The 57,671-nt window shown below is 41.4% G+C and carries 52 protein-coding genes, 1 tRNA gene, 1 other RNA gene and 2 pseudogenes; 36 read left to right on the top strand and 20 right to left on the bottom strand.

What is annotated here, in order from left to right; genetic code table 11:
* Positions 1–211 precede the first annotated feature (211 nt).
* From FJU10_RS10645 to FJU10_RS10620, 6 genes are all read left to right on the top strand, one after another.
* On the top strand, positions 212–616 hold the full coding sequence (locus FJU10_RS10645) for a VOC family protein (RefSeq protein ID WP_081118438.1): 405 nt from the start codon (positions 212–214) through the stop codon (positions 614–616).
* A gap of 191 nt (positions 617–807) precedes the next feature.
* Positions 808–1,233 carry an Rrf2 family transcriptional regulator gene (locus tag FJU10_RS10640; RefSeq protein ID WP_034878711.1) on the top strand — a complete coding sequence of 142 codons (426 nt, stop codon included), beginning with the start codon at positions 808–810 and terminating at the stop codon, positions 1,231–1,233.
* A 135-nt stretch (positions 1,234–1,368) separates the two neighbouring features.
* Entirely contained in the window at positions 1,369–2,019 is a 651-nt protein-coding gene (locus tag FJU10_RS10635) for an NAD(P)H-binding protein (RefSeq protein ID WP_077454239.1), read from the top strand.
* Between the two features lie 177 nt (positions 2,020–2,196).
* Positions 2,197–2,658 carry a GAF domain-containing protein gene (locus FJU10_RS10630; RefSeq protein ID WP_086293039.1) on the top strand — a complete coding sequence of 154 codons (462 nt, stop codon included), beginning with the start codon at positions 2,197–2,199 and terminating at the stop codon, positions 2,656–2,658.
* 180 nt (positions 2,659–2,838) lie between these two features.
* On the top strand, positions 2,839–3,066 hold the full coding sequence (locus FJU10_RS10625; RefSeq protein WP_005237217.1) for a hypothetical protein: 228 nt from the start codon (positions 2,839–2,841) through the stop codon (positions 3,064–3,066).
* Positions 3,067–3,236: 170 nt separating this feature from the next.
* On the top strand, positions 3,237–4,010 hold the full coding sequence (locus FJU10_RS10620) for a hypothetical protein (protein WP_140965863.1): 774 nt from the start codon (positions 3,237–3,239) through the stop codon (positions 4,008–4,010).
* Positions 4,011–4,084: 74 nt separating this feature from the next.
* Here FJU10_RS10620 and FJU10_RS10615 read toward each other — a convergent pair whose 3' ends face one another.
* Positions 4,085–4,420: an antibiotic biosynthesis monooxygenase family protein gene (locus tag FJU10_RS10615; protein WP_140965862.1), complete on the bottom strand. Its 336-nt coding sequence runs from the start codon at positions 4,418–4,420 to the stop codon at positions 4,085–4,087.
* Between the two features lie 707 nt (positions 4,421–5,127).
* On the opposite strand from FJU10_RS10615, the gene FJU10_RS10605 reads away from it, so the two are divergent.
* The 4 genes from FJU10_RS10605 to FJU10_RS10590 all read left to right on the top strand — a co-directional run bounded on the left by FJU10_RS10605 (position 5,128) and on the right by FJU10_RS10590 (position 9,788).
* On the top strand, positions 5,128–6,789 hold the full coding sequence (locus FJU10_RS10605; protein WP_140965861.1) for a peptide ABC transporter substrate-binding protein: 1,662 nt from the start codon (positions 5,128–5,130) through the stop codon (positions 6,787–6,789).
* A 188-nt stretch (positions 6,790–6,977) separates the two neighbouring features.
* A complete protein-coding gene (locus FJU10_RS10600) occupies positions 6,978–8,051 on the top strand; it encodes a dipeptide epimerase (protein ID WP_140965860.1) in 1,074 nt (357 codons plus the stop codon).
* A 21-nt stretch (positions 8,052–8,072) separates the two neighbouring features.
* Entirely contained in the window at positions 8,073–8,987 is a 915-nt protein-coding gene (locus FJU10_RS10595) for a C40 family peptidase (RefSeq protein WP_189372293.1), read from the top strand.
* Positions 8,988–9,023: 36 nt separating this feature from the next.
* Positions 9,024–9,788 carry a serine hydrolase gene (locus FJU10_RS10590; RefSeq protein WP_140965858.1) on the top strand — a complete coding sequence of 255 codons (765 nt, stop codon included), beginning with the start codon at positions 9,024–9,026 and terminating at the stop codon, positions 9,786–9,788.
* A 53-nt stretch (positions 9,789–9,841) separates the two neighbouring features.
* On the opposite strand, the gene FJU10_RS10585 is transcribed toward FJU10_RS10590, so the two are convergent.
* Positions 9,842–10,543: a GntR family transcriptional regulator gene (locus FJU10_RS10585; protein ID WP_077454231.1), complete on the bottom strand. Its 702-nt coding sequence runs from the start codon at positions 10,541–10,543 to the stop codon at positions 9,842–9,844.
* Between the two features lie 171 nt (positions 10,544–10,714).
* On the opposite strand from FJU10_RS10585, the gene FJU10_RS10580 reads away from it, so the two are divergent.
* On the top strand, positions 10,715–12,019 hold the full coding sequence (locus FJU10_RS10580; RefSeq protein ID WP_081119487.1) for a PTS sugar transporter subunit IIC: 1,305 nt from the start codon (positions 10,715–10,717) through the stop codon (positions 12,017–12,019).
* Positions 12,020–12,034: 15 nt separating this feature from the next.
* Complete coding sequence (locus FJU10_RS10575) at positions 12,035–13,450, top strand: glycoside hydrolase family 1 protein (protein ID WP_081119488.1); 1,416 nt, start codon at positions 12,035–12,037, stop codon at positions 13,448–13,450.
* A gap of 53 nt (positions 13,451–13,503) precedes the next feature.
* Here the strand turns inward: FJU10_RS10575 and FJU10_RS10570 are convergent, their stop codons facing one another.
* The 3 genes from FJU10_RS10570 to FJU10_RS19770 form a co-directional block, all read right to left on the bottom strand.
* Complete coding sequence (locus FJU10_RS10570) at positions 13,504–14,604, bottom strand: mandelate racemase/muconate lactonizing enzyme family protein (protein WP_140965857.1); 1,101 nt, start codon at positions 14,602–14,604, stop codon at positions 13,504–13,506.
* A 509-nt stretch (positions 14,605–15,113) separates the two neighbouring features.
* Positions 15,114–15,482 (bottom strand): ACT domain-containing protein, encoded by a 369-nt coding sequence (locus FJU10_RS10565; RefSeq protein WP_081119490.1) that lies wholly within the window; start codon positions 15,480–15,482, stop codon positions 15,114–15,116.
* Positions 15,483–15,778: 296 nt separating this feature from the next.
* Positions 15,779–15,928 (bottom strand): hypothetical protein, encoded by a 150-nt coding sequence (locus FJU10_RS19770; protein ID WP_317615673.1) that lies wholly within the window; start codon positions 15,926–15,928, stop codon positions 15,779–15,781.
* A 113-nt stretch (positions 15,929–16,041) separates the two neighbouring features.
* Between FJU10_RS19770 and FJU10_RS10555 the strand changes: the two genes are divergently transcribed.
* The gene (locus FJU10_RS10555; protein WP_034872498.1) at positions 16,042–16,257 is read left to right on the top strand and encodes a helix-turn-helix domain-containing protein; all 216 of its coding nucleotides are present in this window, start codon (positions 16,042–16,044) and stop codon (positions 16,255–16,257) included.
* 333 nt (positions 16,258–16,590) lie between these two features.
* Here FJU10_RS10555 and ssrA read toward each other — a convergent pair.
* Both ssrA and FJU10_RS10545 read right to left on the bottom strand, forming a co-directional pair.
* Positions 16,591–16,954: a transfer-messenger RNA gene (ssrA, locus tag FJU10_RS10550) on the bottom strand.
* 62 nt (positions 16,955–17,016) lie between these two features.
* Positions 17,017–17,787 carry a Cof-type HAD-IIB family hydrolase gene (locus tag FJU10_RS10545; RefSeq protein ID WP_081119492.1) on the bottom strand — a complete coding sequence of 257 codons (771 nt, stop codon included), beginning with the start codon at positions 17,785–17,787 and terminating at the stop codon, positions 17,017–17,019.
* 145 nt (positions 17,788–17,932) lie between these two features.
* Between FJU10_RS10545 and FJU10_RS10540 the strand changes: the two genes are divergently transcribed.
* Genes FJU10_RS10540 through FJU10_RS10530 form a run of 3 tightly spaced genes read left to right on the top strand, consistent with a single transcriptional unit; the run spans position 17,933 to position 20,437 of the window.
* Complete coding sequence (locus tag FJU10_RS10540; protein WP_081119493.1) at positions 17,933–18,283, top strand: SdpI family protein; 351 nt, start codon at positions 17,933–17,935, stop codon at positions 18,281–18,283.
* Positions 18,264–18,977, top strand: a complete 714-nt coding sequence (locus tag FJU10_RS10535; protein WP_081119494.1) for a response regulator transcription factor — start codon at positions 18,264–18,266, stop codon at positions 18,975–18,977. Before FJU10_RS10540 ends, FJU10_RS10535 begins: the two co-directional genes overlap by 20 nt.
* Positions 18,977–20,437 carry a sensor histidine kinase gene (locus tag FJU10_RS10530; protein ID WP_005237199.1) on the top strand — a complete coding sequence of 487 codons (1,461 nt, stop codon included), beginning with the start codon at positions 18,977–18,979 and terminating at the stop codon, positions 20,435–20,437. Before FJU10_RS10535 ends, FJU10_RS10530 begins: the two co-directional genes overlap by 1 nt.
* Before the next feature lie 115 nt (positions 20,438–20,552).
* Here the strand turns inward: FJU10_RS10530 and FJU10_RS10525 are convergent, their stop codons facing one another.
* From FJU10_RS10525 to FJU10_RS10515, 3 genes are all read right to left on the bottom strand, one after another.
* On the bottom strand, positions 20,553–21,026 hold the full coding sequence (locus tag FJU10_RS10525; protein WP_081119495.1) for a hypothetical protein: 474 nt from the start codon (positions 21,024–21,026) through the stop codon (positions 20,553–20,555).
* A complete protein-coding gene (locus FJU10_RS10520) occupies positions 21,005–21,742 on the bottom strand; it encodes a hypothetical protein (protein ID WP_081119496.1) in 738 nt (245 codons plus the stop codon). The genes FJU10_RS10525 and FJU10_RS10520 overlap by 22 nt, the downstream gene beginning before the upstream one ends.
* Positions 21,743–21,922: 180 nt before the next feature.
* Positions 21,923–24,007: an LTA synthase family protein gene (locus FJU10_RS10515; protein WP_077454265.1), complete on the bottom strand. Its 2,085-nt coding sequence runs from the start codon at positions 24,005–24,007 to the stop codon at positions 21,923–21,925.
* 237 nt (positions 24,008–24,244) lie between these two features.
* On the opposite strand from FJU10_RS10515, the gene FJU10_RS10510 reads away from it, so the two are divergent.
* Genes FJU10_RS10510 through ybaK form a run of 3 tightly spaced genes read left to right on the top strand, consistent with a single transcriptional unit; the run spans position 24,245 to position 26,714 of the window.
* Positions 24,245–25,414 carry a class I SAM-dependent rRNA methyltransferase gene (locus FJU10_RS10510; protein ID WP_281201985.1) on the top strand — a complete coding sequence of 390 codons (1,170 nt, stop codon included), beginning with the start codon at positions 24,245–24,247 and terminating at the stop codon, positions 25,412–25,414.
* Positions 25,415–25,419: 5 nt separating this feature from the next.
* Complete coding sequence (gene aroD, locus FJU10_RS10505; protein WP_081119498.1) at positions 25,420–26,172, top strand: type I 3-dehydroquinate dehydratase; 753 nt, start codon at positions 25,420–25,422, stop codon at positions 26,170–26,172.
* Between the two features lie 50 nt (positions 26,173–26,222).
* The gene (gene ybaK, locus FJU10_RS10500) at positions 26,223–26,714 is read left to right on the top strand and encodes a Cys-tRNA(Pro) deacylase (protein WP_081119499.1); all 492 of its coding nucleotides are present in this window, start codon (positions 26,223–26,225) and stop codon (positions 26,712–26,714) included.
* A 55-nt stretch (positions 26,715–26,769) separates the two neighbouring features.
* Here the strand turns inward: ybaK and FJU10_RS10495 are convergent, their stop codons facing one another.
* Positions 26,770–27,807: a tagatose 1,6-diphosphate aldolase gene (locus FJU10_RS10495; RefSeq protein WP_081119500.1), complete on the bottom strand. Its 1,038-nt coding sequence runs from the start codon at positions 27,805–27,807 to the stop codon at positions 26,770–26,772.
* A 139-nt stretch (positions 27,808–27,946) separates the two neighbouring features.
* Entirely contained in the window at positions 27,947–29,209 is a 1,263-nt protein-coding gene (locus FJU10_RS10490; protein WP_081119501.1) for an NAD(P)/FAD-dependent oxidoreductase, read from the bottom strand.
* Between the two features lie 160 nt (positions 29,210–29,369).
* On the opposite strand from FJU10_RS10490, the gene gdhA reads away from it, so the two are divergent.
* The 3 genes from gdhA to FJU10_RS10475 all read left to right on the top strand — a co-directional run bounded on the left by gdhA (position 29,370) and on the right by FJU10_RS10475 (position 32,730).
* Positions 29,370–30,719: an NADP-specific glutamate dehydrogenase gene (gdhA, locus tag FJU10_RS10485; protein WP_081119502.1), complete on the top strand. Its 1,350-nt coding sequence runs from the start codon at positions 29,370–29,372 to the stop codon at positions 30,717–30,719.
* Between the two features lie 102 nt (positions 30,720–30,821).
* Positions 30,822–32,168: a glucose-6-phosphate isomerase gene (locus tag FJU10_RS10480; RefSeq protein ID WP_005229134.1), complete on the top strand. Its 1,347-nt coding sequence runs from the start codon at positions 30,822–30,824 to the stop codon at positions 32,166–32,168.
* A 352-nt stretch (positions 32,169–32,520) separates the two neighbouring features.
* A complete protein-coding gene (locus FJU10_RS10475) occupies positions 32,521–32,730 on the top strand; it encodes a hypothetical protein (protein ID WP_140965855.1) in 210 nt (69 codons plus the stop codon).
* A 61-nt stretch (positions 32,731–32,791) separates the two neighbouring features.
* On the opposite strand, the gene FJU10_RS10470 is transcribed toward FJU10_RS10475, so the two are convergent.
* The 4 genes from FJU10_RS10470 to FJU10_RS10455 all read right to left on the bottom strand — a co-directional run bounded on the left by FJU10_RS10470 (position 32,792) and on the right by FJU10_RS10455 (position 36,779).
* A complete protein-coding gene (locus tag FJU10_RS10470; protein ID WP_077454205.1) occupies positions 32,792–34,594 on the bottom strand; it encodes a glycerophosphoryl diester phosphodiesterase membrane domain-containing protein in 1,803 nt (600 codons plus the stop codon).
* 171 nt (positions 34,595–34,765) lie between these two features.
* The gene (locus FJU10_RS10465) at positions 34,766–35,365 is read right to left on the bottom strand and encodes a TVP38/TMEM64 family protein (RefSeq protein ID WP_077454204.1); all 600 of its coding nucleotides are present in this window, start codon (positions 35,363–35,365) and stop codon (positions 34,766–34,768) included.
* A 188-nt stretch (positions 35,366–35,553) separates the two neighbouring features.
* Positions 35,554–36,024 (bottom strand): threonine/serine exporter family protein, encoded by a 471-nt coding sequence (locus tag FJU10_RS10460; protein WP_077454203.1) that lies wholly within the window; start codon positions 36,022–36,024, stop codon positions 35,554–35,556.
* Positions 36,021–36,779 carry a threonine/serine exporter family protein gene (locus FJU10_RS10455; protein ID WP_077454202.1) on the bottom strand — a complete coding sequence of 253 codons (759 nt, stop codon included), beginning with the start codon at positions 36,777–36,779 and terminating at the stop codon, positions 36,021–36,023. The genes FJU10_RS10460 and FJU10_RS10455 overlap by 4 nt, the downstream gene beginning before the upstream one ends.
* Before the next feature lie 278 nt (positions 36,780–37,057).
* Here FJU10_RS10455 and FJU10_RS10450 point away from each other — a divergent pair, with 278 nt between their 5' ends.
* Both FJU10_RS10450 and FJU10_RS10445 read left to right on the top strand, forming a co-directional pair.
* Entirely contained in the window at positions 37,058–37,624 is a 567-nt protein-coding gene (locus FJU10_RS10450) for a TetR/AcrR family transcriptional regulator (RefSeq protein WP_005237185.1), read from the top strand.
* 84 nt (positions 37,625–37,708) lie between these two features.
* Positions 37,709–37,796 (top strand) — tRNA-Ser (locus FJU10_RS10445).
* Positions 37,797–37,999: 203 nt separating this feature from the next.
* On the opposite strand, the gene FJU10_RS10440 is transcribed toward FJU10_RS10445, so the two are convergent.
* Positions 38,000–38,659: an Ltp family lipoprotein gene (locus FJU10_RS10440; protein WP_140965854.1), complete on the bottom strand. Its 660-nt coding sequence runs from the start codon at positions 38,657–38,659 to the stop codon at positions 38,000–38,002.
* A gap of 228 nt (positions 38,660–38,887) precedes the next feature.
* Here FJU10_RS10440 and FJU10_RS10435 point away from each other — a divergent pair, with 228 nt between their 5' ends.
* Positions 38,888–39,076: a hypothetical protein gene (locus FJU10_RS10435; RefSeq protein WP_077454200.1), complete on the top strand. Its 189-nt coding sequence runs from the start codon at positions 38,888–38,890 to the stop codon at positions 39,074–39,076.
* A gap of 59 nt (positions 39,077–39,135) precedes the next feature.
* On the opposite strand, the gene FJU10_RS19060 is transcribed toward FJU10_RS10435, so the two are convergent.
* The gene (locus FJU10_RS19060; RefSeq protein WP_189372291.1) at positions 39,136–39,285 is read right to left on the bottom strand and encodes a hypothetical protein; all 150 of its coding nucleotides are present in this window, start codon (positions 39,283–39,285) and stop codon (positions 39,136–39,138) included.
* Positions 39,286–39,749: 464 nt separating this feature from the next.
* On the opposite strand from FJU10_RS19060, the pseudogene asnB reads away from it, so the two are divergent.
* Positions 39,750–41,644, top strand: a pseudogene (asnB, locus tag FJU10_RS10430) (asparagine synthase (glutamine-hydrolyzing)).
* A 52-nt stretch (positions 41,645–41,696) separates the two neighbouring features.
* Here asnB and FJU10_RS10425 read toward each other — a convergent pair.
* Complete coding sequence (locus tag FJU10_RS10425) at positions 41,697–42,500, bottom strand: Cof-type HAD-IIB family hydrolase (protein ID WP_140965853.1); 804 nt, start codon at positions 42,498–42,500, stop codon at positions 41,697–41,699.
* A gap of 261 nt (positions 42,501–42,761) precedes the next feature.
* On the opposite strand from FJU10_RS10425, the pseudogene FJU10_RS10420 reads away from it, so the two are divergent.
* A pseudogene (locus tag FJU10_RS10420) lies at positions 42,762–44,202 on the top strand (NCS2 family permease).
* A 101-nt stretch (positions 44,203–44,303) separates the two neighbouring features.
* Positions 44,304–45,509: a multidrug efflux MFS transporter gene (locus FJU10_RS10415; RefSeq protein ID WP_005231893.1), complete on the top strand. Its 1,206-nt coding sequence runs from the start codon at positions 44,304–44,306 to the stop codon at positions 45,507–45,509.
* A gap of 47 nt (positions 45,510–45,556) precedes the next feature.
* On the opposite strand, the gene FJU10_RS10410 is transcribed toward FJU10_RS10415, so the two are convergent.
* Positions 45,557–45,739 carry a YjzD family protein gene (locus FJU10_RS10410; RefSeq protein ID WP_008377814.1) on the bottom strand — a complete coding sequence of 61 codons (183 nt, stop codon included), beginning with the start codon at positions 45,737–45,739 and terminating at the stop codon, positions 45,557–45,559.
* Positions 45,740–45,886: 147 nt separating this feature from the next.
* Here FJU10_RS10410 and dnaE point away from each other — a divergent pair, with 147 nt between their 5' ends.
* From dnaE to FJU10_RS10370, 8 genes are all read left to right on the top strand, one after another.
* Entirely contained in the window at positions 45,887–49,198 is a 3,312-nt protein-coding gene (gene dnaE / locus FJU10_RS10405) for a DNA polymerase III subunit alpha (RefSeq protein WP_140965852.1), read from the top strand.
* A gap of 161 nt (positions 49,199–49,359) precedes the next feature.
* Positions 49,360–50,322, top strand: a complete 963-nt coding sequence (gene pfkA, locus FJU10_RS10400) for a 6-phosphofructokinase (RefSeq protein ID WP_005229169.1) — start codon at positions 49,360–49,362, stop codon at positions 50,320–50,322.
* An 82-nt stretch (positions 50,323–50,404) separates the two neighbouring features.
* Positions 50,405–52,189, top strand: a complete 1,785-nt coding sequence (gene pyk / locus FJU10_RS10395) for a pyruvate kinase (RefSeq protein ID WP_077454197.1) — start codon at positions 50,405–50,407, stop codon at positions 52,187–52,189.
* A 195-nt stretch (positions 52,190–52,384) separates the two neighbouring features.
* Positions 52,385–52,945 carry a YceD family protein gene (locus FJU10_RS10390; protein WP_010749661.1) on the top strand — a complete coding sequence of 187 codons (561 nt, stop codon included), beginning with the start codon at positions 52,385–52,387 and terminating at the stop codon, positions 52,943–52,945.
* 56 nt (positions 52,946–53,001) lie between these two features.
* Positions 53,002–53,181 (top strand): 50S ribosomal protein L32, encoded by a 180-nt coding sequence (gene rpmF, locus FJU10_RS10385; protein ID WP_005229191.1) that lies wholly within the window; start codon positions 53,002–53,004, stop codon positions 53,179–53,181.
* A gap of 183 nt (positions 53,182–53,364) precedes the next feature.
* Positions 53,365–54,786, top strand: a complete 1,422-nt coding sequence (gndA, locus tag FJU10_RS10380; protein WP_140965851.1) for an NADP-dependent phosphogluconate dehydrogenase — start codon at positions 53,365–53,367, stop codon at positions 54,784–54,786.
* Positions 54,787–54,925: 139 nt separating this feature from the next.
* A complete protein-coding gene (locus FJU10_RS10375) occupies positions 54,926–55,612 on the top strand; it encodes a response regulator transcription factor (protein WP_005229193.1) in 687 nt (228 codons plus the stop codon).
* Between the two features lie 14 nt (positions 55,613–55,626).
* Positions 55,627–57,132, top strand: a complete 1,506-nt coding sequence (locus FJU10_RS10370) for a HAMP domain-containing histidine kinase (protein WP_034872519.1) — start codon at positions 55,627–55,629, stop codon at positions 57,130–57,132.
* Positions 57,133–57,671 lie beyond the last annotated feature (539 nt).

Genomic DNA, 57,671 nt, shown 5'->3' with positions numbered 1-57,671 from the left:
GCGATGCGTATTTGGTTACTTTTTCATAGGTAAGAAAAGCAAAAAGGTCTTGCATGCAAAGACCTTTTTTTACTTAAAAAAAACATTTTTGGGTGAGCTGATAGAAACCAAGAGCAAATGAAAAGGTTTGATGGTTTTGTGAATCAACTGATAGGTGGTATAATGAGAGCGGATTCGTTAATGCAGCTTATCAAAGAAAAGAGGCAAGAAAATGGCGAACAAAATGGTGTTTATAAATTTGCCTGTCACTGATATCAAACGTGCAACCTCCTTTTATGAAGCGTTGGGATTTGTCAAAAATGAAGAGTTCTCAAACGAGACTAGCAGCGGGATGGTTTGGAGTGAATCGATTTGGGTGATGTTGTTAGAACATGAGTTTTATCAACAGTTTCTGAATGGCAGACGTATTGCGGATACGAAGAACACAAGTGGTGCATTGATTGCGTTTAGCTTCGATACACCAGAAGAAGCGAAGAATTTTGCGAAGATTGCAGAAGAAAATGGCGGCCAATCGTTCCAAGTTGACATGGGTATTCCAGAAGACGTGATGGTCGGCTATGAAATCGTTGATCCCGACGGTAATCAGCTTGAATCGGCGTGGATGAATGGCTATTAGCAAAGTGATCGTTTAAATAAAAAGTAAAAAAGTGGTTCAGTATGCAGTTCCTTCAAGAAGTTAGGCTTTTGTGCTAACTTTTTGAGGGCTGTTTTTTTTGACGGGATTCTTGAGTTTTGTAAGATTGATCAGTCCCCTTTGTCTAAATGCTAAAAAAGAGGTATGATACAAGAAAAAGGAGTGGAGACGAAGTGAAATATTCAACCAAATACAGCGACGCCATTCACATCCTCGCTTACATCCACCTCTTTAAAGGAACTGATTTATCAAGTGATCGGATCGCCCAGAGCGTTGAAACGAATCCTGCTTATGTTCGCCGGATTATGAGTGATTTACGGGTTGCTGGATTGATCGAAAGCCAAAGAGGAAAACCAAACCCTAAACTAACGAAGGAACCAAATGAGATTTCTTTGTTAGACATTTATGCGAGTGTTGAAAAAGATCACCATCTTTTACATGCAGACAAAAAAACCAACCCCAACTGCTTAATTGGGGGGAATATTCAAGGGGTATTAGAAGAAACCTATGATGTGCTGCAAAAGAAAATCGAGCAGGAGATGAGTGCCATCTCGTTGCAATCAATCATTGAAGGCATTCGAGGAGAAGCCAAACAGTAGATTGAACGGACACAACACAGTAAAAAGAACTTTCACCTGCTAAGCAATTTCTTGACAGGAAAGAAAGTTTCTTTTATACTCTAGTTGTAACTTGATTAGTAACAACTATTTTAGTCAAACAAAAGATGAGGAAGGATGATTATCATGAAAATCGGTGTTATTGGCGCAACAGGAAATGCAGGTTCAGCTATTTATCAAGAAGCAGTACAGCGAGGACATGAGGTGACTGCTATCGTTAGAAATGAAGCTAAAGCCAAAGAACAATTTGGTGATACAGTCAAAACACTTACAAAAGATGCTTTTTCGTTAACAGAAGGAGACCTCGACGGGTTTGACGTATTGGTCGATGCGTTTGCGACAAGTCCTGACCAAGCGTACTTGCATGTGGATTTGGCAGCAAAATTAGTGCACCTGTTTCGAGAAAAGAACACACGCTTGTTCTTCATTTTAGGAGCTGGCAGCCTGTTCAACGAAGCGGGCGAACGCAATCTTACCGAATTGAAAAAAGCCCCAGGAAGTGAAAGCTGGATTGCGATTCCAGAAAATCAGCTAGACGAATACCTCTTTTTAGAAACCGTCAAAAATGTCCCTTGGGTGGGGATTTCTCCTGGGAACGTCTTTCAAGAAGGACCAGCTAAACCAGCGATTTTAGGGAAAGATCACTTGCTATTCAATGACCAAAAGGAATCAGTAACATCCAGTGGTACGTTAGCCAAAGCAATCCTTGATGAAATCGAAACAGTGCGACATGAAAATACTCGTTTTACTGTGATTGATGCAGAGTAGTTCAGCAGATGATTGAGAAGGAGAACCCAATCGATCGAGATCGGTTGCTGACAAAGGTTAGTAAGTAGACTGATTCAGGCGACTTCTCTTTATTCACATTTTTTGTTTCCAGTACCCAGCAATTTAGACGAGACAAATCCTCTGTGTTTGCTTATAATCAAGGACAGAGGTGAGAAAATGAATAAAAAAATCGAAGCGTATGAATTGATGCTTCTGCAATTAAAAGGGTTGTTAGAAGCGGAGAGTAATTGGATCGCCAATCTAGCCAACTCTTCTGCTTTACTGAATGAAACATTGGAAGATACAGTATTTGCCGGCTACTACTTATTTGAAGAAGGCGAACTGATCTTAGGCCCATTCCAAGGAAGAGTATCTTGCACCAGAATCACATTAGGCAAAGGGGTTTGTGGGGAATCAGCGGAGAAAAAAACCACATTGATCGTACCCAATGTCAAAGAACATGAAAATTATATTTCTTGTGACTCAGCAGCAATGTCTGAAATCGTAGTTCCCATGGTAGCTGGTAATCAGCTGCTTGGCGTGCTGGATATCGATAGTGGAAAAACAAACAGCTATGATGCGATCGATCAGAAATATCTGGAAGAATTTGCGGCGTTATTGGTAGCAAGTCGCCAATAAAGCACTTGTTTTTTAATATTAACGTAAAAACAACATAATGTTTTAAAGCGAAGCGTTCATTGAATATGAACGCTTTTTTTAGTTATTATTTACAAATTACGGGCATATTTCTTTATTTAATTAAAATTAGATGATAATATGATAATACAATTAGAAAAATGAATTTTTAAGGAGAGAATTATGGAAGCAGAAACAATTGTATTAGGTAAAGCATATGAATGTAAACCAGTTGGCTTACAAAGTCGTGTGATCGGTGAAGTGGTCAGAAAAATGGAAAGGTGTGTCGTATTAAATGTGATTCGCTATGATGGAATCGATCATGAAGATATCGAAGAACGTTGCGGACGAGTAGTTGCAAAATACAATGAGATCTATCAACCAGCACTAGTTGAGTGCTTTTTTAGCTGATCCATTGGTAATCACCCAATCAAAATAAAATGAAACCATGCACGTAAACCAATTCCCTTAAAAAAGGGGCTGTTTCTTGGAAGCAGCCTCTTTTTTTGATTCTTCGACACAGCTGCGTAGAAAAATACATGCTATAATGGGCGAGAAACTAGCAGAAAGCAGGGAGCAAAATGGAATTAGAAAAAACGGTCATTGATGACAAACAGATGCTTTTTGAATTGCCGCAGGAAGCAGGGCAAATGCAAATTGTTAAAGGAAAACTTATTGAAGCAAAAGACAATACCGTCCTCTTAACCATAAAAAAAGGCCAATTACTATCAGTCGCAGATGAGAAAACATTTGATGACAAGCAAGAATATGACCGCTTAATAATCCTTACACCACCTTGGGAGATCATGGCGCCATACTTAGCAGCCTATTATCAAGAGAAATACCAACTGTCCAATGCTTCCAACGCACCTATCATGATTCCACAGGAACTGCAACAAGGGGTCGCTGTTTGTGCGGAACCATTTGATTGCTTGATCGATTTTCTGGGGTATGTATCCACCAGCAAAAAGGAAACGAAAGAGGTGAAAAAAGGGAGCAAACCTCGTCATAAATGGTCAAAAGAATTACAAGATGAACCCTTTATGGTGGATTATCAAGGAAGTACAGCAACGGTCTATTGGCAGAAACGCAACGAGGTTCGAATTGAAAAAGGCGCTACCTTGCGTCAAGAGGTTCCATTGAACAAAGACGGCTCGGTGGGATTTTCAGCTCGATTAGCAGAAAAGATACGGCAAGAGAATCAATCAGCGATCAAAGAGGGACGAACGATTGCAGACGTCGTATTAAAAAGTGTCAATGAGGTCGGCATGTTTCTTTACTATGGGGGGACCAATGGCTGGCTTCAATTAAAAGATCAGCAAGGAAGAACCCTGAACGAGCGAACGGTGGAATAGAAAAGAGAGATACTGAACAAGAAAGCGATCCACCAAAGCGAACGGAATCAGCTTTGGTGGATCGCTCTTATAGTCTAACTAGGACTAGGTTCTTCATCGATCAAGACAAATTCTTGGCCGGTCTTGGACAAAACAAGGCTCGGTTTTGCAGTTCCTTCTTTTTCAGCTCGATACGCATCTCGGTGCTTTTGCAAATGTTCGGGACGTTTTAACCAAGCTTGAAAGGCTTTTTTCTCAGTCCATTTTGACACTAACTGGAAAACGAGGCTGTCTTTTGATTCTGAAAACCAAGCTTCAGCAGAGTGACACCCAGCAAATGTTTTCATTGAGGCGGTATCTTTTTTCATTTTAGCTAGAAATCGTTCTTTACCTTCAGGAATTACTTCAAATGCGACGGTACGGATATACATGAAATTCCTCCTTGCTGTGAGTGATTTCATTTAGTATAGCCCTAATTGAGAATCATTGTCAATTAGCATTGAGAATTTGTACGTTTTTATCGATTTTTGCTTTTTGATTAAATCCTTCAAAAGCCTTGAACAAATGAAAAAAGTACGTATAATTAATATACGTACTGAAGAGTCCGAAGAGTATTGGAGAAAATGGATACTTGGGGAAGTCTTTCTTTTCTCACGTGCAATACTCTTCGTTTGTTTAGTGTACCACTCCCATTTTAAAATAGATACGTTTTTTTTACTTTCTGAGGAGATTTCTTTTATTCCTTGAGTTGAAAGGCAAAAAAGTGGGAAGGTTCTGAGAAAGCGCTATGAAGACGAAATTTGTGTCTTCTTTTTTTGTATGAAAGGTAAGGAAAATTAAGAAAGTTTTTTATCCATTTTACCTGCGAAATGATGTATAAGAGAGTAGCCAAAGTACTGATCACTAGAAGATCAGTACTTTTTTGTATGCTTTCTTGGCACGACTCCTGTCAACGATATTCAGCATAAAGTCGCACTTTTCTAATTTTTACATTCAGAAGAGCGCTTCTGACACAACCATGTAACCTCTTACATTTTTTGGTCGAGTTAAATTGACAGGCTGCATAAACATGCGGTAAACTCGGTACAACAAACAGAATTTTTTGAATTATCTGAATGTTAGAAGGGGATGAGTAGAAATGGGGAAACGTAGCAAATATGCAGTATCACTTGTGTTACTAGGCAGCTTCTTTTTAGCAGCTTGTCAAAATGGCGCGCAAGAAAACGAGACGGATTCATCAGCAGCTTCTTCTGCAGAGCAAGTGATCAATGTGCAATTTTCAGCAGAGATGGGCAGTGCCGATATTTCTTTAGCAACCGACTCTTATAGCTTTATTACTCTGAACAATGCTTATGAAGGCCTTTATCGCTTGGATGAGAACAATGTTCCTGTAATTGCTGGGGCAAGTAAAGACGCTGAAGTCAGTGAAGATGGCCTGACCTATGCCATTTCACTGCGAGAAGAGGCAAAATGGTCCAATGGTGATCCAGTTACAGCGGCTGATTATGTTTTTAGCTGGCAGCGAACCGTTGATCCAGCTACAGCTTCCAATTATGCCTATATGCTAGCACCCGTTAAAAATGCATCTGCTATTTCAGATGGCACGCTAGATAAAAGCGAGTTAGGGATCGAAGCAGTCAATGATCATGAGTTGAAAATCACGTTAGAAAAACCAACACCTTACTTTTTATCTTTACTGGCTTTTCCAACCTTCTTCCCACAAAACGAACGTGTCGTGGAGGAATTTGGTGATCAATACGCCTTAACAAGTGAAAACGCGGCGTACAATGGACCATTCCTATTGACCAATTATGCTGGCCCAGGCACCGATATCCAGTGGTCATTGGAAAAAAATCCGGATTATTGGGATGCCGATTCAGTCAAACTTGAAACAGTTAATTTCGATGTCGTGAAAGACTCATCGACTGCTTATAACTTGTACGAAAGCGGACAAGCCGATGACATTATTTTAAGCGGTGAATTGGCGATGCAGAATGTGAATCATCCTGATTACATTGTTCAGCCTAGTGCAACCACTCAGTATTTAGAAATGAATCAAGCACCAGAAGATTCGCCTTTTCGAAATGCAAATTTGCGCCAAGCCATTTCGTATAGCATGAATCGGCAACAAATCGTTGAGAATATTTTAGGCAACGGCTCATTACCGGCTGTCGGTTTTGTTCCTTCTGACCTAGCTTTCAATCCAGAGACAAAAGCTGACTTTGTTGAGGATGCGGCAACCACGTTAGCCTTTGACGAAGAAAAAGCCCAAGAGTATTGGGAAAAGGCCAAAGCTGAGCTGGGGATCGATACGTTGTCTTTCGAGCTGCTGACCTCAGATACCGACCAATCGAAAAAAATGGCGGAATACATTCAAGGAACCTTGCAGCAAACACTGGATGGATTGACTGTCGAAGTCACAAATGTTCCTTTTTCTGTTCGTTTGGATCGTTCCAATAGCGGCGATTTTGAGATGGTCATGAACAATTGGATCGGTGATTATGCAGATCCAATCAACTTTTTAGAATTGTTCAAAAAAGACAGTTCCTACAATCGTGGGAAATGGTTAAATGATGACTACGACCAATTGATCGAACAAGCCTCCAATGAAAATGCCAACAACCCAGAAGCCCGTTGGGAAAATATGGTGGAAGCAGAAAAAATCTTAAATGAAGATTTGGGCATTATTCCGCTTTTTCAAAGTGCAGAAGCACATCTGCGGTCGCCTAAGATCAAAGGTCTCATCGTTCATAGTGTCGGTGCTGCCTATGACTATAAAAATGTGTTTGTCGAAGAATAAGTATAAAAATTGATTCTTTCATACATCTACTGACTGATGTAGTCAAACAGTACTGCAGAAAAGAGGAACGCCATTCGAGCGTTCAGCAACTTGAGAACAAGGAATACAGCCGTTCTTTATCTAGCAGTGAAGAGGAATGATTCATTCCAGCTAGATAAGAACGGCTTTTCTTTTTAGGGGGAACGCCAATGAAAATCACAGCAGTTGAAACCAAACGAATTCCGATCCAGCTGAATGCACCATTTAAAACGGCGCTTAGAGAAGTGCACGCCGTCGAAGTGATTCGAGTGCTGCTTTCTTTTGACAATGGGATCGTTGGCATCGGAGAAGCAGCACCTACCGAAGTCATCACCGGCGATACAAAAGAAAGTATTTTAAAAGATATCGAAACTGTTTTTGCCCCCTTCCTGTTAGGCAGAAAGGTAGATGCGCAATTGTCGGTAATGGATGAGCTTCATGCGTTGATCCAGCATCATACGAGCCCTAAAGCGGCGATCGATATTGCATTGCATGATGCACTGGCTAAAGCAGCTAACTTACCGCTTTACCGTTATTTAGGAGGTTCTGTCAATAGGTTAGCAACCGATTATACGATTAGTGTCGGCTCACAGGAGCAGATGCTACAGGATGCGCAAGCAAAAGTCCAAGCGGGGTTTCGCTCCTTGAAAATCAAACTAGGGGCAGGAACGATCGAAGAGGAAGTTGCGAAAATTCGCCGCATCAATGAACGCTTGGCAGGAAAGATCTCCTTTCGAATTGATGCCAATCAAGGCTGGACCAAAGAAGAAGCGGTGCAGATTTTAGACCAATGGCAAGACATTCCGATCGAGTTTGTTGAACAGCCAGTAAAAGCCCATGATTTTGCTGGACTCAGCTATGTGACTGCTCGTACGACGATTCCGATCATGGCCGATGAAAGTCTTTTTTCCTATGAGGATGCCAAACGTTTGATTGCTGAAAACTGCTGCAATTATTTGAACATTAAATTGATGAAAAGCGGCGGGATCAAAGAGGGACAAAAAATTTATCAATTGGCAAAAGAGCATCAAGTGCCGGTGATGGTCGGTTCGATGATTGAAGGGTATGGTGGAATGGCTGCCGCCGCCCATTTTGCCTTAGGGATGAACGATGTCCGATTTTATGATCTGGATGTTCCTTTTATGTGGGAGACCCAAACGACTTCCCCTGAAACTCAAGGGATTCTTCAGCGTCCAGGAAGCTTGAGCGTCACCGAACGCATCGGACTAGGAATCAACGAATAAACAGTTATGAGAGGAGCAAAGATGAAACAAATTGTTCAGGCTGGCTCTTCCTTCTTATGGAAGGAACCCAAAGAAAACAAAGTACTAGCAAAAATCAAAGCATTCCCTTTAGAAGCACTGCACACTTTTTTGACTGATGAAGATACGATGCGGCTTTATCAGGAAAGCTTAGTGGACTCCGAAGTATTATATGGGACGATTGTAGAAGTCATCGACCAAACGGATGGTTGGGCCCATGTGATCGTCTTGGATCAAAAAAGCAATAAACACCCACTTGGCTATCCCGGCTATCTACCAAACGAGGTATTGAAGCCATTGCCACCAGACTATGCAACAGCTAAAAGAATGCTCGGCGTGACTGCCAAAGAAGCTTTGCTTGTTTTTGACTCTGCGACACGGATCGTTTCTTTTGGGACGGTTTTACCCCTAGTTGGGGAAACCACAGATTCCTATCGAGTGGCTACGCCTAATGGACCAGCAACGATCGCTAAATCCTTTGCTCAAGTCATTGTGGATACATGGACAAATCTGCCCGAGAAAATGATTGCACTAGCAGAACAATTTTTGAATCAGCCCTATGTCTGGGCAGGCATTAGCGGCAGTGGCTTTGATTGTTCTGGATTCATGTATTCGCTGCATCGACTTCATGGTATTTTGATCCCCCGAGATACGATTGAGCAAGCACAACAAGCAAACATTGTACCTTACAGTCAGGCACAACCGGGAGATCTGTTGCTATTTGCTTATGAAGAAGGAAAAGGTGAAGTCCATCATGTTGGGTTGTATTTGGGGGATGATGAAATGATTCATTCAAGAACACCCGGATCGCGGGTCATGAAAACCAAAATCGCTGGTTCTAATTATGAACCGGAACTAGCAGTTGTGGCGCGCTATTGGCAAGACAAACCAAATACACCAATTGAACCGGGCACATAAGCAATCCTTTACTGACTTTGAGGAAAGGAGCGTTTGATGACAAAAGATGACGTTTATTTAGAAATAAATCATATCCTAAAAAAATATCAAGCAACATTGGAAATGGGGTTATGGATTGGTACGCCAACGAAATGTCTTGTTGACTATCAGAGTCATAAGTCATTTCCAGCAGCAAGTATCAGTAAGCTTGTATTGTATGCCTATTACCTTGAACAAATCATCGAAAAAAAGATCGATCCCCAACAAGTAATTTGTGTGAGCCCCGTTGATCTGACAGGTGGCGCTGGGGTCCTCCGTCTTTTTCCTCAGAAAAAAAGCTGGGCTATCAGTGAACTGCTTACAGCGATGATCGCCGTATCTGATAATACCGCCACCAATGTACTGTTGGACTTAGCTGGGTTGCCCACACTTCAAGCATGGATCCAGGAGCCGGAGATCCAATTTGAACGGTATATGATGCGACCGATTAAAGACAAGGAGAACCGCTTGACCCCTTCGGCGGCTGCCAAACTACTACTAAGGTGTGTTAAACAAGAAGAAGCTGCCCTAGGATTTTCAGCCTTAAATCAGCAGCAATTTCAAGAGGGCATACCAGGGACTTTTGCTGAAACAACGCATCCTGCGTGCCGCATTTTTAATAAGACAGGCCGTCTTGACCGCATCGAACACGATGTAGCGTATTTACAAGCCAATGAAACGACGATCATCATTGCGGCGTTTTCCTATGATAAAACCGGTAGTGGTCAAGGGATCAGTTGGCTAAGAGAAATTGGTCAAACAGTCTATCAGCAATGTTTTTAAGTAAAATACGCTGCGTATCGATCCTCACTCAGAGGTACTCGATACGCAGCGTATTAATTATTTACGACGATAAAATCTCCCATATCATAACGATGCCGTGACTGAGAAAATTCAAAAGGCGTCCCATCGCCGAGATAAACCGTTTGTTCCACTTCTAAGATGGGATCGGTGGCAGCACAAGCTAAGTATTGCTGATCATAGGTATCTGCACGATCCGCTTTGATGCGACGGACAGATGTCCCAATCGAGGAGTGTAGCTGGTTGGTGATATAACCGTAGACCGATGAGTTTAAGACTTCCTCGGTAATCCCGGGAATGACATGAAGCGGCATGATGGTATATTCTAAAACAACGGGTATATCGTCAAACAGGCGCAAACGAACGATATCATAAATTTGTTGGTCACTGCGGATTTTTAGTTTTTCTTGTTCTTTCTCATCGGGAAAAAGAATGGCAAAAGAAATGATCTTGCTGGTGATCTTTCCTGTTTCCCCAAGACGTTTGGTCAATCCACGATTGATCTTGGCGTTGTAATCGAAGGTTGAATAGGCGTCGCTGATAAAGGTACCCGTGCCTTTTTTACCGTAAATAATGCCTTCCATTTGTAAAATATTCAATGCTTTTTGAATTGTCACGCGGCTGGTCTGATAATGGACAGCCAGTTCGGATTGCTTCGGCAATTTTTTCTCTTCTTCGTAAAACCCGTGATTGATTTTGCTCCGTAGATCGGCAGCGATGTCATGGTAGTTCGCCATTTGCTTCACCTCAAAATAATAATAAGTGATAAAACGAAGTATGTAAACTTGGAGCTTTACATACCTTGTTTTAAAGGCTTTTCCTGCGTTTACATTCTTCAGGAAATGAATTACATTTGTAATGTAATCGTTTTCTAGCGATTGAAGAATAGGGGTATAGGAGGGAGTTTTATGCAAGGATTTATGGATCGACTCGCTGACGTTTTAGGAAAGTTTGCCAATAGGATCAACAATTTACGCTACATCATGGTCATTAAAAATGCCTTTGCTGCTTTGATTCCAGTAATCATTACCGGAGCATTTGGTACTTTGTTTTCAGCAATGGTTTTTGATGCTGAAAATGGATTGGCACAAATCGAGGCACTGCGCTTTTTAGAAAGTTTAAAACCGATCTCATCTGCGGTCAGTTATGTGACGTTGAGTTTCTTAACGATCTATGCAGTGTTTCTGATTGGGATTGAGCTAGCAAAATTAAATAAGATTTCGGGGGTCTTTCCAGGAATCATCGCCGTGATGTCTTATCTTTCTGTTAATCCAATGATCTTTGAATTTTTGCACGAAGATGCGACGGTGGTTGCTGAAAACGTGCTGGCTAAGCAATATACGGACACGAAAGGTCTATTTTTAGGCATGTTCGTTGCGATCGTTTCCATCGAGCTTTATGCGTGGCTAGGAAGACAAAAACGGCTGCAGATCACGATGCCTGATAGTGTTCCAGGGAATGTTTCGGCAAGTTTTTCGGCATTGTTTCCAACGATTTTCACCGTGACCATCATCGCCACCGCTGGTTTTACTATCAAAGCACTCACAGGGATGTATGCTTACGATATCATCTACAATGTCGTCCAACGACCACTGGAAGGGATCGTCCAAGGATTACCAGGTATCTTGTTGTTGATGTTTATCGCACAAGTCTTTTGGGTCATCGGGATTCATGGGAACCAGATGGTCAAACCCATTCGTGAACCATTGTTGCTGGCAGCAATCGCCGTCAACACGGAAGCTTTTGAAGCTGGAAAAGAAGTACCCAATATCATTACGATGCCGTTTTGGGATATGTATATGAGTATGGGCGGCTCTGGCGTGACGATTGGGTTGCTGATTGCGATTTTGATCGCCGGCAAGCGGGAGGACATGCGCCAAATCACTAAATTGTCATTAGCACCTGGGATTTTCAATATCAATGAGCCAGTGATCTTCGGAATGCCAATTATGTTGAATCCCATTTTGGCGATTCCCTTTATCCTGACACCATTAGTAACAGGAACGATTGGGTACGTGGCCACAAGCCTAGGCTTTGCCGCTAAAGCAGTGGTAATGGTCCCATGGCCAATGCCACCGATCGTCAATGCTTATCTAGCTACTGCTGGGGATATCGGGGCTGTGATCACGCAAGTTATCTGTATTGTCGTGGCGATTTTAATCTATCTCCCTTTTGTTTTGGTAATGAATCGCACGACCAATGAAGTTGCATAAAGGAGTTTTGAAAAAATGGTAAAAATACCTGAGACATTTATTTTAGGGGCTGCTTCGTCTGCTTGGCAGACAGAAGGCTGGCAAGGAAAGAAAGAAGGGCAAGATTCGTATCTCGACCGCTGGTACAAAGAAGAACGCTTTGTTTGGCATAATGGCTATGGACCGGCTGTTGCGACGAATTTTATGGAAAAGTTTTCAGAGGATATTCAACTGATGCAGGAGGTTCATTTGACCCATTACCGAACATCGATCAACTGGGCGCGCTTCTTTACCGACCATGAACAGCTGATCGTTGATGAAGACTATGCTGCTCATATCGATCAGCTTATCGACCAATTGCTTGCGGCTGGAGTCGAACCGATGCTTTGTTTGGAACATTATGAACTGCCAGCTAGTTTGATGGATGCCTATGATGGCTGGAGCTCGCGGAAAGTGGTCGATCTGTATACCCGTTATGCCGAGATCGCCTTCGAACGTTACGGTGATCGAGTCAAACATTGGTTTACCTTCAATGAGCCGATCGTTATTCAGACTCGTTGTTATCTCGATGCGATCCGCTGGCCCCATGAACAAAATACGAAAAAATGGATGCTTTGGAACTATCACAAAGTATTGGCATCCGCCCAAGCAGTGGCTGCCTATCATGAAAAAGGCTATGAGGGGCGCATCGGTTGTGTGCTGAATCCAGAAATGGTTTACGCACGCTCTTCCTCACCGGAGGATCAAAACGCGCAAAAAATGTATGATCTCTTTTTCAACCGGATCTTTTTTGATCCAATGGTCAAAGGTCATTATCCAGAGGAACTTATCACACTTTGCCAAACCTATGGCATCTACTTTGATCCGACAGAAGAAGATTTGGAAACGATCCGCACCCATACGGTGGATTTCTTAGGGGTCAATCAGTACTACCCGAAACGCGTGCGGGCACCACGGTATCAATGGCATTCGGATACACCGTTTCATCCGGAAATGTTTTATGAGACCTTTGATTTGCCAGGAAAACAAATGAATAACTCTCGTGGCTGGGAAATCTATCCGAAGGTCATGTACGATATGGCTAATTACCTGAAAGAGAATTATGGGAATATTCCATGGCTGATTACTGAAAACGGTATGGGGCGGGAAAATGAAGAACAGTATATGGATGCAACAGGACAAGTTCAAGATGACTATCGAATTCAATTTATTACTGAACATCTTTACTGGCTGCTAAAAGCTGTCGAGGAAGGTGCCAACTGCGAAGGCTATATGCTTTGGGCATTTACCGATTGTGTTTCACCTATGAATGCATTTAAGAACCGCTATGGTCTCGTCCGAATTGAGTTAAATGAAGAACGGACCCGGTCATTAAAAAAATCAGCCGCTTGGTATCGTTCCCTGATTGATGAACGGTGGCTGCCATTTGAAGAAAAACCATTGATTCTGTAATAAAAACCCACGTTGATTTCCTGATAGTAAAGGAAATCAACGTGGGTTTTCAGTTAAAAGGGTTGTTTATGAGGAGCAAGTTTCTCCCAGTCAAAGGTGACGCCAATCCCTGGTTCTTCTGGTGCAATCGCACAGCCATCGGATGGATCGATCACTAACGGTCTCGTGGTGTATTGATCGATTGGGAAACTGTGCATTTCGAGATACCCAGCATTAGGCATCGCTGCTAAGAGACTGACGTGTAATTCCTGCATGCCGTGAGTAGAAACCGATACGTTGTTCGCTTGTGTTAAGGCAGCAATTTTCAACCAGCCGGTGATCCCACCGCAATTGGAAGCGTCGGGTTGTGGAAAATCGACATTGCCATATTTGGTCATATGAGCAAATTCGATCGGGGTGCGCAAGTTTTCCCCGCCTGCGACCGCAATTTGCCCTTCTTTAGCGATACGCGCGTAGCCTTCGTAATCTTCGGGGATCGTTGGTTCTTCAAGGAACAAAATGTCATAAGGCGCCATCAGTTTGGCGGCTTTGATCGCTTTTTCAACCGACCAGCTCATGTTGGCATCCACCATAAAGACCACATCGGGACCAATCAATTCTCTGACCGCTTTTATGCGAGCAATGTCTTCGGCAAGGGTTTTTTGCCCCAATTTGATTTTGACCGCTTTTAATCCCATGTCTAAATATTTTTGATTATTGGCTAAGAGTTTTTCAAGAGGAAAGTTTAGATCGATCGCACCACCATAGCATTTGACTTTGTTACTTGCGCCGCCTAAAAGTTTGTAGAGGGGTTCTTGTGCTTTTTTCGCACGTAAGTCCCATAAGGCGATATCACAAGCAGCAATGGCGAAACTCGCTAAACCTCCTCTGGCAACATAATGGATGCCCCAGTTCATCTGATCCCACAAGGCTTCCACACATGCTGGATCTTTCCCTAAAAGGATTGCTTTTAGTTCTTTATCGATCAGTTTGGCGATCGACTCACCACCAAAGCCACCGGTGTACGTATAGCCCACACCTTCGCGGCCATCATCAGTAACGATCTTGACGATAGGCACTTCAAAGTGGGTGTGTAGGCCGTGTTTTGCATCTTCCATGATTTCCGGAAGCGGAATCCGATAATACGCTGTTTGAACATCTGAAATTTTTACCATAAAAAATCCTCCTCAACATTAATGTTCACGTGTGCATTTTAGATTGTTAACGTTTGCATAATCATGTTAGCATGAGAATACTCGATTGACAAGGCAAAATCACTCAAATTCAATACTTAAGAAACAAAAATGCTTCTTTTTTACGAGTTCATTCAGTTAGGAGAGAAGGTAAAGGGATCGAGAATATAAATAGAAATAGGAAAGATGTTATTAGAAATGAATTGAAAACCCTATAAATTGTCATAAAAAGGCATTTTTTATGATTTTTGGACATATTTATTGAATAAAAATCATTTTTGTATTATTATTAAAGTAACAACGAGCAATGAAGAGTACTGGGGCAAATGAAAGCTTGGGGAAGTCTTCCATTTGAACTACCTAGTACTCTTATCTTTCTTAAACGACGAGAAAAATACAAGCGAACGACTGAACTTTTTTGGTTCAGTCGTTCTTTGTGTTTATTGAGGTGAGCAATAGGGATGACTAGATTATGAAGCAAAGGGTTTCTCTTATTTGACGAAGAAATAATCATTGTCGGTTAAAACCGTACGAGCTTGTTCTACTTGATGTTCCTTGATTAAAATGTAATCAGTATTGAAGGTAGAAAGAGCAAAGATACTAATCGATTCTTCGGCTAGAAGGGAAGAGATTCTTGCAATGATACCGATCATACTGAAGTCCAGTACACCGATTATTTTAATGGCTTTCCATCCATCCTCTCTGTTTATCGTTTCAGAAGGGACGTTGGTAGTCGGCAATACCAAAGAAAGTTCTTCTGAGGTCTGGGCAAAAAATAGAGGGACGATCTTCAGCATCGAAGGATCGATATTCTTTACTTGGATGACAGAAAACGAGGGTTCTAATAAGGTCAATTTCATCTAATCACGTCCTACGTTTGATGCTTTCATCATATCAAATCGGAAGAACGAAGGGAACAAGCTGTTAAACATTTTCAATTTTAACCCAAAATAGCAAAGGGAACGATAGTCTATAGCTTGATAGGAGCTTAACCTATCGTTCTTGTATTAAACTTTTCTTCGCGTTTTTAACTCACCAATCTGACGTTCCATTTTTTCGAGGGAGCTACCAAAGTCTGTGAGAAAAACATTGAATAATAAGGAGCAGGCATGATAATCTCGGATGATTTTCTGCTTATTCGCGGGTCTTTTTTTTGTCACTGAAAATTTTCTAATACACAGAGCGGCTCTTGCCAAGATCTTAATTGCTCCAAAGTATCTCCTAAACGATACATGTCCTGGTAGCTAATTTCTTTTACCGGCTGCTTATTACTCGTCTTAATACCCATCTTTTCTATTTCTTTCAACGTAACGCCTCCATTCTGATTTTATTGATGTTTGTATAGACACCACTTTTAATCCTATTTTACTATATGATGTCTCTAGGAACAACATCTGTTTGCAGAAAAGGTGGGAATACATGAACAGAAGAATAGAAATAGGCTTAAAAGAGCTTGTAAAAAGCAGAGGAATTTCTCTAAGAGAGTTAGCACGCTTATCGGATATTGAACCTTCGATTATTAATAAGCTGGCAAATGGAAAACGAGAGAAAGTTTACCTTCAACATATTGAAAGAATCGCTAATGCATTAGAAATTGACGATATTTCAGAAATTATCAGACTCACGAAAAAATAACTTTTTGAAAAGTAGGCTAAGGCAAAAAAGAGAACACTTAGAATATCGTAATCACACTGTAGCGACGTGACTATTCTAAGGTTCTCTTTGTTTTTATATCCTATAGAAATCAGAGAAGGCGACACAGAAGGATTTAGGAAGCACGCCAGCGGACGGCATCACTTCTAGCCCATCACTTTTCGAAGTGGTGGACTTTTTTGCGTGCTTTTGAAAAAACTATTTAGAAAACTATTTAGAGTGGTAGTCAAATAGTGTCACATACTGGCACAAGTAAAAAGCCAAAACCCTGTAAAATCAAGGTTTTGGCTCTTAGTGTCACTTACTGACAGTTTAAAATGGAGATGGCGGGAGTCGAACCCGCGTCCAAACATATTGCTACCTAAAAATCTACGCTCATAGTCAACTCATTTGAAGGTTCGCTTTACAGCTTGCCGAGTGACAGGCAGTCTGTATCGCTAGTCTGATGCTCTCTTTTTTATCTTACAGACGGAAAGATAAAACGTATCCCACTTAGAATAGGACCCTTACTCGAGCACATGGGCGATGCCGAGAGGATCTACGCTAACTGTTTTTAGGCAGCTAAAGCGTAAGAGTTTTCGTTTTTAGCAGTTATATTTAACTGTAACGTTTTAACGTAGACGTAACCTACGAAGCGCAATTCAGGCTCAACTATGCCTGTCGAATCCGTAACATCCCCTTGATAAAAGGGGTATCGCTACCATTCATTAGTATACCATAGTTTTGCCTGTATGCAAAGAATCAGATTAAGTCAAAGTGTTTCAGGGCGTGCACGATCCCGCCTTCGGTATTTTTCAGGGTCACGAAGTCTGCCAACTCTTTCAACTCTTGAATTCCATTTCCCATTGCAATTTTGTGGTCGCAGGCTTCTAAAAGAGCGAAGTCGTTGCTGCCGTCACCAAAGCCGAAGGTAGGTACATCTTCTAGACCCAACAATTCTACCAAGGTTTTCACGCCAGTTCCTTTAGAGGTGCCGGATTTTACGACATCGATCGAAAAAGGCGTATTACGATAAAAAGTTAATTCTGGAAAACGCTCATGATAATAAGCATCGTTGCCGACACCTAAAACCAGCAACATATTGGTCCGGTCCGTTTCATAATGCAGAGGATCGATTTCTGGGAGAGGGCTACGTACGTAGTTGTATGCACCGACCATTTCCTCGGTGTGACCAGTCGCCCAATAGCCTTTCTCATTGTAATAACACAGCTCATCACCATTGTCTTTGACGGCTTGGTACATTCGTGCGCAAAGCTCAGGTTCTAGAGTATCAGAAAAAACTTCTTTGCCGTCAATGCGAATAAAGGCCCCGTTCATGACGATGTTTGAGGTGATCCCAGCTGCTTCACGAATGGCGGTAACTTCAGGTTCGGTTCTTCCCGTTGCAATGATCGGCAGTACTTCATTTTTTCGCAACATCGCCATCGCTTCAGCAATTTCCGAAGTGATTTGCGAGTGCTCATCTAAAAGCGTACCGTCAAGATCAAAAAATGTTAATGCTTTATAGGTCATGTATCTTACTCCTAAGGTTTATAGTCATAGTCCACTCACAATCTTATCAAAGATTGAAAAAAAGGCAAACCTTTATGAATAATCGGTGAAGTTGTTGGTAGAAGAAAGAAATTCGAGTATACTATAGGAAGAATGGAGTGAAACGATGATTTTTTTAGTAATTGGCAGCATTTTTTTCTTGATTGGTCTCACTTTTTTTCTTTTTCCATCAAAAAAAATGAACCTTATTTATGGCTACCGTTCCTATCTGGCAAAACAAAATGAACGAAATTGGCGACAGGCCCAAAAACTATCTGCCCGATTCTTTCTGCTTTTTGGCGGAATCATGGCGCTCATTGGGTTTGTCTTGAAATGGCAAGAATGGACCAACTTTTTTCTAATTGAAATGATCGCGATCCCTTGGTTCATCGTGCCGATCTTTGGCCTGATCGAAGAGAATCTGCAACGATTTGATAAAGAACATAGAGGTGAAGAAAATGAATATATTAATGATTGAAGACAACGAATCTGTTTCTGAAATGATGCAAATGTTTTTCTTGAATGAAGGATGGGAAGCGGCTTTTAAATACGACGGCAAAGAAGGGCTGGAAGCCTTCGCTGCTGAACCAGACAAATGGGACATGATCACCCTTGACTTGAACCTTCCTTCCATGGATGGCATGATGGTGGCGCGCGAAATTCGCAAAATCTCCAGCACAGTACCTATTATTATGTTGACGGCCCGTGATTCAGAAAGCGATCAAGTCATCGGGTTGGAGATGGGGGCAGATGACTATGTGACGAAACCCTTTAGTCCACTGACCTTGATCGCGCGGATCAAGGCACTACACCGCCGTAGTGAATTGGTTGACAAAACAACACCTGAAGCTTCCGATGCCACCTTTGATATCGTCACCGATCATTTCAAAATGAACACAAAAACACGGGAAGCCTATTTAAATGGTCAACCCATCGATGGGTTGACGCCGAAAGAATTTGATTTGCTTTATACGTTAGCGAAAAAACCGCGACAAGTATTTTCGAGAGAACAGTTGTTAGAACTGGTTTGGGATTACCAATACTTTGGCGATGAACGGACCGTCGATGCACATATCAAAAAACTAAGACAAAAAATTGAAAAAGTGGGGCCACAGATCATTCAAACCGTCTGGGGCGTTGGGTACAAATTTGATGATGCGGGTGCTGCTTAATGCGCTACCTGTATCAACAGCTGATTGCATTTTTTGTGGTGATCTTCGTGATCTTGATGACGATTGGTATTGCGTTTACTCAAATGACACGCCAAACGTTACAAGAACGGAATTATGAGCAGTTAATGGGGTATGCTTCGTCGGTCGCGACGATTTCGCAAATCAGTGACTCAGAATATTTACAGCAAAATATGACCCGGGATGGCTATCTACAGTATTCCTTGCGTTTGGCTGAGAATATTTTGAGCAACCAAGATATCTCCTTTGCTTTCTTTAAAAGTCCTGATGATATTATTTATCCACTAGATACCGCTCATGCTGTTGATTTTCCGATCTCTGAAAAAGACTGGCAATCCTTAGAAAATGGGGCGCGTCTACAACTGACCTCCGCCACAAATTTATACGGGGAAAAAGAACTGACTTCCTATGTGTTGATACCTTTTTCTGTCAATCGTACGGATTTTTACGGGGTAATGGTGGTTTCGCAATCGGCAAGCAGTATTTTGAATCTTGTCAGTGCCTTTAATCAAAACTTGTTTAAAGTTTGTTTGATCTCGATCGTTGTCTCATTATTGATCAGTTACCTTTTTGCTACGTTCCAAGTAAGGCGGATCAATCGCATGAAACGGGCAACCAAAGAAATTACTAATGGCAATTTTGATATTTTCTTGCCGGTGCATAATCGGGATGAATTTGATGAATTAGCCGAAGATTTTAATTTAATGACGAAATCCTTAAAAGAATCCCAAGAAGAGATTGAACGGCAAGAAGAACGTCGTCGGCAATTTATGGCGGATGCTTCTCATGAGATGCGTACCCCATTGACGACTATCAATGGCTTATTGGAGGGCTTAGAGTACAACGCAATTCCTGAGAATCAAAAAGACAATGCGATCCGCTTGATGAAAAATGAAACCAATCGTTTGATTCGTCTAGTCAACGAAAACCTTGACTACGAAAAAATCAGAACCAATCAAATCTCGATGGTCATCAAAAAATTTGATGCGACGCAAACTATCAAAAATCTACTGACGCAACTGGAGAGCAAGGCAGAAATCGCCAAAGATGTGTTGATTTTAGAAACAACAGAGCCAATTGACGTCTACGCGGATTATGATCGGTTTGTCCAAATCATGGTCAATATTTTACAAAATGCGATCCAGTTTACGGAAGATGGAGAAATTCGGGTTCGAATCGAAAAAGGCTACTTGGAAACGATCATCGAAATCAGTGATACGGGAATCGGCATGTCTGAAGAACAAGTCAAGAATATTTGGGATCGTTACTACAAAGTTGATCCTTCCCGCAAAAACCGTCAATTTGGTGAATCTGGTCTGGGACTATCGATCGTTGAACAGCTCGTACGCCTGCACAAAGGAAAGATCAGTGTAGAAAGTGAACTTGGCAAAGGCACGACCTTTAAAATCTCTTTTCCAGATATCGACTTAAATGAAGAATAAGGAATCGACCGGCAGCAATTTGATTAGCCGGTCGATTTTTTGCGTTTCATTGGCAGCATCTCAAACAAAAGACTTGCTTTTGCAAGCAAGCCTTTTTGTTTGAGGGCTATGTAAACTATAGATAAGTGGTATAGGGCGTATGGGCAAAGCATTCGTCTTCATGGATCAAATAGATGGCAACAGCAAATTGTTCGGCGATTTCTTGGCACAAAGGCAGCAGGATTTGGACCTCTTTTGTTGTTAACGTGCTCAAAACATTTTCGATTAAAAGGGTTTCTCTTTCTGAAAGTAACGCTAAGAGCAGTTGAATTTTGATTTCCTCAAAGGGGGCTAACTCTGTCCGCTCTTTTTTTAAAGCTGATAAGGGAAGCTGAACATAAGGCAGTACACTCTCTAAATCGTCCCCTTTTTTATTTGCAAGAGATACATTGTCCATCACGGATAAAAAGGGAACGGAGGGCCATTGAGCACGAATCAAGATTGCTTTTTTTTGTGAAAGCAGCAAACTTAATTCAGAAGTTTTTGTTTCATTGTCTTTCGAAACATAATAGAAACCAATTGATTTCGTTAGCTGAGTTGGTTTTTCCATTGTTTTTTCCTCCAATACAGACTATGTCCGCTGGCAATCAAACCAGTAAAACCGGTCACAGCGGCAAGTAAGACGACAAGTGTGTGGCGTGTGCTTTCAAATAAAATAGCAAGCCAAGTGGTGCTGTTCAAATCGACATTTTGGACCAGAATTTGACTATTTTGCGGAATCGTAATGGCGAATTCTTGTCCAGGAAGACTTTGGACAGCCTCCCAAAAGTTATCAGAAGCACGCTCTCGATCAAGGGCAATGATATGCCCACTAAGTAATTCCCGCTGGAAATAAGGCTGGAAGAGTAGCAATAACACAAAGGCGATCACAGCGGCTGCTAGGAGCGGTAAGAGCATTTCAATGATCTGCATTGCTACCCATTGTCTGGTGGTAGCGCCACTTGCTAACCAAGCAGTGTATTCCGAGCGTTTATATAGTTGGTAGTAAACTTGAAAGCCGATAAAGACCAGCGTAAAGGCGCTGAAAATCAAATAGAACAGTTGATGATAGATTGTCGTAACCGGTTGGATCTCTTCGGCTACTTTCGTTTGCAGATCTTCTGTCGCTAAGAGATCTCTTGTCTGAGCGATCACTTGATCCATCGAGTAGATCAAGGCAAACGTCACGATCAAGCCAATTACGGCAAAGAAGGATACAAGCGTATAAAGCACCATGGCTTTTTTATGATAAAAAATGCTAGCAATCGCAAAATGTATAGTTTTCATCTAATTCACCTCATCCTAGTACATAGTATAAAAGGGGAGTTTGAATAAAGTATGAAGTTCTTGTAGTAAAATATCGAAGCTAAAAAAGTGGCGAGAAAGTTCGACGTTTTCCTAACAAATAGCGCAAAAAAATCCAGCAAGGCAGGCGCCTTACTGGATTGATCATTGGTTGTTCTTACTTTACTCGCCGCTATCTTGTTCCATCATCTGCTGGTATTCTTGGAAGGTTTTTGTTTGGTACAGATCGACGGTCGATTGATTCCCGTTTTGAGAAAAGACACTGGTTGAATCACTGCCTAGATTCTTTTCGATATCCATCATTTGCTGAAGGGCATCTTTGTAATTATAGGTCGAAGGATCAACTTCTTCTAAACCGCTCTTCGCGTAGAAACGTAAGAGATCACCATTGTTGATCTGATCAGAAACCGAAAGCTGTTTGTCGACTTTGGCTTTCCATTCATCGACTTTGGCTTGCAATTCATCGGATGGATCGTTGATCGGCATGCCGGTACGATTGTCATACAATGTACTGCTATAGTAAGTGTAGTCTGGTGTCACAAAGTCGCCATCACGGAAGGCAACCAGTTGTTCATTTTGATCAGAGAATAAATCTTGTCCCAGTTGAATATAGTTCGATGTATCCACACCCAGTAAGTGCAATAGGGTTGGCAATGCATCAACTTGACCGCCATACGTATGATTGATGCCGCCATTTGATTGTCCTGGAATATGAATCATATAAGGGACACGTTGTAACGACGCATTGTCAAAGTTTGTCCACGTAGAACTTGTTTTTCCAAGCAATTCTGCTAAGTTACGGTTACGAGAATTGGAAATTCCGTAATGGTCACCATATAAAACGATGACGGAGTTTTCGTACAAGCCACTTTCTTTCAAGTAATTGAAGAACTCTTCTACGGCTTTATCCAAATAATTCGCGGTTGCGAAATAGCCATTGATCGTTTGATCAGAAGTGTTCGCTAGCGGGAAGCCGCCTTCTTCATTGGTAAATTCAGAATAAGGGTAGTGGTTAGAAACCGCAATGAATTTTGAATAGAACGGTTGTTGCAGACGTTCTAAGTATTGTACCGATTGTTCAAAGAACGGTTTGTCATGCAACCCGTATTGGAATGAATTTTCATCATTGACATCATAATAAGAAGCGTCAAAGAAATAATCATAGCCAAACCGTTTGTAAGTTTCATTTCGGTTCCAGAAGGTACCAGTATTTCCGTGGAAAACGGCACTGGTATAGCCTTGCGTTTGACCTAAAATATCTGGTGCTGCTTCAAAGGTGTTTTTCCCACCCAGTTGAGTGAATAACGCTCCTTGATTCAATCCAAACAGGGAATTTTCGAATAATGTTTCGGCATCACTGGTCTTCCCAGCTTTTACTTGGTGGAAGAAATTATCAAAACTAAAGGTACTATCGCTATGGTATAAACTATTGATAAACGGCATGACTTCATGTTCCACGCCATCTTCATCTTTCAATTTATAATCGATCAAGAATTGCTGAACACTTTCTAAGTGAATATAAATGACATTCTTGCCTTTTGCGATACCAAACAGATCATCATTTGGTTCTGCGTAATGTTCTTTAACATAGCTCTCTACTTCGTTCATGTCGTTGGGACTCGCTTCGGCACGTACTTGCGAAGCTTGATAAGTTTGTACGCCATCATAAACTGTAAAGGCATTGATCCCAAGATATTTGACTAAATAGTCACGAGAAAACGTTCGAGTAAGCAATTCAGGACGATCCGCTTCTGCTAAGAAAAGATTGGCAGAAAAGACCATAACAGCTAAGGTTGAGATCGCAAAAGCCATCCGTGCCCGCACAGGACGAGTGTCCATTTTGATTTTCTTCATTGAAAAGGCTGCAATCAGCACGATAAAGTCAATGAAATACAACACATCGTAGGGACGGAACAAGCGGATCGCGCTTTCTCCTAGACCACTTGCCACTTTTCCAACACCAAGCATCGTGTTGATGGTGATAAAGTCAGTGAATTCTCGATAGTATGAAACATTGGAGAACAAAAGCAAGGTCATCAAGAAATAAATCACAAGCATCGTGATATAAGCTGCTTTGGTTCTTCTTACGTACAATGCGATCGACAGCAGTAATAAGGTCGTTGCGATCGGATTGATGAATAAGATGAAGTACTGAATGCTGCTTTCAATCCCTAGGTGGAAGTCCACCATATAGGCAAAGATATTTTTTAGCCAAAATAATAGGGCTAATAGGAAAAAAAAGCCCATTCTTGTATTCACAAAGGTGGATACTTTATTTTTTTTCAAAGGAATCGTCCTCTCTTTTTCCAGTATAACCGGTACATTACGATTTTACATCACAGTACATTTTACTAGGCTGGGAAAGACGTGTCAAATGAATTCCTTGTCATGACGCGGAATTAAGTATTTCTTTACTTTCAATGATACAGACAATACAGTCGCTTTTTGCTATACTAAAAAGGAGAATGAATGGAGCAGATGAACATGAAAATAAAACTAACGAAGCAAGGATCAGCGAAGCTTCGCAAAAAGAATCCGTTGATCCAACGAGAAGATCTTCAACAAGCAATCGAGACAAAGGAGTGGGTCACCTTTACTGATCAGGCCAACCAATTTTTAGGTATCGGCTATCTAGGTGAACAAAACAAAGGGATCGGATGGGTCGTATCCTTTGAAGAAACAGTGATCGACCAAGCATTCTTTGCACAACGCTTTGCAAAAGCAAAAGGCAAGCGTAGTGCGTATTATCAAGATGAACTGACAGATGCGTTTCGTCTTTTTAATGGCGAGGGGGATCAATTGGGGGGACTTACCGTAGATTTGTATGGCGAGTATGTCGTTTTTTCTTGGTACAATGCCACCCTTTATCAACATAAAAAAGCGATCGTGGCGGCTTTTCGTCAAATCTTTCCCGAGATCAAAGGGGCTTATGAAAAAATCCGCTTTGCGTCTGAACTGCCTGAATCAGCATGGGTCTATGGGGAAACGGCGCCTGAACCCTTACTGGTGAAAGAAAATGGCGTCACGTATGCGACGTATTTGAACGAAGGACTAATGACGGGCATCTTTTTGGATCAAAAAGAAGTTCGTGGCCAACTCGTCGATGGTTTGGCAGCTGGCAAGTCTGTTTTAAATATGTTCAGTTATACGGGGGCGTTTTCTGTCGCTGCTGCTGTCGGTGGGGCTACTCAGACCACGAGTGTTGATTTGGCAAAACGCAGTTTGGAAAAGACCCGCGAACAATTTTCAGTTAATGGCATTGATCCAGATACCCAGCGTATCCATGTCATGGATGTCTTCAATTACTTCAATTATGCCCGCAAAAAAGACTTGCGCTTTGATGTGATCGTCTTAGATCCGCCGAGTTTTGCCCGCAACAAGAAAAAAGTCTTCTCGGTTGCAAAAAACTATGGCGATTTAGTCACAGATAGCTTGGAGATTTTAGCGCCAGATGGTTTATTGATCGCCTCAACGAATGCGGCCAATCTGTCCTCGAAGAAGTTTCAAGAAATGATCGAAGCGTCATTAGAGAAAGCACATGTTCCTTATGAATGTATTCAAAGTTATCGTCTACCAGCTGATTTTGCGGTAGATAAGCACTTTCCAGAAGGTAATTATCTGAAAGTATTCTTTTATCAAATGAAAAAGGAGTGAAGGAGATGAGCCGATCAAAACCAGTAACGTTAGATGGGAAAACACCCCTGATTTGTGTCCCATTGATTGGAAAAACCAATGAGGAAATTTTAAAACAAGCCCTTGCTGCTGAGGAATCAGAAGCACAGATCATTGAATGGCGCGTTGACCATTACAAACATGCAGACGATCAACAAGCGGTCTTAGATGCATTGTCTCATATTCGCACGACTTTAAAATCAAAAGAGCTACTTTTTACTTTTCGAACCATAGAAGAAGGGGGCGAGCGGCCGTTCACGTTGACCCAATACAAAGAATTGTGTTTAGCTGCTGCTGATTCAGGCTTGATCGATTGGATCGATATCGAATTAGAGAAAGCTGAATTTTTAGGTCGCGGCTTTATTCAAGAAATCAAAAAGGCACAGGTAAAGCTGATACTGAGCAATCATGATTTTGAGAAAACGCCAGAAGATGCTGTGTTGATTTTAAAAATCGGCGTAATGAATCAATTTGGTGCCGATGTTGGCAAGTTAGCGATGATGCCCAAGCAAGTCCAAGACGTTTTACGTTTAATGGGGATCATTACTAAAGCTCGTGGCTTCAACCAACTGCCGTTGGCGATCATGTCGATGGGGGAGCTGGGGAAAATCAGCCGTGTTAGTGGGGCATTGACTGGTTCGGTCTTTACTTTTGCTTCGTTGCAAGGGGCATCAGCACCTGGACAAATACCGATCGAACGAATGACCAACTACTTACAAGAATTTTCACTCAATGAGTAAGACCAGCCAAGGCCTTCTCTTAGAAGAAACCAAAACAAAAGAGGGATAAAATGGCGAAGAAGAAACAAAAAACCAATGCGATCCGTCAAGTAGAACAACAGAAAATCGCCTATAACGAATACACCTATGAGTGGTCGGAAGATCATCTCGATGCGCAATCCGTCGCTGCGCAACTAGCACGCCCGCAAGCTATCTACAAAACGCTGGTGGCAGTGGGGAACAAAACAGGACCGCTGGTGGCTGTGATTCCTGGAAATAGAGAAGTGGATCTGAAAAAGTTAGCCAAAGTCAGTGGAAACAAAAAAGTAGAGATGCTGCATCTGAGAGATTTAGAAGAGACGACTGGCTATATTCGCGGCGGCTGTTCGCCGATCGGGATGAAAAAGCTCTTTCCTACTTATATTGATCGTGGGGCGCAGACACTGGAAGAAATCGTGGTTTCTGCAGGAAAGCGCGGGTTGCAGATGGGGCTTGCCCCACAAGCGTTGCAACAATTGACAAGGGCGGTCTTTGCCGATTTGTTGGCAACTGAACACGAATAAAAAATCCCCGTGAACCATCTAGAGATGACGCTCACGGGGATTTTTTTGTGCTGTTTTATTCCATGACCTCAATATCGAAAACCTCGATATTTTCTAAACCACCATAAAAGTCAAACCACGGAGTGGCATATTGTTTTAGAATGGCGTTTAATTCTTCAACATTTTCTTTTCCTTGGGTGTCCAGCCATTCCAATAACGCTTTGGCCCCTTGTTTCCCATAAATTTCGACACTATCGCGCCAAGTTGCTCGACCACCTAAGATTCCTGAGAATTTGGCACCATGTTGACCAGCAAAGGTCAATTCATCGCGAAAGACATTCGCTGGAACTCCCGCACTCAAATAGATGAATGGTCGCGTCGCGGCGTCACTGGCTTCTTTGAAGTAATCGGCGGCTTCTTCTTGCGTATAAACGGCCTCTAAGCCTTCTTTTTGGAAGCCTTCAACTAAGTCGAACTGAACCGGTACTTCGACTTTCAAAATATCGATATGGTAGTGATCTTTCGTCAATTCCTGAATGGTTCGGATGACCTTGCTCGGTTTGATCTTGGCAAAAGCAGGTGATTTGTCATCTGTGATCTCATCATCATAGACGATTGGTTCCACAAATAACGGAATATCGGCCGCCTGCGCCTCCGTACCTAAACGCTCCAAAAACGCATGTTTGGTATCTAAAATCTCTTGCGGTTCATCTGGATTATAATAAACCAAGACTTTCGCAGCATCTGCCCCTTTTTTCACCAGGCGCTGCAACGATTCATTGGGTAAAATCTCAGGCAAACGACCCGGCGTGTTGACATCATAGCCTGTTTTTTCATAGGAAAGGATCAAGCCAGCATTGGGATTCTTTGCTTCGATCCCTAAGAAGCCATATTCCTCATCTAACAAAATACTGCTGACATATTTGGTCAATTCTTGGGAAACCAACTGCTTGAACTCATAAATGTGTTCCATCGTAAAGTCATCCGGTCCAGTTGCTGCCTTCATCATTTTTTTCATGGAACCACGTTGGTCGATCGCTAGTGCAGCAATCACACCATCCTCATTTGAAAGTTTTTGCATTCGTTCAAATTTACCTCTTGAAATTCGTTTCATTAAAAAAACCTCCCTCGATCTTGCTATCTTTAGTCTACGCCTACTTTGAGAAAAACCCAACTAATAAGCAAAAAGAGGGGGAGACCCAGGTGTTGACAGCAACGGGCAAGGATATTGCTGCCAACACCTGGGTCATCGATCAATAACTGAAATAACTCGCTGTTTCTGCTGCATTTTTTCCGGAGACATGTCCAGTACAAAACGCTGCTGTAATGTTGAAACCACCTGTATACCCATTGATATCCAGCAATTCACCGGCAAAATACAAGCCATTGATTTTCTTGCTCTCCATGGTTTTTGGATTGATTTCTTTCAGATGGACCCCGCCGCCCGTCACGAAGGATTTTTCTAATGGGAACGTGCGGACAATGGTGATTGAAAAGCCTTTGATCAAGGAAGCGAGCGCCGCCAACTGTTCTGGTGAGGCTTTTTCAGCAACCAGCTCATGCAGGTCTAGCTGCTGCAAAAAGAAGGTCATCAAGCGCTCAGGCAAAAAGCCAGCTAAAGCATTCGGCAATTGTTTCTTCGAAGCCGCAGACTGAATCAATTCTTGGGTCAAGGCTTCATGGGATTTTGCCGGCAGACAATCCAGAACAACCGTTACGGGTTGTTGCTTTTTCAATTCTTGATTTACAAAGGAGGAACAACGCAAAGCAGCAGGACCAGATAAACCAAAATGGGTAAACAAAAGATCCATCGTATGGGCGACAATAGGCTTTCCTTTTTGATCCAAGACACTCAACGTGATGTCTTGCAAGGAAATGCCTTGCAACGTCCGCTCTTGAATAAAGGATTCTTCTGAAACAAGCGGCGATTCGGTTGGATAAAGCGGCGTAATGGTATGGCCGACTTTTTTTGCCATCTTATAGCCGTCCCCCGTTGCGCCCGTGGAAGGATAGGTGCGGCCTCCTGTCGTCAGAATCACACTAGGGGCAGAGAACTCATCGGTTTCGGTTCGCACACCGCGAATTTGACTGCCGTCATGGATCAACTTTGTGACAACCGTGTTCGTCAACAGGGTGACGTGATGATCGTTGATTGCTTGAAGTAACGCTTCGACGATGGTTTTTGATTTGTTCGTCACAGGGAACATCCGTCCGTGGTCTTCTTCTTTTAAGACGACCCCCAAGTCAGCGAAAAACGCCATTACATCATAGTTATTGAATTGGGAAAACGTGCTATACAAAAATTTGCCGTTTCCCGGAATATGAGCAACTAAATCATCTACCGGCCGATTATTGGTTACATTGCAGCGTCCGCCGCCAGTCATCAATAATTTCTTGCCGATTTTTTTGTTTTTTTCGATTAATAAGACCCTAGCACCTTGTTTGGCAGCAGTGATCGCAGCCATCATGCCGCTCGTACCTGCACCCACAACAATGACATCATAGGTTTTTTCCATTCTTTTCACCTCTTTGGGATTGTAACACATCGGCTACGACTGCTGAAAGGATTGGTCGATTTTTTTCGAATGATAAAAAATTCTGACAATTCTAAAAAAAAGCGTGCAATTTCAGAAAATTTCTTTAAAATAGAAAATATCTTAAAGGAGGTAATGCACTATGACCAAAGCTTCAGCTTACGTGAAAGAAATTCAAGCGAAGATTCACGAGAAAGACCAACACCAACCGGAATTTCTTCAAGCAATTGACGAATTTTTGCCTACGATCGTTCCCTTTTTAGAGGAGCATCCAGAATATATTGAATCAAATATCCTTGCACTCTTAACTGAACCAGAACGTTTTATCCAATTCAGAGTCCCATGGCAAGACGATCAAGGCAACTGGCAAGTAAACCGTGGCTATCGGATTCAATTCAACTCGGCAATGGGGCCTTACAAAGGCGGCTTGCGTTTTCACCCAAGTGTCAACTTGAGTATCTTGAAGTTTTTGGCGTTTGAGCAAATCTTCAAAAACAGCTTGACAGGTCTGCCGATCGGCGGCGGCAAAGGCGGAAGTGATTTTGATCCAAAAGGCAAATCAGATGCCGAAGTGATGCGTTTTTGCCAAAGCTTTATGACGGAGCTGTCAAAACATATCGGACCTGACTTAGATGTTCCTGCTGGCGACATTGGTGTCGGAGGACGGGAAATCGGCTATTTGTTTGGTGCCTACAAACGATTGAAACAATACGATGCTGGTATTTTAACTGGTAAGCCATTAGACTTTTGGGGCAGTAAAAACCGCACAGAAGCAACGGGTTATGGTGCTGTTTATTTCGTTAAGCATTTATTGACAGACCTAGGTGAAACCTTTGAAGGCAAAAAAGCGATCGTTTCTGGAAGCGGCAATGTTGCGATTTATGCAATTGAGAAATTGCAAGAATTAGGTGCGATCCCTGTCACTTGTTCTGATTCCTCTGGTTTTATTTATGACAAAGACGGCATTGATCTGGCCTTATTAAAAGAAATCAAAGAAGTGAAGCGCGAACGTCTGACAGCTTATGCGAAAGAACGTCCATCAGCAGAATATCATGAAGGGGCATCTGTCTGGGATTTTGATACAACAGCGGAATTAGCCTTTCCTTGCGCGACCCAAAACGAGATTGATCTCTCACAAGCCAAACGTGCAAAAGCCAATGGTGTTCGGGTCGTTTCTGAAGGCGCGAATATGCCTAGCTCATTAGAAGCAGCAGAATATTTTATTGAAGAAGGAATTTTCTACTGTCCAGGAAAAGCAGCCAATGCTGGCGGCGTAGCCGTTTCTGCGTTAGAAATGAGTCAAAACTCCCAACGACTGCAATGGGAAAAAGCTGAAGTCGATGCCAAATTGGACGATATCATGAAGTCGATCTATGAAGCATGCCGTGATACTGCTGAAACCTTCGATCAAAAAAATAATTTTATGTTAGGTGCGAACGTCGCAGGCTTTGAAAAAGTTGCTAAAGCAATGTTTGCTCAAGGACTTGTCTAAAATCACCCAACAGGCTACCTATCAGGAATTACTTGAAAAAAGTTGGAAAAAAACGTAAAGTAGGTAGTGTATGAAAAACTATTTTTTCAAGGAGGACAAATCATGTCACACATCAAGTTTGACTATTCGAAAGTAGCACCATTCGTAAACGAATACGAATTGAGCTACATGCAAAGTCAAGTTACAGCAGCAGACAAACAATTACGCGAAGGAACAGGTGCTGGTAGCGACTTTTTAGGTTGGATCGACCTTCCTAAAAATTATGACAAAGATGAATTTGCGCGTATCAAAAAAGCGGCTGAAAAAATTCAATCTGATTCTGAAGTACTAGTCGTGATCGGGATCGGCGGATCTTATTTAGGAGCGAAAGCAGCGATTGATTTCTTAAATCATTCTTTCTTTAACTTGTTACCAAATGAAGAACGCAAAGCACCACAAATCTTTTTTGCCGGTAATTCAATTTCTTCAACTTACTTAGCAGATTTGATCGAAATCATTGGTGACCGTGACTTCTCTGTGAATGTGATATCAAAATCAGGAACTACTACTGAACCAGCGATCGCTTTCCGTGTTTTCAAAGAACGTTTGATTGAAAAATACGGCAAAGAAGAAGCCAACAAACGGATCTACGCAACAACGGATAAAGCGAAAGGTGCAGTAAAAGTTGAAGCAGATGCTGAAAACTGGGAAACTTTTGTGATTCCAGATGACGTCGGCGGCCGTTTCTCTGTATTGACTGCTGTTGGTTTATTGCCAATCGCTGCCAGCGGAGCGGATATCGATGCCTTGATGCAAGGGGCAGCAGATGCTAGCGATGCTTACGCAAGTGACGACCTTGAAAAAAATGAAGCGTATCAATATGCAGCAATGCGTAACATCCTTTATCGCAAAGGCAAAGTAACCGAATTGCTGATCAACTACGAACCAGGCATGCAATACTTCTCAGAATGGTGGAAACAATTATTCGGCGAGTCTGAAGGAAAAGACCAAAAAGGGATCTATCCTTCAAGTGCAAACTTCTCAACAGATTTGCATTCTCTTGGTCAATACATCCAAGAAGGCCGTCGCAATATCTTTGAAACCGTCGTAAAAGTTGAAAAACCACGCAAATCAATCGCGATCCCTACACAAGAAGCCGATCTTGATGGTCTTGGCTACTTAGAAGGAAAAGAAGTTGATTTTGTTAATACGAAAGCCTTTGAAGGAACGTTACTTGCCCATACAGATGGAGATGTACCAAATCTGTTAGTAAAAATCCCTACAATGGATGCTTACACGTTAGGGTACACGATGTACTTCTTTGAGATCGCTGTAGGAATTTCTGGCTACTTAAATGGCGTGAACCCATTTGACCAACCAGGAGTTGAAGCTTACAAGAAAAACATGTTCGCCTTACTTGGCAAACCAGGTTTTGAAGATCTTGCAAAAGAATTGAACGAACGTCTATAATAAGATAAAGAAACGCCTCGAGCCAGTTCTGATCGGCTCAAGGCGTTTTTATTTTATTTAATAACAAATCAGTAATCCAAAAAATCAGCGGTCTTCTTTTAATCCCCAAAGCAACGCAGCAGACAATAGTCCAAAGATACAGGTTTGAATAATTGGCATTTGACTCATCTCCTTTTGATTTTCTTTAGTATAAAATGAATTCTATTCAGTGGCACGAACAAAGCAGTGGGTTTCAACGAACGAAACTGTCATTTCTTGGTGACAAATGCGTGATGAACGAAAATAAACCGTTTTCATTTTGATGCTTTTTTGTTATTATATCTTTAAGAAAGAAAACGGTTGAGGTGAGGATATGGAGAATATTACGATTGGTGAAAAATATGTCTGCCGACCAGTAGGGGCGAGTAAGCCTGTGATCGGTGTGGTGGAAAAACTATACGTACATACGGCGTTGATCGTCGTTTCAAGTTGTGAAGAAGAAGATCAAGTACAAGTAGAAGCTTGTAATCGTCGGATGATCGTCAGCTTCAATAAAATTTTTACACAAACCAATGTTGCTTAACAAAAGAGTAAAAAATGCTGCTCCACGGATTACCGTGAGCAGCATTTTTCTTCGTGTGAGATCAGCCAACACCAATCACAAAGTTCAATAGTTTGTCTGAATAAGTCATGTCTTCTTCCGTCACACTCAACTCTTCATTTAAAATCCCCATTTGGTCGGTAATGATCCCGTCCACACCGTAAAAACGCATCCGGCTGATGGTATCCGCATCGTTGGGGGTCCAAACGAACACTTCCTTGCCGTCAGTCCGAGCAGAAGCGATGAAGTTGCGGTTGATCGTACTGTATTCCATTGTCAGAAAATCGGCACTAGTCAGTGGTGGGCCAACGACATTGAAGGGCATGATGTATCCTGACGTCAATTCAGGTGCTTTATCCTTTAATTCTTCAACAACTGTATAGGAGAGGCTTTGCATAATATGCCCATTTGCAACTAAATCCTCTTGGTATCGTTCTAAGAAGTCATCTACGAGCTGCGCAGTATCTTTTTGCTGAGTTTTGATCTCCACCAGCAGTTTTTGATCCAATTGGTTGGCAAGCGCCAAGTACTCGTCAAAAGTTGGAATACGGGCTGTCTGGTTGTTTTCCGAAACTGTCAGTGATTCGGCATAGCTCAAGGGTAATTGTTCTGGTTTTCCTTTGCCGCCGGTTAGTTGGCGGTAAGAAAAATCATGATAGACAATAAAATGACCATCACTTGTTTGCTGGACGTCCATTTCAACATAATCCGGGTGATACTTCTCACTAGTAAAGCGTAGTGCTTCAAGAGAATTTTGGACCCCTTGTCCGTCGCTTACCCCTCGATGGGAGATCGTTACCGGATGAATCGAAGCAGCTGAAGTCAGATAGTTCATATTATATAGACTAACACCGACACCGAAAAGCACCGTCACCAAGGTAAACAAGGAACTTTTTAGACCTAAGAAATGACGCTGGTTCAATGGTTCTTGGTGGAACCAGGAAGGAATCTCTGGTAAAAAACCTTCGTCATCCATGAAATCAACGATGATATAAAAAATAGCTACGGTCGATAAAATGACATTCAGTAACAAAATAAACTGTAAGAAAGTCATAATAAAAACAGCACTATACAAGGCATAATTCGGTGCAACAGCTTCGATTACTGCTTGAATCGTGATCAGCAAAGTAAAGCTAAGTGTCGTGATCAATAAGATGCTACCACTAATAAAAACAAACTGACCAACGATAGCAAAAAAGCGGCGTTTAGTCACTTGAAGGCTTTCTTTGATCGCTTTTCGAAAAGGCAAATCACGCAAAATCATTTCTGGCAAGGCAAAAATCACGCGAATTCCTAAATAGATCAACAAGACATAGATCAAGAGCACTGCTCCGATGATTACGACACGGTTGGCAAAAATGAAATCCATGATAAAGGCAGGGATTTTGATTTTTGCGAGTAAATCCGAATTAAAGCTCAACCCACCGATGGGTAGAATCAGTAAGAAGTAAAAGAGGAAAAATAAAAAGGTCATCGGCCGTAATTTTCGCAACTGCAAAACAGTCATCCGTAACAATTGGCGCAGGCTGATGGGTTGTTTCTTTTTGATAAAATAAACACTCAGCAACAAGAATGTAAACTCAAAAAAGACGGCTAATAAGATCAAAAGCAAAATCACTGTTAGTGAAAGCAATACGACAGGATGATCTGTAAAAATACTCCCGATATTGTCGAATGAAAGGTAAGGTAAGCCTCCCCGTCTTAGAACGAATTTGGTGGAAGAAGTTAATATGGGAATTACTAAGAACAACAAGGCACCGTGCATCAATAAGACATCACGGAAGTAGGCGTTGCTGTCTTTCAAAAAATCCCAAGTGTTGATGAAGCTGTTTTTTAAATAATTCATGGTTGTCATCCTAACAATAGTAAGTATTTTAGTTCTCTGGGTAATAAAGGTAAAGGCGGTAAAAAAAGCCGAACAGTTTAGCAGCAAGTTCGTCACAGGCATAGATCCTGTCTCAAACGTAGCTCCTTCACCTTCGGCTCAATAAATTGATCGCTTTTCTTACTCTAATTCTTATCCGCCTAACAAACCAGTTAAGAATGTCCCACCATAAATCAATGCCATACTGTACAAGAAAATTGAGGCAGGTTTTGCTAATAAAATAATCAACGTAAACTTCTTAACGGACATGTTGGTCAATCCAGCCATAAGACAAAGGGCATCATCTGGGGCAACCGGTAGAAAGATCGCAAGGGCGAAAAGTTTTTCAAATCGGCTTTGGTTATCTAACCAGCCAATGTATTTATCGTAAGTTTTGTCACTGATCATACTTAAAATGAATGGTTTACCGTATCGTCGGCCAAGCAGGAAAATAATGACAGAACCAATACTGATTCCTACATAGTTATAAACGAATCCTAGGTAAGGACCGAAAATCAAAACACCTGCAGCGCTGGAGACACCACCGGGAATGATTGGGATCACGACTTGCAAGATCTGCAATAGGATAAAGACGATTGGTCCTAAGATAACAGAATTTCCAACTAGACCTCGTAAGGCATTAATGTCTTTGAAAACACCTAGATTGATAAAATAGATCGTTAATGCGATAGATAAACCTAAGCCAATAATAGAAATCGTATTAATGATACGACGAGAAGTTGCTATGCTCACAGGACTTCATCTCCTTTTTGTTTCATAATCTCACTATACGGGGTGAGACCAGAAAAATCCAGTAAAACAAATGACAAACGTCAAACAGTTTTGTAAGGTATGCCTTTATTATAAGAGAAGTCCGCAAAGAAAACATTGTACCAAAGTCTGAAATAAGAAAAATTTATAGTTTCGGCACGCTATTAGTTTTAGGAGGCTTTTTTATCTGGGTGACGTTTTTTTGTGCGCTTCACTTGCCAACGATTGACGATCTTTTCAACCACACTCGTCATCATGAAGCCTCCGGCGATCGCCCCAGCAGTGATAACCACGATCATCAGATTTTCAAAGCCGACAAAGTTGTCTCCTAAAGCAAATTCTCGAACGGCTTTATAGGCAGGTCCACCCGGTACGAGGGGAACGAGACTAGGAATGTTAAAAATGATCATAGGCATTTTTTTTCTGCGGGAAAAAAAGATGCTGACGCAACCGACAGCAAATGCGGCTAAAAAGTTGGCGCTACCTAAACCATAGCCAATCGTTTTTAATGACCAATAGATCATCCAGCCAACGGTTCCGGCAATGCCTGTGGCAACCAAAGCTCTTTTAGGAATATTAGTCAAAATGCCAAAGGTCACGGTGCTTAAAAAGCTGAAGGAAAGGTGAATAAAAATCGTCATGAGATCCCTCCAAATAAGGTGAAGACCGTAGCGATGCCGACACCGATCGCGGCAGCTGTGAAAATGGCTTCAGTACCTCGGGCGGTTCCGCTGATGAGATGACCCGCCAAGATATCGCGAAAGGAATTGGTGATCGCTACACCAGGAACTAAGGGCATGACGGCACCGATAATCAAATTATCGACGTTTTGTGCGACATGAAGGGAGACCGCTAAGACAGACAAAGTACCGATTAGTAAAGAGGCGCAAAACATATCCAAAAAGCGGATATCGATCACTTTCTTGACCCAATACGCGCATAAAAATCCCAGACAGCCAATAATGAAGGTCGGTAGAAAGTCAAACCAAGCACCGCCAAAAATAATCATTAAGGTACTGCTGACTACACCAGCACTAAGGACCTGCAGCCAGTAGGGGAAACTTGGTGTTGTCGGATTGACCTTTTTTAATGCCTCGTGCAGTTCCGCTAAAGAAATTTTCTTTTCTGCATAAGCACGAGAGAGTCCGTTAACGGCAACGATTTTTTCGAGATTGATGACTCGATCATGGACATTTTCTACTTGCGCATAGTGACTGCTGCGCAAACCCATAAAAAGACCAGTTGCTGTTACATAACTAATACTACCTTGCTCCCCAGCGTTGGCTGCAATTCGATTCATTGTATCTTCTACTCGATAGACTTCCGAGCCGTTTTCCATCATGATTTTTCCTGCTAATAAGCAGGTCTCCAATAATAGCTCTTTTGATTCAGCCATTTCCAAACCCCTTTTTCAATCGAATTTGCGCACTACAATCTTAGTGTACAATTTCAGCGAGTTTTCAACAAGAAAGAAAAGTAGATTTGAAAAATAACTAGCAACCTATACGCAGGATTTTTTGTGATAAGTGAAAGGAGAGGCACTTCTCTTTATTCGTAAAGATTCATGTTTAATGAGCAAAGTGAATAGAAATAAGATAACGGATGGAGTGTTTTATTTTAAAAAAATGAATAACTCGGTTACAATTAAATAAATAAAAAAAGGGGGATTTATTGATGCGAAGGAAGGTCTATACAAGAGAACACATTTTGAAGGCCGCTTATGAACTGATCAATAGAGAAGGTTTTGGCAACTTTACGGCACGGAATATCGCTAAGCACATGGGAATTTCTACTCAACCAATTTATCTTGAGTTCGAAAATATGCAGGACTTAAAAAATACTTTGGTAGAGGCTGTTTTCAAAGATTTATCGGAAAATGTTTTTCCAGTTGTTCGAACAGGAGACAAACTCGTTGATTTAGGCCTGAATTATATACGCTTCGCGCAAGAGCAGCACAATCTCTACATCGCCCTTTTTATCGATGATTATGGCGGTGGGAAATTGATGCATGATTTTTCATCCACCTATTTCAAATCCTTGATCAAATCAGAAGAAAAATATGCAGATCTATCCGAAGATGCGATAAATGCACTACATAATGGCGCATGGATCGTTGTGACTGGTTTGGCTTCCTTAATGTCGGCGGGTATTATCACACCCACCGATGACCAAATCATCAAAATCATCAACGAGACGATCGAAGGCGTAATCGAAAAGAAAGAAAACTATATTTTCGATTAAAGAATAAAAAATCTGTATCCATTTCTATTTTGGATGCAGATTTTTCTTGACATTTTTTGTGAAACTAGCGAAAATAACTGTTATGGAGAGTTGGCAGAGTGGTAATGCAGCGGACTCGAAATCCGCCGACCCGGTTCATCCCGGCGCGCAGGTTCAAATCCTGTACTCTCCTTATACCAACGCTTTAGAGCGTCTAGCCTATCTTTCGAGATAGGCTTTTTTGTTTGTTATGGGCAGAGAAGATAATTGACTGCCGAGCTTGATCGATAACCATCTGAAAAAACCTCAGTTTACACTCAATCGGGAAATCAACAGAAATACACTAATTCGCTGAACCCCTTTTTGCTTGTGGTCCTCTACAACAAACGAAAAGAATCAATCGGGCAAACGTGTTAAGGCGTATTCAATTTGTTCAGAAGTAAAGCCTTCATAGGAAAGTTGGTTCGCCACACGCTCATCTGATAAGGATAAATTTTGCGAGTAGCGAATTGCTTTTTTCAATGCTTGCTCATTCCAATCGGCATCCACAGTGGCTACGGCAAAGTCTGCTGCGCTCTCAGAAAAATCTTCATAGAGTAGTTGGCGTTTCAAGCTCGACTGAGAAAACGCATTGCTGGATAAGTATCTTTCTGCACGATTCAGTGCATTTCTTTCTTCACGAGAAAGTTGAGGTGTATGTTGCTCGTTGTTTGCGGGTTCTTCTTGTTGTGCGCTACTTGCTTCGTTGTTGCCAGCTTTTTGTTCTCCTTGTGGTTGTTCCATGGAAGCAGCGGCATCGCCAAAGGATTCGCTTTGCCTTGATTCGTTACGTAAAGAAAGGCTTAATTGCGCAGTGATGCTATCGAAAGATGTCACATCTTGGTAGAAGGACAAGCCACCATAAGAAAACAAGGCAATAAAAGCGGAAGCGACAATGATCAAAACGTTTCGATCTCGTTTTGCATTTTGTTTTACAAGCCCAATATAAAATAAGACAATGCCAAAAACGAAACAGAACAATCCAATGAAAAACAAAATGGCGAAAAAGGTAGCCATAAAAATTCCTCCTAAATAAAAGTCTCCTGAAAAGACAATAGTACTATGTTCTGTACCAGAAAACAGATTTGTCTTTTATGAATAGAGGAAAAGGATGATTTGACAAATGTAACGTGTATGCTATTAATGGATCATTCATAAGTATTAAAGGAATGACGCTCAAGAATGACTAGTGAAATAGATGGTAAACTTAATAAAAGCACAGTTGTATCAGTAGGAGGGAAGAAGATGGATTTTGAAGAAAAAGATTACTTTATGCGTTACACAAAAGTTGCGGCACAGGGATTGAGCAAATTTATTACGCAAGGATCTGTTGATGAAATCTTACAGCTAGATGAACAGCAAAGCGGTCAAAAGCAAGAAACGGATACTGAAAAAGATAAGAGCGAGCCAAAAAACAAGAAAGCACCTAGCTAATTATTTCCTTAGCGAGGTGCTTTCAATACGAATCGGTATCCTTCATTTGGATGAACTCCTTATGCAGCTTTTTTCAATTCTTGTACAGCTTGCTCGATCGTAATTCCAGTCGCAAAATGATTCGCATCTTTTTTATCGAAAACGATAAATAAATTCAATTTGGTATCCAGAGTTACACGATATTGTAGATCTGTGTTATAGAATGTCATAGTCATTCTCCTTTCTTAAAACTTGTCATTGAAAGGCAACGGTTAGTTGATAACGAAATTCCATAGTTAGAATAACACTTTTTTTCACAATAGTCCAATAAAACTATCAAACGAAAAAATCTGACTGATTATTTTCAGGAAATCAATGCTGAGAATGGAAGCAAAAGAAGTTTGCTAGAGTCAGTAAATTCGGGAAAAGTATCTTTGTATATTTCAGAAAAATAGAATTCATAAAAAATTTCTTAAGAATTTTGAGGATAGCTATTTTCTTAGATAACAAATTTGTAAGATTGAGAGTATGAGATGATTGGAAACCTTGATATCATAAGGTTTATCTTCAAATTGTGTTTTGTGCAAAAATATATTGATTGTATTTTTTTGAAAAAGAGATCGTATCTCTTGAATTCTATGGTATGATTTACTTTAGAAAAATGAAAATGGATTATGAAAACGGATGTGAAAATATGTGCGGAATTGTCGGCTTTGTCAATTCAAAAGATCAAAAAGAAATCATTATTGAACGCATGATGGACCGGATCGTTCATCGCGGACCAAACAGTTCAGGGAAATTTACCGACGACCGAGTGGCATTAGGGTTTCGTCGTTTATCGATCATCGACTTAGAAGGTGGCTCACAACCAATTTTTAATGAGGATCAAACAAAAGTAATCATTTTTAATGGTGAAATTTACAACTTTCAAGTATTGCGGGAGGAATTGATCCAAGCAGGTCATGTCTTTTCTACCCATGCGGATACCGAAGTAGTCTTACATGGCTATGAAGAGTGGGGCATTGATGTGTTGCAGCGCCTGCGGGGAATGTTTGCGTTTGCCATCTGGGATACTCAAAAACAAGAGCTTTTCGGCGCGCGGGATCACTTTGGCATCAAACCGTATTACTATGCGCAAATGAATGGCAGTTTTATGTTTGGTTCTGAAATTAAGAGCTTTTTGCCTCATCCAGATTTCAAGAAAGAATTAAACCAAGAGGCGTTGAAACCTTATTTGACGTTCCAATACTCGCCTTTGAACGGAGAAACCTTCTTTAAAGGCGTTCATCGTTTGCAAGAAGGGCATTATTATCTGTTTAATGAACAGGGATTGACGATCAAGCAGTACTGGGATGCAGATTTTTCAGTGAAAGAAAATCATTCAAGAGAAGAATGGGTCGACAAAATCGATCAAGCAGTCCAAGAATCGATTGCCGCTCATCAAATCAGTGATGTTGAAGTCGGCTCATTTTTATCCAGTGGTGTCGATTCAAGTTATGTGGCCTCGGTCTTGCGCCCAGATCACTCATTTTCAATTGGGTTTGATGACAAAACCTACAACGAAGCGATCGAAGCCCGCAAATTGACGGAAAAACTCGGTTTGAACAACACAGCAGCAGTTATTGATGGTGAAATGTCCTTTGAGGCATTCCCGTTGATTCAGTATCACTTGGACGAACCAGATTCTAACCCAAGCTGTGTCCCTTTGTACTTTTTAGCCAATCTGGCAGCACAACAAGTGCGGGTCGTTCAATCTGGGGAAGGGGCAGATGAATTATTTGCTGGTTATGCTGCCTATGGCTTCCACACAAACTCTAAAGCGGTCCGCGTTTTGCCCAAGGGTTGAAAAAATTGCCGCAAAACATCCGCTTTCGTTTAGGGCGTCAAATCGGCAAAATGAAAAACTTCCATGGTCGAATTCATCTTTATGAAGCAACGGCACCTGCCCAAGACTTCTTTATCGGGCAAGCCCTGGTCTTTGAAGAAGAGGAAGCACTACAGCTTTTAAAACCAACGTATCAAAAAGGACCCTCTGTTGCTGAAATCGTTGCGCCTCATTATGAGAAAGTCAATGGTCTCAAAGACGAGGTCAATAAGATGCAATATTTGGATCTTCATCAGTGGATGCCGAAGGATATCTTGTTAAAAGCAGACAAAATGTCCATGGCGAGTTCCTTGGAATTACGGGTTCCTTTATTGGATATCGAGATGCAAAAGTTGGCGCAAACAATCCCGACGAAATATTTGATCAATCAAAACAACACGAAAGATGTGTTCCGACAAGCGTCAAACCGTCATTTGCCAAAAGAATGGGCAAACCGTGAAAAACTAGGCTTTCCTGTACCTATCAAGGCATGGCTGAAAGAAGGAACCGGGTATGAAGCAGTCAAAGCACTTTTTGAGTCAGACTTTGCGGCAACCTTCTTCGATCAAACAGCGATTTTGCAAATGCTAGAAGACCATCGCCAAGGAAAACCGAATCTTCAACGAAAAATCTGGACGATCTTTACGTTCTTGACCTGGTACAAAGTATTCTTTATTGATGAATCGATTCCCGAAGCCAAAGAAATCGTTTATGAAACACTTTGATTTGAATATGGAAGCAAAAAAAGCTGATGCGGATATCCCGCATCGGCTTTTTTTATAGACCTAAATATTTTTCCAAGTAATCGACCATGCCATCTTCCACATTGGTTTTGTCGGTAACATCATTGGCGATTGATTTTAATTGCTGCGTGCCATTCGCCATGGCAACGCCCCAACCCGCATAATCCAGCATCTCCAAATCGTTGTGTTCATCACCAAAAGCGATGATATCTTGCCGATCCAAAGACAAAGAATCCGCGATCACCGAAAGACCAAGTGCTTTATGGACTCCTTTTGGTACGATCTCTAAGATGGCTTGAGGTCCGCCCCATGTTCGAACATCGACTGCATCGTCAAATTGATCCTTGATACGTAAAGAAACAGATTCTGCTAATTCATTTTCGGTTTTCACCAGTAATGAAGTGGGATCCGTTTTTAAATTTGCTAATAGATTTTTTTCGGAAGCATTGCCCGAAAAGAAAAAGTGTTGATCAAATCCGCTTAGGTCATCGATGAAAAAGGTTTCGCGATTTTCTGCTGCCACAAACGTCAGCCCCAGCTGCTCTTTTTGTGCCATGAGCTCAAACGCAATTTCTCGAGAGATCGAATGCTCCATTTCATTTGCCCATACTTGTCGAGGTTTATGGACCAACCCACCGTTAAAATTGACCATTGGTGTTGTGAGCGCCAATTCTTTATAGAATTGATCGCTCATCCGAAAAGGTCTTCCGGTAGCGATGGTAACAAAGTGTCCCGCTTTGGTGGCGCGAACCAGTACCTCACGTGTGCGAGGGGAAAGTTGGGATTCAGTATTTAAGGTTGTGCCATCTAAATCAATGGCGATGATTTTTGGTTTCAAAAGACTCGCTCCATTCTCTTATACTAGTGGCTTAAGTGTAACATATTTCTGTCATTTCACAATACAAGTAAGTTTTCGATAAGTTTTCATAATATTTACAAAGTAAAACACGAACATTAAACATTTTTGGTTCGTTTTATTCGGAAAAAGGTTTGAAAAGCGAAAATTATTCCCTTATAATTTGTAATTGTTCGATGAAAAGCGTAATTATTCATTTTTTCTTTTCATAGAAACGATTAAAGTTCAGGAGTGAAACATAACATGGAAAAGTTTTTCAAATTAAAGGAGAATAAAACGACGGTTTCAACAGAAGTAATGGCCGGGGTCACCACCTTCTTCGCGATGAGTTATATTTTGTTTGTGAATCCGACGATTTTATCTGCTGCAGGCATGCCGTTTCAAGCTGTTTTCTTAGCAACGATCATCGCTTCAGTGATTGGTACCCTGATCATGGGCTTATTTGCAAATGTGCCTTATGCGCAAGCGCCTGGAATGGGACTTAATGCATTCTTCACCTTTACCGTTGTTTTTGGTTTGGGCTATTCGTGGCAGCAAGCATTAGCGATGGTTTTCATCTGCGGCTTGATCAACATTTTTATCACGGTCACTCGAATCAGAAAAATGATCATCCATGCGATTCCAGAAAGCATGCAGCACGCAATCGGTGGCGGGATCGGGATCTTTGTGGCTTATGTAGGGATCAAAAATGCCAACTTGCTAAACTTCAGTGCAGACACTGCCGCAGTGACTGGTTCAGTTGTTGACGGTGAGACGATCGTGAGTGCCAATTTTAATGGGGGGATCGTCCCAGCTTTGGCGAATTTCAATAATGCACCTGTTTTGTTAGCAGTGATTGGTTTAGTAATCACTACTTTGTTAGTAGTGAAAAATGTTCGTGGGGCAATTATTTTTGGTATTTTTAGGAACGACGATCATCGGTATTTTGATGGGTGTGGTGGATTTAAGTGCCATTGATTGGCACGGAAATTCATTAGGTAGCTCGATCAGCGAACTAGGCATCACCTTTGGCGCTGCGTTTGGCTCTGAAGGAATGGGCTCACTATTCAGTGATTCTGCCAAAATCCCTCAAGTAATCATGACGATTTTAGCGTTTAGCTTATCAGATGTCTTTGATACGATCGGTACCTTTATCGGGACTGGACGTCGTACAGGGATCTTTTCGAAAAAAGATGAAGAAGCGGTTGAAAACAGTAACGGGTTGAACACGAAGATGGATAAAGCCCTTTTTGCAGATGCCGTAGCCACTTCTGTAGGTGCCATCGTAGGGACCTCAAATACAACGACTTATGTGGAATCAGCAGCTGGTATCGGTGCTGGTGGACGCACGGGCTTGACTTCTGTTGTAGTGGCAGCACTCTTTGCGATCAGCAGTATCTTTTCTCCACTGATCTCAATCGTTCCCGCACAAGCGACAGCACCAGCGTTGATCTTAGTTGGGGTAATGATGATGGCTTCGTTTGCAGACATCAAGTGGACCGATCTAGAAGAAGCAGTTCCCGCTTTCTTCGCGTCTATTTTTATGGGTTTGTCTTACAGTATTTCCAACGGGATCGCTGTTGGTTTCATTTTCTACGCATTAGTGAAAGTAGTGAAAGGAAAAGCCAACGAAGTGTCTCCGATCATCTGGGTCGTCAATGCGTTGTTTATCCTAAACTTTGTCATTTTGGCTTTGATCAGTTAAGTTTAATGAAGAAAATCTTTCTGTATGTTACCTGCAGAAAGATTTTTTTATTTGATTATTACTCACGATACGGTATAGTATTTGTGAAAGAAGGTTTGTAAATGAAGATTGATTGGAAACGAAATCTACTGATTTCATGGGTAGGTTGTTTTTTTACGGGTGCCAGTTTTAGTCTTGTCATGCCATTCATTCCCTTATATATAGAAGAGTTAGGCGCTCCAGAGAGTCAAATTGAGTTGTTTTCTGGATTAGCAATCTCAGTAACGGCGTTTGCGGCGGCTATCATTGCTCCAGTATGGGGAAATCTAGCAGATCAAAAAGGTCGTCGTTTAATGATGATTCGCGCGGCTGCGGGGATGACAGTGACGATGGGTTCTTTGGCTTTTGTACCGAATGTCTATTGGTTATTGATCATGCGTTTCTTTACCGGAATTTTATCGGGGTATATTCCAAATGCGACTGCGTTGATCGCTTCGCAGGCGCCTCGAGAAAAAAGCGGTTGGGCGCTTGGGACATTGGCTACAGGAGCCATCGCAGGGAATTTGATTGGTCCTTCCATGGGTGGGGCGTTGGCGCAATGGTTTGGCATGAAAAATGTTTTTATCATTACTGGTGTTGTGCTGCTAATTACGCTCTTGCTTACGATTTTTCTCGTTCAAGAAGATTTTGAGCCGGTTGAAAAGGGCGATTTGCTGTCCATCAAAGAAATTTTTGGTCAAATCAAAAATATGCAGTTGCTTGTCGGTTTGTTTATTACGTCACTGATTTTACAGCTAGGTGTAACGAGTATCAGCCCGATCCTTACATTGTATATTCGTGATCTAAGCGGGAACAGTGGCAATATTTTGTTTGTCAGCGGATTGATCGTCTCTGTTGCTGGTGTTTCGGCAATCATCTCTTCGCCATTTTTAGGCAAAATCGGTGATCGTTACGGCAATCACAAGGTATTGTTAGGCGGTTTATTGCTATCATTTTTCTGTTTCATTCCGATGGGCTTTGTTTCTACTCCGTTTCAATTAGGCGTGTTGCGCTTCTTGCTTGGTTTTTCTACCGGTGCCTTGATGCCGTCCATCAATACACTGATCAGCAAGATCACCCCGATGGAAGGGGTCAGCCGCATCTACAGCTACAACCAAATGTTCTCTAACTTTGGGCAAGTGTTAGGTCCGATGGTCGGCTCAACGGTAGCAGCTGGTTTTGGTTATCCCGCTGTCTTTTGGGTAACTAGTGGGTTTGTACTGATCAATATTTTTATCTCAGGATTTAATTTCCGTAAAAGCTTGCGCAAAACGGACATCAGTGAATAGTTGAAAAGAAAAAAAAACCAGTTACAATAAAGGTAACTGGTTTTTTTTTAATGGCTTGTCTTTTCAGGCGCTGGTGCGATAATACCAACAAGAATGATCACCACACCTGTGACCAAAGAGATGATTGAAGTTAATTGAAAATCATAAGTTGCTCCAGCAAGTGAGCTGCCTAGATAGCCAACGACTTGACCTAATACAAAAGTCCAAAATAAAGTGACTAGGTAACGCATGACGACACCTCTTTTCTGCGTATCTTCCATTTCGACTTTAGTTTATCACAAAAATATTTATTGTAAAGATTTTCATTTTTTCATTTTGTTTTTCAAATCTATTTACTAGCAGAAAGAAAGAGAATTTTCATTTTTGGAGGGATTTCAATGTATTCACAGCTCACCACCTTAAGCGCCTATTCGTTGCTGCAAAGTACGATCAAAATTCCTCACTATATAGAGCAAGCCAAAAAGATGGGCTATCAGACATTGGGTCTGACCGATCATAATGTTCTCTATGGCGCGGTCGAGTTTTATCAACAATGCCTAGCACAGGGCATCAAGCCGATTTTTGGCGCTTTGTTCGACTGTACCTTCGGAGAGGAATCAATGTCCTTTCCATTGTACGTATTTGCAAAAAACCTCAAGGGCTATCAAACCTTGATGCGTTTATCAAGTGAAAAAATGATCACCGAGCAGTTGAATTTAGCTGCTTGTGATTCTTTGCAGGATCTCTTTGGTTTGCTGCCTGAAGGCGAAGGCTTTTTGCCGTCTCAGCACGATGATTTAGAAGCTAATCAAAAAGTACTGCAAGCAATCAGCCATAAATTTGATTCTGAGAGCTTGTTTTTAGGCATTACTAGCAAGGGGCTAGATTCAGAAACGATCGCTTGGTTTAACGAGCAAAACATTGCACCATGTGCGTATCAACCAATCGCGGCTTTAGCACAAGAAGAAGCCTTTGCAGTCAAAGTGATGACCCATATCAAAGAGGGCTCGCAAATTGAAGACTTTCGTCAGGCAAAAGAGCAAGCGACTACGCAGTTTTTTTTACAACCGGCAGACCAATTGACTGCGGCATTTGGCGAAGCGTCGCAGGCATTGATGAATAATCAGCGGATTGCAGCTGAATGCGCCGTCGAGCTGCCACTGCATCAGCGGCTATTGCCTCATTACCCGTTACCAGCAGAAGAAAATGCTGCAGACTATTTGCGGAAAATTTGTTTTGAACGTCTGCCTCAACGTGTTGCCCACGTTACATCGGCGTACGAACAGCGTTTGGATTATGAGTTGTCTGTCATCCATAAGATGGGCTTTGATGATTACTTCTTGATTATTTGGGACGTCATGGACTTTGCCCACCAACAAGAAATTGTTACCGGAGCTGGACGGGGATCTGCTGCCGGAGCACTGGTGGCGTATGTTTTATCGATCACCGACGTGGATCCAATCAAATACGATCTTTTGTTTGAACGATTCTTGAATCCAGAACGTTACACGATGCCTGATATCGATTTAGACATTCCTGACAATCGCAGAGATGAGATTTTACAATATGTGCGCCAAAAATACGGGCAAGAATATATGGCACAGATCGCCACGTTTGGCACCATGGCGGCCAAAATGGTTCTGCGAGATGTTTCTCGTGTCTTTGGTCTTTCGCAAAGTGAAGCCAATCGCTGGTCAAAAGCCATCCCCAATGCCTTGAAAATGACCTTAGATCTTGCTTATGAACAATCCAATCAGCTGCGAGAATTGGTGTCGTTTAATGAGCGCAACCAAGTAATGTTTCAAGTCGCCAAAATTTTAGAAGGCTTGCCACGTCACGTATCGACTCATGCCGCTGGTGTGGTGATCAGTGACAAGAATTTGCTTGATCTGGTTCCCTTGCAAGAAGGCAGCGATGGGATCTGGCTGACCCAATTTACCATGAATGACGTAGAAGCCATCGGCCTATTGAAGATGGATTTTTTAGGCTTGAGAAACTTGTCGATCATTGATAATACCTTGAAAGGTATCAAACGAATCAGCCAACAAATCGTAACCCAAAAAGAGATTCCTCTTGATGATCCAGCAACATTGCGTTTGTTTCAAAAAGGCGAGACCGCAGGGATCTTCCAATTTGAATCAGCGGGAATACGCAATGTGCTGCGTAAGTTAGGACCAGAAAGTATCGAGGATATTGCCGCAGTCAATGCCTTGTATCGTCCAGGACCGATGCAAAATATCGATACCTTTATTAAGCGGAAAAAAGGACAAGAGCGGGTCTCTTATCCGGATGACAGCTTGATTCCGATTTTGCAAAACACTTACGGAATCATTGTCTACCAAGAGCAGATCATGCAAGTAGCTTCCAAAATGGCTGGTTTCAGCTTAGGACAAGCAGATATTTTGCGGCGAGCAATTAGTAAAAAGAAAAAAGACGTCTTGGATGAGGAACGTCGTCATTTTGTGCAAGGTGCCTTGGCCAATCATTATGACGAAAAGACCGCTAATTTGGTCTATAACTATATTGAACGCTTCGCCAACTATGGGTTTAATCGATCCCATGCGTTTGCCTATTCCTTTATCGGCTTTCAAATGGCGTACCTGAAAGTGCACTATCCAGCACCATTTTTTGCTTCGATCCTGCATTCGGTACGCAACACTGCCAGCAAAATGAAAGAATACTTAAATGAAGCCGCACGTTACGGCGTAGAAGTGCTGCCACCATCGATCAATACCAGTGGGTTTAGTTTTCAACTGCAAAACGAGAAACAAATCCGTTTTGGGTTCAGCAGTATCAAAGGGATTCGGCGCGACATGATCCAAGACATTTTGGCAGAACGAAAAGAGCATGGCAATTTCACGTCTATGGATCAATTTTTGCTTCGCTTGAATCAGCGGAACAGCAAATGGTTAAAATTGGATTATTTATTGCCGCTTTTGAGCATTGGCGTTTTCGATGTGATTGCCCCCAATCGAAAACAAGCACTGATCCAGCTAGAAGGAAAGATCCAAAATATTACTTATAGTGGCGGCAGTTTGGATCTCTTAGAAACTATGGCATTAAAAGAAGAAGCCGTTGCCGATTACAAACTGGAAGAAAAACTGGCTTTGGAAGAAGAATATTTAGGTGTTTATTTGTCTGGCCATCCCGTGGAACAGTTTCAAAAATTGCACCAATTAAAACAAATCACGGATATTGCTGATCTGGTTCCAAACGAACGAGTGCGTATTCTTTTGTATGTCCGCAAGATTCGGGAGATTCGTACAAAAAAAGGCGAACAAATGGCGTTTGTCGAAGGAACGGATGCCAGCAAGGAAGTTTCAGTAACGATTTTTCCCATCGTTTATCGACAAGTGCGTTCCTTGATCGAAGAAAATGCTGTTCTCTATATTGAAGGAAAGGTCGAGGTAAGTCGTTACAATGGTGAAATCCAACTCATTGCTGATAAAATAGACTTAGCAGAAAACGTTCAGAACAAAATTGCGTCACAAACTTGCTACTTAAAGATTTCTGCTGCAGCTGAAACGTCGCACCTGCAAGCATTGTCGAAGGAAATGAAGCAGCATCACGGAAATATTCCAGTGGTGATGTTCTATGAAAGCAGTGGCAAGAAAGTGTTGTTAGCAGATGAAAACTGGGTAACGGATGAGCCAGACTTTGTCACACAACTGAAGACATTATTAGGAAATGGAAATGTAATTTTCAAGTAATTTTCCGAAAACGGCAATTCAACTTACACTTTTTTCAACTTTTTCCCACTATTTCAAGACATTTTCATGGAATAATGGTAGAATATGTCTCGTGGTTATTACTTGAAAACTAGCAAACAGGGGCTTCCCTAAACAAAATCTTTTGATGAGGTGAAAGAATAATGAAACGCATTGGAATTCTAACCAGTGGCGGCGATGCACCAGGAATGAACGCAGCGATTCGCGCAGTTGTCAGAAAGGGTATTTTTGACGGACTTGAAGTATACGGAATCAACTATGGCTATGCCGGACTAGTCGCAGGCGACATTCGTCGCTTAGATGTTGCTGATGTTGGTGACAAAATTCAACGTGGTGGAACATTCTTATATTCAGCACGTTATCCAGAATTTGCGACACAAGAAGGACAATTAAAAGGAATCGAACAATTAAAGAAATTTGGCATTGAAGGGCTAGTCGTGATCGGTGGAGATGGTTCTTACCATGGTGCGATGGCACTTACTCGCCACGGTTTCCCAGCAATCGGGATTCCAGGAACGATCGATAATGACATTCCAGGAACAGATTTCACGATTGGTTTTGATACAGCAATTAATACTGTCTTGGAATCGATTGACCGTATCCGTGATACAGCGACATCACATGTCCGCACCTTTGTGATCGAAGTAATGGGTCGCGGTGCTGGCGATATCGCTTTATGGTCAGGTGTGGCCGGTGGTGCGGATGAAATCATCATTCCAGAACATGATTTTGACATGCAAGTTGTTGCTGATCGTATCCGTGAAGGACGCGACCGCGGGAAAAAACATTGCTTGATCGTTTTAGCCGAAGGTGTGATGGGCGGAAATGATTTTGCTGACAAACTTTCTGAATACGGCGATTTCCATACCCGTGTATCAATTCTAGGACACGTTGTCCGTGGTGGTTCACCAAGCGCTCGTGACCGTGTGTTAGCAAGTAAATTTGGTTCATATGCTGTTGAATTATTGCAACAAGGCAAAGGCGGTCTATGTATCGGTATCGAAAACAATGAAATGATTGCTTCTGATATCATCGATACCCTTGAAAACAATCGTCACAAACCAGATCTTAGCTTGTATAACTTGAACAAAGAAATCTCATTCTAAAGAGATTTTTAAGCAACGCAACAGTAATTTTGTAAAAAAAGCTTATTAGCTATTTTAAATAAATGAATAGGAGCGTTTAGTAATGAAAAAAACAAAGATCGTAAGTACATTAGGACCAGCAAGTAACAGTGTGGAAATTATTTCTCAACTGATTGAAGCCGGTGCGAATGTCTTCCGCTTTAACTTCTCTCATGGAGATCATGAAGAACAATTAGCGCGTATGACAATGGTTCGTGAAGCCGTAAAGAAAACTGGTAAAGATGTCGGTATCCTTTTAGATACAAAAGGTGCTGAAATCCGTACAACTGTACAAAATACGACAGAAGCAGACTTTGGTCGTGCTGGATACATCCAATTCAACGTTGGCGATGAAACACGCATTTCAATGGATCCAGAACACAAAGGAACAAAAGAAAAAATTGCTGTAACTTATCCTGGTTTATTTGAAGATGTTCATGTGGGCGGACACATCTTGTTTGATGATGGCTTGATCGACATGGAAATCAAAGAAAAAGACGAAGCAACTCGTGAATTAGTGGTTGTTGTTAAAAATGCTGGAATGTTAGGATCACGTAAAGGGGTCAATGCTCCTGGCGTATCAATCAGCTTACCTGGTATTACTGAAAAAGATGCAGAAGATATCCGTTTTGGTCTTGATAACGATATCGACTTCATTGCCGCTTCATTTGTACGTAAAGCGCAAGACGTTTTAGAAATTCGTGAAATTTTAGAAGAAAAAGACATGACTCATGTGCAAATCTTCTCTAAAATCGAATCACAAGAAGGTATCGACAATATCGATGAAATCATCAAAGTTTCTGATGGTATCATGGTTGCTCGTGGTGACATGGGTGTTGAGATCCCTGCTGAAGAAGTACCAATGGTTCAAAAGAGCATCATCAAAAAATGTAACGCTGCTGGTAAATCAGTTATCACAGCAACACAAATGTTAGAATCAATGCAACAAAACCCACGTCCAACTCGTGCGGAAGCTTCTGACGTTGCCAATGCTGTCTTTGACGGTACTGATGCAACAATGCTTTCTGGTGAGTCAGCAAACGGTGACTACCCTGTAGAAGCAGTAGCGACAATGGCACGTATCGACGTTGAAGCTGAAAAAGCTTTATCAGAAAACAGCACATTCCAAATCAACCAATTCGATAAAACAGATGTAACAGAAACAATCGGTTTATCTGTTGCACGTGCGGCGAAAAACCTAGGGGTTAAAACAATCGTTGCAGCAACTGAATCTGGTTACACTGCGAAAATGATCTCTAAATATCGTCCAGATGCTGACATTTTAGCTGTCACATTTGACGAACGGACAAAACGTGGCTTGATGCTTAACTGGGGTGTCTATCCAACGGTTGCTGATAAACCATCAACAACCGATGAAATGTTCGAATTAGCAGCAAAACAAGCAGTTGATTTAGGCTTTGCTAAAGAAGGCGATCTAATCTTGATTACAGCCGGTGTTCCTGTTGGTGAACGCGGAACAACCAACGTAATGAAGATCCAATTGATCGGTTCAAAATTGCTTGAAGCGCAAGGGATTGGTGAAAAATCAGTTGTTGCCAATGCCGTGATCGCTCACAGTGCTGAAGAAGCAATTGCGAAAGCAAAAGATGGCATGATTTTAGTTGTACCAACAACAGATAAAGAATATATGCCAGCAATCGAAAAAGCAGCAGCATTAGTTGTTGAAGATGGCGGCTTGACTTCTCATGCAGCAGTTGTCGGAATCGCGAAAGATCTACCAGTCATCGTTGGTGCCAAAGACGCAACAACTACCATCAAAGATGGCGAATTGGTTACTCTTGATTCTCGTCGCGGTATCGTTTATCGTGGAGAAACAACAGCGATCTAATGATTTTTAACGATTGATTAAGCAACAGGCAAGTGCACGTTGTGCGCTTCCTGTTGTTTTTTTGAGAGAGTCGAAATCCCTTAAGAAAGGGCAGTAAAATGACACAATCAAAAATGAAAAAGGTGTCAAGAAAATTTCATTGACAAAGCCTCAGAAGCCCTGTATAATTGCTTTTGTTGCTTAGGGGTGATAAAAATGAAATGGTCTTTATTGGAATTAAAAAAATACCAAGAGACACCGCTGATGTTTGAAGAAACACTTGACTTAAAGAGTCAACTGATAAAACGCGATGGACAGATCATTGATTTGTCTCCTGTTAAAGTAAAAGGGCTGATGAGTGTTGATAAGCAAGGATACTTGCTGCACTATCAAGTAGAAACGACGATGACATTGCCATCTACTCGTTCTTTGACACCTGTAGCGATTCCCTTTGATTTTTCAGTGGACGAACAATTCATGACACCAGAGCAATTTCAGCGTCGCGATGAAACGATCGTCGAAGAAGAGGTTTTGATCATTGAAGGTCAAACCATCAGTTTAGATGAATCAGTCGCTGATAACCTATTACTTGCGATTCCATTGCAAGTCCTGACAGAAGAAGAAAAGCAAGGTTCAGCAATGCCATCTGGCAACGATTGGGCTGTTTTGTCAGAAGAAGACTTTGCAAATCAAAAAGAAGCGCAAGCTCAACAAGTTGATCCTCGTCTTGCAAAATTATCCGAATTATTCAATGAATCAGATGACGATAACGCGTAGGATTGGAATAAATTGCAGCCTCAAGGTTGCGTTCATTAACAAGGAGGTGTAGCAAAATGGCAGTACCAGCTAGAAAAACTTCGAAAGCGAAGAAAGCAAAACGTCGTACACATTACAAATTGACAATCAACGGTTTGAACGAATGTGCAAACTGTGGTGAAATGAAAAAAAGCCACCATGTCTGCTCAAACTGTGGTCATTACGATGGCAAAGACGTAGCAACAAAAGAAGCATAATTCCTTTTTTTCAGAAAGAGGATTCTAAAACCTTAGGCTAACCATGGAGCCTGAGGTTTTTTTGTTTTTTTGACGAATATGGAACTTTTCAGAAATATTTTTGTCCAGCGAAAGAGAATAGTTCAAAAGCAGGTACATTTGCGCTATAATGAAAAAGATAATTGAATCTTAGGAGGATGAAAGATGACAAAACAACAAATCGGCGTTGTCGGTATGGCTGTTATGGGCAAAAACTTAGCGTTGAACATCGAAAGCCGCGGTTATTCAGTTGCCTTATTTAACCGTACTGGTTCAAAGACAGAAGAAGTAGTAAAAGAACATCCAGATAAAAATTTTAAAGCAACCTATACGATAGAAGAATTTGTTCAATCTATTGAAAAACCACGTCGTATTTTATTAATGGTAAAAGCTGGATTTGCGACAGATGCAACGATCCAAGAATTATTGCCTCATCTAGACAAAGGCGATATTTTGATCGATGGCGGAAATACCTTCTTTAAAGATACGGTTCGTCGTAACGAAGAGTTGGCAAACTCAGGAATCAACTTTATCGGTACAGGTGTATCTGGTGGGGAAGAGGGCGCCTTGAAAGGTCCTTCAATCATGCCAGGAGGACAAAAAGAAGCGTATGAATTGGTTGCACCAATCCTGGAGCAAATTTCTGCAAAAGCTGAAGATGGAACACCTTGTGTGACTTATATTGGACCAAACGGTGCAGGCCATTACGTAAAAATGGTTCACAACGGGATCGAATATGGGGACATGCAGCTGATTGCTGAGTCTTATGACTTAATGCAAAACATTTTAGGTCTATCTGTTGATGAAATGGCTGATATTTTTGCTGAATGGAACAAAGGTGAATTAGACAGCTACCTAATTGAGATCACAGCAGATATTTTGACCCGTAAAGACGATCAAGGAACAGGCAAACCAATTGTTGATGTGATTTTAGATGCTGCTGGTAATAAAGGAACTGGGAAATGGACAAGCCAAAGTGCCTTAGACTTAGGCGTACCACTACCATTGATCACTGAATCTGTTTTTGCCCGTTATATTTCGGCTTACAAAGAAGAACGGGTCAATGCCAGCAAAGTCTTACCAAAATCAGAAGCAGTTGCTTTTGAAGGAAACAAAGAAGAGTTTATCAATAAGATCCGCGAAGCCTTATACTTCAGTAAGATCATGAGCTATGCACAAGGATTCGCGCAATTACGTACTGCATCAAAAGAGTATGATTGGGATCTTCCTTTTGGTGAAATTGCCAAAATTTGGCGTGCAGGCTGTATCATCCGTGCGCAATTTTTACAAAAAATCACGGATGCTTATGACAAGAATGCCGACATTGAAAACTTACTATTAGATGACTACTTCAAAGATATTACGAAACGTTATCAATCTTCTGTACGTGAAGTAGTTGCACTAGCTGTCCAAGCAGGTGTACCTGTGCCGACGTTCTCATCGGCGATCGCGTACTTCGATTCTTATCGTTCTGATCGTTTGCCAGCGAACTTGATCCAAGCACAACGGGATTACTTCGGAGCGCATACGTATGAACGGACAGATAAAGAGGGAATTTTCCATTATTCATGGTATGACGAAGCGTAAGCTTTAAGAGAATCCAAAAGAGAAAGGCCGAAAGTGAGAACTTTCGGTCAATCTCTTTTTTATTTTTTAGATACATGATAAAATAAGACAGATAATGTCTAATTTAAAGGCAGAATAATCAATAAAGGGGCTATCAATAATGAGTAATATTCTAATCATTGAAGATGAAAAGAACTTAGCTCGATTTGTGGAATTAGAATTGAAGCATGAAGGGTACAATACGGAAGTTCATTACAACGGACGGACGGGACTGGATGCGGCACTGAATAATGAATGGGATGCGATCTTATTGGATCTAATGCTTCCTGAGTTAAATGGGTTAGAAGTTTGCCGCCGCGTGCGTCAATCGAAAAACACCCCGATCATCATGATGACCGCAAGAGATTCCGTGATTGATCGAGTATCAGGTTTGGATCATGGTGCTGATGATTATATTGTGAAGCCTTTTGCAATTGAAGAATTGCTGGCACGCTTACGTGCGTTGCTTCGCCGTATCGATATCGAAGGGGACAAAAACGTCGCAAAACAAACTACGATCACTTACCGCGATCTAACGATTGAAAAAGAAAATCGTGTCGTACGTCGTGGAACAGATGTCATTGAACTAACGAAACGCGAATACGAGCTGTTGTTGACTTTAATGGAAAACGTCAATGTCGTTTTAGCCAGAGATGTTTTATTAAACAAAGTCTGGGGCTATGAGACAGAAGTGGAAACCAACGTTGTCGATGTTTACATCCGCTATTTACGTAATAAAATTGATGTACCAGGGGAGGAAAGCTACATCCAAACCGTTCGTGGTACAGGATATGTGATGCGGTCGTGAACCTTAAAAAAAGAATGAAAAAATTAAAAGAACTGAAGGGGCCTTCTTTAACTGTAAAGTGGGCCTTCGCAAGTTCTTTCTTTATATTTGTCGTATTTACGATCTTTGCGGTGATCACCTATAAGACCTCCGTAAATTTGATTGTTGCTAAAGAAGAAAACAATGTTGAGCGGACAATGTCAGAAGTTGCTTCCCGTCTAGCCAATTCGGACCAAGAATTAACGCTCGTTCGAACGTATCGTAATTTAACCAAAAATGATGCGGGGACGACGAGCATCTATGATCGAACCTCAACGATCGATGGCAACTTAATGAAAATCGACTCCTTTATTTCGGAATTAGGCCAAGCACCATTGAGCCTGTTTGTTTATAATTTGAATGAGGACCTTGTGTTTAAGACCCATGAAAATGATTTAGCCTTGATCGACACACAACGTAAAGCGCCAACCATCGTAACACTAGATGGCATCACCGGCTTTCTTTCGATCCAACCTATTTATTCAAAAGGCACCAGAGAGCGGATTGGCTATGCTCAAACATTTTATGAATTGACTTCTTTTTATGAAATACGCAGCAAACTGCTGCTGACTTTGATTATCTTAGAAGTTGTCTCTCTGATTCTCAGCAGTGTGCTTGGGTTCTTTTTATCAGCGTATTTCCTTCAGCCGTTAAAGGTACTACGGGATACGATGGAAACCGTCCGGAAAAACCCGCAGTCAACCGTGCATATGCCAGAATTGAATACCAACGATGAGTTATCTGATTTAGCAGATATATTCAATGAAATGTTAGATCGCATGCGCCTGTACATTGAGCAGCAAGAGCGATTTGTTGAAGATGTTTCTCATGAATTGCGAACACCTGTAGCAATCATTGAAGGACATATGAATTTGTTGCAGCGTTGGGGAAAAGACGATCCAGAGATCTTGGATGAGTCCCTCGCAGCCAGTATGCAAGAGATCAGTCGAATGAAGACGCTCGTACAGGAAATGTTGGATCTCTCAAGAGCGGAACAAGTGGATGTTCATTATGCAAATGAAACAACTAATGCAAAAGAAGTTGTCTATCAAGTGTTCAATAACTTTAAAATACTGTATCCGGATTTTGTCTTTACATTGGATGATGATTTGTATCATGAGTTGAAGCTGAAAATCTATCGCAATCATTTTGAACAGATCATAATTATTGTCTTGGATAACGCAGTAAAATATTCCACTGATCGAAAAGAAGTTCATCTATCCATTTCATTGGATCGTCAATCTTTTGAAATTGCCATCCAAGATTTCGGGGAAGGCATCTCCAAAGAAGACCTCGATAAGATCTTTAATCGTTTCTATCGAGTAGATAAAGCCCGTGCTAGAACCAAAGGTGGCAATGGTTTGGGGTTATCTATAGCAAAACAACTATTAGAAAGCTATAAAGGAAAAATCACGGCGGAGAGTGTCATTGGCCAAGGAACAATCTTTCGGATTTATATACCGATCCTTCAAACGGAAGATCGGACGAAAAGAGAACGTTGAGCAAAAAGCTTAAGTTCTCTTTTTTTTTATTCTTAAATGATAGATTTAGTGGCGAAACACTGCTTATAAACGAACGTTCGAAACGTTTGGTAATGAATAATTCGCTTATAAAAATAGTTGTCAAAAAGCCTATTTTTTTAGTTGATTTTTCCTTTAAGAATTGCTATATTATTACTTGTCCTTGTTAAGATATTTGTAACAATCACTGATTGATCTATTTTTAAAATAGTTGTTGACGAAACAATTTACAAGTGTTATTATAACAAAGTCGAAAAAATATCATCTCTGAAAAACCTGATAAATCAAAAAAACTTTTCAAAAAAGTGTTTGACATATAACGTTTGAGATGGTAATATAAAAAAGTCGCTGAGGTTAAGAAAGAAGTTAAATAACAACTTCTTGAAAAAAACTTTTGAAAAAGAGTTGACAATCAAACGTCGCTCTGATATGATATAAAAGTTGCTAACACAGCACGGTAGACCTTTGAAAACTGAACAAAGCAAGCAAACGAACCAATGTGTAGGACGTTTCAATTTATT

Source organism: Enterococcus sp. OL5 (genome assembly GCF_006491895.1).
Classification (GTDB): domain Bacteria; phylum Bacillota; class Bacilli; order Lactobacillales; family Enterococcaceae; genus Enterococcus_D; species Enterococcus_D innesii.
Note: the sequence above shows the minus strand (reverse complement) of the source record. Positions and strands in the feature narration are given on the sequence as shown.

What these genes read in the sequence shown, in the direction of transcription:
- FJU10_RS10470 (WP_077454205.1), bottom strand. Translation starts at nt 34,594, where the DNA reads ATGAATTATTTAAAAAACAGCTTCATCAACACTTGGGATTTTTTGAAA.
- FJU10_RS10375 (WP_005229193.1), top strand. Translation starts at nt 54,926, where the DNA reads ATGAGTAATATTCTAATCATTGAAGATGAAAAGAACTTAGCTCGATTT.
- FJU10_RS10475 (WP_140965855.1), top strand. Translation starts at nt 32,521, where the DNA reads ATGGAGAATATTACGATTGGTGAAAAATATGTCTGCCGACCAGTAGGG.
- aroD (WP_081119498.1), top strand. Translation starts at nt 25,420, where the DNA reads ATGAGCCGATCAAAACCAGTAACGTTAGATGGGAAAACACCCCTGATT.
- FJU10_RS10535 (WP_081119494.1), top strand. Translation starts at nt 18,264, where the DNA reads ATGAATATATTAATGATTGAAGACAACGAATCTGTTTCTGAAATGATG.
- gdhA (WP_081119502.1), top strand. Translation starts at nt 29,370, where the DNA reads ATGACCAAAGCTTCAGCTTACGTGAAAGAAATTCAAGCGAAGATTCAC.
- FJU10_RS10370 (WP_034872519.1), top strand. Translation starts at nt 55,627, where the DNA reads ATGAAAAAATTAAAAGAACTGAAGGGGCCTTCTTTAACTGTAAAGTGG.
- FJU10_RS10435 (WP_077454200.1), top strand. Translation starts at nt 38,888, where the DNA reads ATGGATTTTGAAGAAAAAGATTACTTTATGCGTTACACAAAAGTTGCG.
- FJU10_RS10625 (WP_005237217.1), top strand. Translation starts at nt 2,839, where the DNA reads ATGGAAGCAGAAACAATTGTATTAGGTAAAGCATATGAATGTAAACCA.
- FJU10_RS10415 (WP_005231893.1), top strand. Translation starts at nt 44,304, where the DNA reads ATGAAGATTGATTGGAAACGAAATCTACTGATTTCATGGGTAGGTTGT.
- FJU10_RS10480 (WP_005229134.1), top strand. Translation starts at nt 30,822, where the DNA reads ATGTCACACATCAAGTTTGACTATTCGAAAGTAGCACCATTCGTAAAC.
- FJU10_RS10490 (WP_081119501.1), bottom strand. Translation starts at nt 29,209, where the DNA reads ATGGAAAAAACCTATGATGTCATTGTTGTGGGTGCAGGTACGAGCGGC.
- FJU10_RS10450 (WP_005237185.1), top strand. Translation starts at nt 37,058, where the DNA reads ATGCGAAGGAAGGTCTATACAAGAGAACACATTTTGAAGGCCGCTTAT.
- FJU10_RS19060 (WP_189372291.1), bottom strand. Translation starts at nt 39,285, where the DNA reads ATGACATTCTATAACACAGATCTACAATATCGTGTAACTCTGGATACC.
- gndA (WP_140965851.1), top strand. Translation starts at nt 53,365, where the DNA reads ATGACAAAACAACAAATCGGCGTTGTCGGTATGGCTGTTATGGGCAAA.
- FJU10_RS10520 (WP_081119496.1), bottom strand. Translation starts at nt 21,742, where the DNA reads ATGAAAACTATACATTTTGCGATTGCTAGCATTTTTTATCATAAAAAA.
- FJU10_RS10565 (WP_081119490.1), bottom strand. Translation starts at nt 15,482, where the DNA reads ATGAAATTGACCTTATTAGAACCCTCGTTTTCTGTCATCCAAGTAAAG.
- FJU10_RS10460 (WP_077454203.1), bottom strand. Translation starts at nt 36,024, where the DNA reads ATGACGATTTTTATTCACCTTTCCTTCAGCTTTTTAAGCACCGTGACC.
- FJU10_RS10390 (WP_010749661.1), top strand. Translation starts at nt 52,385, where the DNA reads ATGAAATGGTCTTTATTGGAATTAAAAAAATACCAAGAGACACCGCTG.
- FJU10_RS10545 (WP_081119492.1), bottom strand. Translation starts at nt 17,787, where the DNA reads ATGACCTATAAAGCATTAACATTTTTTGATCTTGACGGTACGCTTTTA.
- FJU10_RS10580 (WP_081119487.1), top strand. Translation starts at nt 10,715, where the DNA reads ATGCAAGGATTTATGGATCGACTCGCTGACGTTTTAGGAAAGTTTGCC.
- FJU10_RS10440 (WP_140965854.1), bottom strand. Translation starts at nt 38,659, where the DNA reads ATGGCTACCTTTTTCGCCATTTTGTTTTTCATTGGATTGTTCTGTTTC.
- FJU10_RS10585 (WP_077454231.1), bottom strand. Translation starts at nt 10,543, where the DNA reads ATGGCGAACTACCATGACATCGCTGCCGATCTACGGAGCAAAATCAAT.
- rpmF (WP_005229191.1), top strand. Translation starts at nt 53,002, where the DNA reads ATGGCAGTACCAGCTAGAAAAACTTCGAAAGCGAAGAAAGCAAAACGT.
- FJU10_RS10630 (WP_086293039.1), top strand. Translation starts at nt 2,197, where the DNA reads ATGAATAAAAAAATCGAAGCGTATGAATTGATGCTTCTGCAATTAAAA.
- FJU10_RS10540 (WP_081119493.1), top strand. Translation starts at nt 17,933, where the DNA reads ATGATTTTTTTAGTAATTGGCAGCATTTTTTTCTTGATTGGTCTCACT.
- ybaK (WP_081119499.1), top strand. Translation starts at nt 26,223, where the DNA reads ATGGCGAAGAAGAAACAAAAAACCAATGCGATCCGTCAAGTAGAACAA.
- FJU10_RS10615 (WP_140965862.1), bottom strand. Translation starts at nt 4,420, where the DNA reads ATGTATATCCGTACCGTCGCATTTGAAGTAATTCCTGAAGGTAAAGAA.
- FJU10_RS10600 (WP_140965860.1), top strand. Translation starts at nt 6,978, where the DNA reads ATGAAAATCACAGCAGTTGAAACCAAACGAATTCCGATCCAGCTGAAT.
- FJU10_RS10555 (WP_034872498.1), top strand. Translation starts at nt 16,042, where the DNA reads ATGAACAGAAGAATAGAAATAGGCTTAAAAGAGCTTGTAAAAAGCAGA.
- FJU10_RS10495 (WP_081119500.1), bottom strand. Translation starts at nt 27,807, where the DNA reads ATGAAACGAATTTCAAGAGGTAAATTTGAACGAATGCAAAAACTTTCA.
- FJU10_RS10410 (WP_008377814.1), bottom strand. Translation starts at nt 45,739, where the DNA reads ATGCGTTACCTAGTCACTTTATTTTGGACTTTTGTATTAGGTCAAGTC.
- FJU10_RS10515 (WP_077454265.1), bottom strand. Translation starts at nt 24,007, where the DNA reads ATGGGCTTTTTTTTCCTATTAGCCCTATTATTTTGGCTAAAAAATATC.
- FJU10_RS10575 (WP_081119488.1), top strand. Translation starts at nt 12,035, where the DNA reads ATGGTAAAAATACCTGAGACATTTATTTTAGGGGCTGCTTCGTCTGCT.
- FJU10_RS10635 (WP_077454239.1), top strand. Translation starts at nt 1,369, where the DNA reads ATGATTATCATGAAAATCGGTGTTATTGGCGCAACAGGAAATGCAGGT.
- FJU10_RS10530 (WP_005237199.1), top strand. Translation starts at nt 18,977, where the DNA reads ATGCGCTACCTGTATCAACAGCTGATTGCATTTTTTGTGGTGATCTTC.
- FJU10_RS10510 (WP_281201985.1), top strand. Translation starts at nt 24,245, where the DNA reads ATGAAAATAAAACTAACGAAGCAAGGATCAGCGAAGCTTCGCAAAAAG.
- dnaE (WP_140965852.1), top strand. Translation starts at nt 45,887, where the DNA reads ATGTATTCACAGCTCACCACCTTAAGCGCCTATTCGTTGCTGCAAAGT.
- FJU10_RS10525 (WP_081119495.1), bottom strand. Translation starts at nt 21,026, where the DNA reads ATGGAAAAACCAACTCAGCTAACGAAATCAATTGGTTTCTATTATGTT.
- pfkA (WP_005229169.1), top strand. Translation starts at nt 49,360, where the DNA reads ATGAAACGCATTGGAATTCTAACCAGTGGCGGCGATGCACCAGGAATG.
- FJU10_RS10595 (WP_189372293.1), top strand. Translation starts at nt 8,073, where the DNA reads ATGAAACAAATTGTTCAGGCTGGCTCTTCCTTCTTATGGAAGGAACCC.
- FJU10_RS10570 (WP_140965857.1), bottom strand. Translation starts at nt 14,604, where the DNA reads ATGGTAAAAATTTCAGATGTTCAAACAGCGTATTATCGGATTCCGCTT.
- FJU10_RS10590 (WP_140965858.1), top strand. Translation starts at nt 9,024, where the DNA reads ATGACAAAAGATGACGTTTATTTAGAAATAAATCATATCCTAAAAAAA.
- FJU10_RS10605 (WP_140965861.1), top strand. Translation starts at nt 5,128, where the DNA reads ATGGGGAAACGTAGCAAATATGCAGTATCACTTGTGTTACTAGGCAGC.
- FJU10_RS10645 (WP_081118438.1), top strand. Translation starts at nt 212, where the DNA reads ATGGCGAACAAAATGGTGTTTATAAATTTGCCTGTCACTGATATCAAA.
- pyk (WP_077454197.1), top strand. Translation starts at nt 50,405, where the DNA reads ATGAAAAAAACAAAGATCGTAAGTACATTAGGACCAGCAAGTAACAGT.
- FJU10_RS10620 (WP_140965863.1), top strand. Translation starts at nt 3,237, where the DNA reads ATGGAATTAGAAAAAACGGTCATTGATGACAAACAGATGCTTTTTGAA.
- FJU10_RS10455 (WP_077454202.1), bottom strand. Translation starts at nt 36,779, where the DNA reads ATGGCTGAATCAAAAGAGCTATTATTGGAGACCTGCTTATTAGCAGGA.